This is a genomic window from Specibacter sp. NPDC057265 (genome assembly GCF_042668835.1).
Classification (GTDB): domain Bacteria; phylum Actinomycetota; class Actinomycetes; order Actinomycetales; family Micrococcaceae; genus Specibacter.
This window is the reverse complement of the sequence record NZ_JBHUYE010000006.1, coordinates 112,897-169,732: the sequence shown is the minus strand read 5'-3', so window position 1 is coordinate 169,732 and position 56,836 is coordinate 112,897. Positions and strand designations below refer to the sequence as shown.

The 56,836-nt window shown below is 63.9% G+C and carries 56 protein-coding genes (2 of these 56 running past the window's edge); 36 read left to right on the top strand and 20 right to left on the bottom strand.

Annotated elements, in window-relative coordinates; all coding sequences use genetic code 11:
- The 15 genes from arc to ACFUCV_RS06795 all read left to right on the top strand — a co-directional run.
- Positions 1–1,432: the 3' portion of a proteasome ATPase gene (arc, locus tag ACFUCV_RS06865; RefSeq protein WP_380813815.1), read on the top strand. Its footprint begins 296 nt before the window's first position; 1,432 of the gene's 1,728 nt are visible here — the last part of the coding sequence; the start codon falls outside the window, past its left edge; the stop codon is at positions 1,430–1,432.
- On the top strand, positions 1,429–3,069 hold the full coding sequence (dop, locus tag ACFUCV_RS06860; RefSeq protein ID WP_380813812.1) for a depupylase/deamidase Dop: 1,641 nt from the start codon (positions 1,429–1,431) through the stop codon (positions 3,067–3,069). Before arc ends, dop begins: the two co-directional genes overlap by 4 nt.
- 93 nt (positions 3,070–3,162) lie before the next feature.
- The gene (locus tag ACFUCV_RS06855) at positions 3,163–3,363 is read left to right on the top strand and encodes a ubiquitin-like protein Pup (RefSeq protein WP_380813809.1); all 201 of its coding nucleotides are present in this window, start codon (positions 3,163–3,165) and stop codon (positions 3,361–3,363) included.
- A gap of 5 nt (positions 3,364–3,368) precedes the next feature.
- Complete coding sequence (gene prcB, locus ACFUCV_RS06850; protein WP_380813806.1) at positions 3,369–4,184, top strand: proteasome subunit beta; 816 nt, start codon at positions 3,369–3,371, stop codon at positions 4,182–4,184.
- 1 nt (position 4,185) lies between these two features.
- Positions 4,186–5,025 carry a proteasome subunit alpha gene (gene prcA / locus ACFUCV_RS06845; protein WP_380813803.1) on the top strand — a complete coding sequence of 280 codons (840 nt, stop codon included), beginning with the start codon at positions 4,186–4,188 and terminating at the stop codon, positions 5,023–5,025.
- A gap of 86 nt (positions 5,026–5,111) precedes the next feature.
- Positions 5,112–6,482, top strand: a complete 1,371-nt coding sequence (pafA, locus tag ACFUCV_RS06840) for a Pup--protein ligase (protein WP_380813800.1) — start codon at positions 5,112–5,114, stop codon at positions 6,480–6,482.
- 153 nt (positions 6,483–6,635) lie between these two features.
- Positions 6,636–7,619 (top strand): FKBP-type peptidyl-prolyl cis-trans isomerase, encoded by a 984-nt coding sequence (locus ACFUCV_RS06835; protein WP_380813797.1) that lies wholly within the window; start codon positions 6,636–6,638, stop codon positions 7,617–7,619.
- A 23-nt stretch (positions 7,620–7,642) separates the two neighbouring features.
- Complete coding sequence (locus ACFUCV_RS06830) at positions 7,643–8,038, top strand: FKBP-type peptidyl-prolyl cis-trans isomerase (protein ID WP_380813794.1); 396 nt, start codon at positions 7,643–7,645, stop codon at positions 8,036–8,038.
- A gap of 126 nt (positions 8,039–8,164) precedes the next feature.
- A complete protein-coding gene (locus ACFUCV_RS06825) occupies positions 8,165–10,297 on the top strand; it encodes a helix-turn-helix transcriptional regulator (RefSeq protein WP_380813791.1) in 2,133 nt (710 codons plus the stop codon).
- Positions 10,298–10,306: 9 nt separating this feature from the next.
- Positions 10,307–10,678 carry a hypothetical protein gene (locus ACFUCV_RS06820; RefSeq protein ID WP_380813789.1) on the top strand — a complete coding sequence of 124 codons (372 nt, stop codon included), beginning with the start codon at positions 10,307–10,309 and terminating at the stop codon, positions 10,676–10,678.
- 21 nt (positions 10,679–10,699) lie between these two features.
- Positions 10,700–11,026 carry a Sec-independent protein translocase subunit TatA gene (tatA, locus tag ACFUCV_RS06815; RefSeq protein ID WP_380813786.1) on the top strand — a complete coding sequence of 109 codons (327 nt, stop codon included), beginning with the start codon at positions 10,700–10,702 and terminating at the stop codon, positions 11,024–11,026.
- A gap of 17 nt (positions 11,027–11,043) precedes the next feature.
- Positions 11,044–11,886, top strand: a complete 843-nt coding sequence (tatC, locus tag ACFUCV_RS06810) for a twin-arginine translocase subunit TatC (protein WP_380813783.1) — start codon at positions 11,044–11,046, stop codon at positions 11,884–11,886.
- 51 nt (positions 11,887–11,937) lie between these two features.
- Positions 11,938–14,817, top strand: a complete 2,880-nt coding sequence (locus ACFUCV_RS06805; RefSeq protein WP_380813780.1) for a DEAD/DEAH box helicase — start codon at positions 11,938–11,940, stop codon at positions 14,815–14,817.
- Between the two features lie 61 nt (positions 14,818–14,878).
- Entirely contained in the window at positions 14,879–16,510 is a 1,632-nt protein-coding gene (locus ACFUCV_RS06800) for an amidohydrolase (RefSeq protein ID WP_380813777.1), read from the top strand.
- Positions 16,511–16,922: 412 nt separating this feature from the next.
- A complete protein-coding gene (locus ACFUCV_RS06795; RefSeq protein ID WP_380813856.1) occupies positions 16,923–17,672 on the top strand; it encodes a polyprenol monophosphomannose synthase in 750 nt (249 codons plus the stop codon).
- Positions 17,673–17,753: 81 nt separating this feature from the next.
- Here ACFUCV_RS06795 and ACFUCV_RS06790 read toward each other — a convergent pair whose 3' ends face one another.
- The 3 genes from ACFUCV_RS06790 to ACFUCV_RS06780 all read right to left on the bottom strand — a co-directional run bounded on the left by ACFUCV_RS06790 (position 17,754) and on the right by ACFUCV_RS06780 (position 19,765).
- A complete protein-coding gene (locus ACFUCV_RS06790; RefSeq protein WP_380813774.1) occupies positions 17,754–18,095 on the bottom strand; it encodes an RNA polymerase-binding protein RbpA in 342 nt (113 codons plus the stop codon).
- A gap of 211 nt (positions 18,096–18,306) precedes the next feature.
- On the bottom strand, positions 18,307–19,236 hold the full coding sequence (locus ACFUCV_RS06785) for an SPFH domain-containing protein (protein ID WP_380813771.1): 930 nt from the start codon (positions 19,234–19,236) through the stop codon (positions 18,307–18,309).
- A gap of 82 nt (positions 19,237–19,318) precedes the next feature.
- Complete coding sequence (locus tag ACFUCV_RS06780; protein ID WP_380813768.1) at positions 19,319–19,765, bottom strand: NfeD family protein; 447 nt, start codon at positions 19,763–19,765, stop codon at positions 19,319–19,321.
- Between the two features lie 188 nt (positions 19,766–19,953).
- Between ACFUCV_RS06780 and ACFUCV_RS06775 the strand changes: the two genes are divergently transcribed.
- Positions 19,954–20,589 carry a YitT family protein gene (locus ACFUCV_RS06775; RefSeq protein WP_380813765.1) on the top strand — a complete coding sequence of 212 codons (636 nt, stop codon included), beginning with the start codon at positions 19,954–19,956 and terminating at the stop codon, positions 20,587–20,589.
- Positions 20,590–20,595: 6 nt separating this feature from the next.
- Here ACFUCV_RS06775 and ACFUCV_RS06770 read toward each other — a convergent pair whose 3' ends face one another.
- Together ACFUCV_RS06770 and ACFUCV_RS06765 are read right to left on the bottom strand one after the other, a co-directional pair.
- Positions 20,596–21,468, bottom strand: a complete 873-nt coding sequence (locus ACFUCV_RS06770; RefSeq protein ID WP_380813762.1) for a putative RNA methyltransferase — start codon at positions 21,466–21,468, stop codon at positions 20,596–20,598.
- Between the two features lie 71 nt (positions 21,469–21,539).
- On the bottom strand, positions 21,540–22,232 hold the full coding sequence (locus tag ACFUCV_RS06765; protein ID WP_380813759.1) for a peptide deformylase: 693 nt from the start codon (positions 22,230–22,232) through the stop codon (positions 21,540–21,542).
- Positions 22,233–22,368: 136 nt separating this feature from the next.
- On the opposite strand from ACFUCV_RS06765, the gene ACFUCV_RS06760 reads away from it, so the two are divergent.
- Together ACFUCV_RS06760 and ACFUCV_RS06755 are read left to right on the top strand one after the other, a co-directional pair.
- On the top strand, positions 22,369–22,914 hold the full coding sequence (locus tag ACFUCV_RS06760) for a GNAT family N-acetyltransferase (protein WP_380813756.1): 546 nt from the start codon (positions 22,369–22,371) through the stop codon (positions 22,912–22,914).
- A gap of 42 nt (positions 22,915–22,956) precedes the next feature.
- A complete protein-coding gene (locus ACFUCV_RS06755) occupies positions 22,957–25,341 on the top strand; it encodes an ATP-binding cassette domain-containing protein (protein ID WP_380813753.1) in 2,385 nt (794 codons plus the stop codon).
- Between the two features lie 1,087 nt (positions 25,342–26,428).
- Here the strand turns inward: ACFUCV_RS06755 and ACFUCV_RS06750 are convergent.
- The gene (locus ACFUCV_RS06750; protein WP_380813750.1) at positions 26,429–26,641 is read right to left on the bottom strand and encodes a hypothetical protein; all 213 of its coding nucleotides are present in this window, start codon (positions 26,639–26,641) and stop codon (positions 26,429–26,431) included.
- Positions 26,642–27,496: 855 nt separating this feature from the next.
- On the opposite strand from ACFUCV_RS06750, the gene ACFUCV_RS06745 reads away from it, so the two are divergent.
- Positions 27,497–27,679, top strand: coding sequence for a hypothetical protein (locus tag ACFUCV_RS06745; RefSeq protein ID WP_380813748.1), 183 nt, complete (start codon positions 27,497–27,499; stop codon positions 27,677–27,679).
- Positions 27,680–28,034: 355 nt separating this feature from the next.
- Here ACFUCV_RS06745 and ACFUCV_RS06740 read toward each other — a convergent pair whose 3' ends face one another.
- On the bottom strand, positions 28,035–29,231 hold the full coding sequence (locus tag ACFUCV_RS06740; protein ID WP_380813746.1) for a Fic family protein: 1,197 nt from the start codon (positions 29,229–29,231) through the stop codon (positions 28,035–28,037).
- Positions 29,232–29,553: 322 nt separating this feature from the next.
- On the opposite strand from ACFUCV_RS06740, the gene ACFUCV_RS06735 reads away from it, so the two are divergent.
- Both ACFUCV_RS06735 and ACFUCV_RS06730 read left to right on the top strand, forming a co-directional pair.
- Entirely contained in the window at positions 29,554–29,892 is a 339-nt protein-coding gene (locus ACFUCV_RS06735; protein WP_380813743.1) for a Type 1 glutamine amidotransferase-like domain-containing protein, read from the top strand.
- 1,040 nt (positions 29,893–30,932) lie between these two features.
- Positions 30,933–31,187, top strand: a complete 255-nt coding sequence (locus ACFUCV_RS06730) for a hypothetical protein (protein WP_380813740.1) — start codon at positions 30,933–30,935, stop codon at positions 31,185–31,187.
- Between the two features lie 527 nt (positions 31,188–31,714).
- Here ACFUCV_RS06730 and ACFUCV_RS06725 read toward each other — a convergent pair.
- Positions 31,715–32,302, bottom strand: coding sequence for a hypothetical protein (locus tag ACFUCV_RS06725; protein WP_380813737.1), 588 nt, complete (start codon positions 32,300–32,302; stop codon positions 31,715–31,717).
- 220 nt (positions 32,303–32,522) lie between these two features.
- Here ACFUCV_RS06725 and ACFUCV_RS06720 point away from each other — a divergent pair, with 220 nt between their 5' ends.
- Positions 32,523–32,948 (top strand): DUF427 domain-containing protein, encoded by a 426-nt coding sequence (locus ACFUCV_RS06720; RefSeq protein WP_380813734.1) that lies wholly within the window; start codon positions 32,523–32,525, stop codon positions 32,946–32,948.
- Between the two features lie 227 nt (positions 32,949–33,175).
- Here ACFUCV_RS06720 and ACFUCV_RS06715 read toward each other — a convergent pair whose 3' ends face one another.
- Entirely contained in the window at positions 33,176–33,646 is a 471-nt protein-coding gene (locus ACFUCV_RS06715) for a Tn3 family transposase (RefSeq protein ID WP_380813731.1), read from the bottom strand.
- A gap of 574 nt (positions 33,647–34,220) precedes the next feature.
- On the opposite strand from ACFUCV_RS06715, the gene ACFUCV_RS06710 reads away from it, so the two are divergent.
- Positions 34,221–34,694, top strand: coding sequence for a DUF1990 family protein (locus tag ACFUCV_RS06710; RefSeq protein WP_380813728.1), 474 nt, complete (start codon positions 34,221–34,223; stop codon positions 34,692–34,694).
- 773 nt (positions 34,695–35,467) lie between these two features.
- Here the strand turns inward: ACFUCV_RS06710 and ACFUCV_RS06705 are convergent.
- Positions 35,468–35,872 (bottom strand): cyclase, encoded by a 405-nt coding sequence (locus ACFUCV_RS06705; RefSeq protein ID WP_380813725.1) that lies wholly within the window; start codon positions 35,870–35,872, stop codon positions 35,468–35,470.
- A gap of 104 nt (positions 35,873–35,976) precedes the next feature.
- Between ACFUCV_RS06705 and ACFUCV_RS06700 the strand changes: the two genes are divergently transcribed.
- Positions 35,977–36,699 (top strand): AAA family ATPase, encoded by a 723-nt coding sequence (locus ACFUCV_RS06700; RefSeq protein WP_380813722.1) that lies wholly within the window; start codon positions 35,977–35,979, stop codon positions 36,697–36,699.
- Positions 36,700–36,736: 37 nt separating this feature from the next.
- On the opposite strand, the gene ACFUCV_RS06695 is transcribed toward ACFUCV_RS06700, so the two are convergent.
- The 3 genes from ACFUCV_RS06695 to ACFUCV_RS06685 form a co-directional block, all read right to left on the bottom strand.
- On the bottom strand, positions 36,737–37,210 hold the full coding sequence (locus ACFUCV_RS06695; protein ID WP_380813719.1) for a VOC family protein: 474 nt from the start codon (positions 37,208–37,210) through the stop codon (positions 36,737–36,739).
- 79 nt (positions 37,211–37,289) lie between these two features.
- Positions 37,290–39,923, bottom strand: coding sequence for an ATP-dependent helicase HrpB (gene hrpB / locus ACFUCV_RS06690; RefSeq protein ID WP_380813716.1), 2,634 nt, complete (start codon positions 39,921–39,923; stop codon positions 37,290–37,292).
- Positions 39,924–39,928: 5 nt separating this feature from the next.
- The gene (locus ACFUCV_RS06685; protein WP_380813713.1) at positions 39,929–40,252 is read right to left on the bottom strand and encodes a putative quinol monooxygenase; all 324 of its coding nucleotides are present in this window, start codon (positions 40,250–40,252) and stop codon (positions 39,929–39,931) included.
- A gap of 165 nt (positions 40,253–40,417) precedes the next feature.
- Between ACFUCV_RS06685 and ACFUCV_RS06680 the strand changes: the two genes are divergently transcribed.
- Together ACFUCV_RS06680 and ACFUCV_RS06675 are read left to right on the top strand one after the other, a co-directional pair.
- Positions 40,418–40,798 (top strand): hypothetical protein, encoded by a 381-nt coding sequence (locus ACFUCV_RS06680; protein WP_380813710.1) that lies wholly within the window; start codon positions 40,418–40,420, stop codon positions 40,796–40,798.
- Positions 40,799–40,885: 87 nt separating this feature from the next.
- Positions 40,886–41,116, top strand: a complete 231-nt coding sequence (locus tag ACFUCV_RS06675) for a hypothetical protein (RefSeq protein ID WP_380813708.1) — start codon at positions 40,886–40,888, stop codon at positions 41,114–41,116.
- Positions 41,117–41,274: 158 nt separating this feature from the next.
- On the opposite strand, the gene ACFUCV_RS06670 is transcribed toward ACFUCV_RS06675, so the two are convergent.
- The 4 genes from ACFUCV_RS06670 to ACFUCV_RS06655 form a co-directional block, all read right to left on the bottom strand.
- Complete coding sequence (locus tag ACFUCV_RS06670; protein ID WP_380813705.1) at positions 41,275–41,964, bottom strand: MBL fold metallo-hydrolase; 690 nt, start codon at positions 41,962–41,964, stop codon at positions 41,275–41,277.
- 127 nt (positions 41,965–42,091) lie between these two features.
- Positions 42,092–43,615, bottom strand: coding sequence for a flotillin family protein (locus ACFUCV_RS06665; protein WP_380813702.1), 1,524 nt, complete (start codon positions 43,613–43,615; stop codon positions 42,092–42,094).
- A 111-nt stretch (positions 43,616–43,726) separates the two neighbouring features.
- Positions 43,727–43,990 carry a hypothetical protein gene (locus ACFUCV_RS06660; RefSeq protein ID WP_380813699.1) on the bottom strand — a complete coding sequence of 88 codons (264 nt, stop codon included), beginning with the start codon at positions 43,988–43,990 and terminating at the stop codon, positions 43,727–43,729.
- A gap of 58 nt (positions 43,991–44,048) precedes the next feature.
- Positions 44,049–44,513, bottom strand: coding sequence for a GatB/YqeY domain-containing protein (locus tag ACFUCV_RS06655; protein WP_380813697.1), 465 nt, complete (start codon positions 44,511–44,513; stop codon positions 44,049–44,051).
- 271 nt (positions 44,514–44,784) lie between these two features.
- Here ACFUCV_RS06655 and ACFUCV_RS06650 point away from each other — a divergent pair, with 271 nt between their 5' ends.
- Positions 44,785–45,474 carry a YceI family protein gene (locus ACFUCV_RS06650; protein WP_380813694.1) on the top strand — a complete coding sequence of 230 codons (690 nt, stop codon included), beginning with the start codon at positions 44,785–44,787 and terminating at the stop codon, positions 45,472–45,474.
- Position 45,475: 1 nt separating this feature from the next.
- Here the strand turns inward: ACFUCV_RS06650 and ACFUCV_RS06645 are convergent, their stop codons facing one another.
- The 3 genes from ACFUCV_RS06645 to ACFUCV_RS06635 form a co-directional block, all read right to left on the bottom strand.
- A complete protein-coding gene (locus ACFUCV_RS06645) occupies positions 45,476–45,718 on the bottom strand; it encodes a hypothetical protein (protein WP_380813692.1) in 243 nt (80 codons plus the stop codon).
- 180 nt (positions 45,719–45,898) lie between these two features.
- Positions 45,899–47,515: an HD domain-containing phosphohydrolase gene (locus tag ACFUCV_RS06640; RefSeq protein WP_380813690.1), complete on the bottom strand. Its 1,617-nt coding sequence runs from the start codon at positions 47,513–47,515 to the stop codon at positions 45,899–45,901.
- A 277-nt stretch (positions 47,516–47,792) separates the two neighbouring features.
- Positions 47,793–48,560: a hypothetical protein gene (locus ACFUCV_RS06635; RefSeq protein WP_380813688.1), complete on the bottom strand. Its 768-nt coding sequence runs from the start codon at positions 48,558–48,560 to the stop codon at positions 47,793–47,795.
- Positions 48,561–48,689: 129 nt separating this feature from the next.
- Between ACFUCV_RS06635 and ACFUCV_RS06630 the strand changes: the two genes are divergently transcribed.
- The 9 genes from ACFUCV_RS06630 to ACFUCV_RS06590 form a co-directional block, all read left to right on the top strand.
- Positions 48,690–48,899, top strand: a complete 210-nt coding sequence (locus ACFUCV_RS06630; protein ID WP_380813686.1) for a hypothetical protein — start codon at positions 48,690–48,692, stop codon at positions 48,897–48,899.
- Between the two features lie 73 nt (positions 48,900–48,972).
- The gene (locus ACFUCV_RS06625; RefSeq protein WP_380813683.1) at positions 48,973–49,782 is read left to right on the top strand and encodes a metal-dependent hydrolase; all 810 of its coding nucleotides are present in this window, start codon (positions 48,973–48,975) and stop codon (positions 49,780–49,782) included.
- Between the two features lie 106 nt (positions 49,783–49,888).
- Positions 49,889–50,497, top strand: coding sequence for a phosphoribosylanthranilate isomerase (locus ACFUCV_RS06620; protein ID WP_380813680.1), 609 nt, complete (start codon positions 49,889–49,891; stop codon positions 50,495–50,497).
- A gap of 117 nt (positions 50,498–50,614) precedes the next feature.
- Entirely contained in the window at positions 50,615–51,781 is a 1,167-nt protein-coding gene (locus ACFUCV_RS06615; protein WP_380813677.1) for an ROK family protein, read from the top strand.
- A 219-nt stretch (positions 51,782–52,000) separates the two neighbouring features.
- On the top strand, positions 52,001–52,894 hold the full coding sequence (locus ACFUCV_RS06610) for an ABC transporter permease (protein ID WP_380813674.1): 894 nt from the start codon (positions 52,001–52,003) through the stop codon (positions 52,892–52,894).
- 9 nt (positions 52,895–52,903) lie between these two features.
- Positions 52,904–53,701, top strand: coding sequence for an ABC transporter ATP-binding protein (locus tag ACFUCV_RS06605; RefSeq protein WP_380813671.1), 798 nt, complete (start codon positions 52,904–52,906; stop codon positions 53,699–53,701).
- 71 nt (positions 53,702–53,772) lie between these two features.
- On the top strand, positions 53,773–54,795 hold the full coding sequence (locus ACFUCV_RS06600) for an aliphatic sulfonate ABC transporter substrate-binding protein (RefSeq protein ID WP_380813668.1): 1,023 nt from the start codon (positions 53,773–53,775) through the stop codon (positions 54,793–54,795).
- Between the two features lie 14 nt (positions 54,796–54,809).
- Positions 54,810–56,309, top strand: coding sequence for a sulfatase-like hydrolase/transferase (locus tag ACFUCV_RS06595; protein ID WP_380813665.1), 1,500 nt, complete (start codon positions 54,810–54,812; stop codon positions 56,307–56,309).
- Between the two features lie 369 nt (positions 56,310–56,678).
- Positions 56,679–56,836: the beginning of a hypothetical protein gene (locus tag ACFUCV_RS06590; protein ID WP_380813660.1), read on the top strand. 190 nt of this gene lie beyond the right edge of the window; 158 of the gene's 348 nt are visible here — the first part of the coding sequence; its start codon is at positions 56,679–56,681; its stop codon lies off the right edge, out of view.

The following is a 56,836-nucleotide window of genomic DNA, read 5'->3' as shown; positions in this document are numbered from 1 at the left end:
CGCCTCCGGCCGCAAAATGCGGGTGGGATTGAGCCCCCTGCTGCGCATTGACGAGCTGTCACTGGGCCAGGAAGTGCTCCTCAATGAATCCTTCACCATCATTGCAGCCTTGGGTTATGACATTGTCGGCGACATTGTCACCGTGAAGGAACTGCTCGGCGACAGCCGCGCCCTGGTGTTGGGCCGCTCCGACGAGGAGCGGGTGGTGCGTTTGGCAGGGCCCCTGCACGGTGTCGTGAAGGTGGGGGACGCCCTGACACTGGACGGGCGGACCGGGTATGCACTGGAAAAGGTGCCCCGCTCCGAGGTGGAGAACCTCATCCTGGAGGAAGTGCCCGACATTTCCTATTCAGACATTGGCGGGCTTGGCAGCCAAATTGAACAAATCCGCGATGCCGTGGAACTGCCGTTCCTGCACCCGGAGTTGTACCGCGAGCACGGGCTGAAGGCTCCCAAGGGGATCCTGCTGTACGGGCCCCCCGGCTGCGGGAAGACCTTGATCGCCAAGGCCGTGGCCAATTCCCTGGCCAAGCGGGCCCGGGAACGCTCCGGAGTGCTGGATCAAAAGAGCTACTTCTTGAACATCAAGGGCCCGGAACTGTTGGACAAGTACGTGGGGGAGACCGAGCGGCAAATCCGGTTGATCTTCAGCCGCGCCCGGGAGAAGGCCTCCGACGGCAGTGCCGTGGTGGTTTTCTTTGACGAAATGGACTCCTTGTTCCGCACGCGCGGCACGGGGGTTTCCTCGGATGTGGAAACCACCATTGTGCCGCAGCTCCTGAGCGAAATTGACGGCGTGGAGCGGCTGGACAATGTCATTGTCATTGGCGCCTCCAACCGCGAGGACATGATTGATCCGGCCATTCTGCGGCCGGGCCGGCTGGATGTGAAGGTCAAGATCCACCGCCCCGACGCTGAAGCGGCGGCGGACATTTTCACCAAGTACGTCACCACCTCGCTGCCCCTGCATGCCGAGGACGTGGCCGCCCACAACGGCAGCCTGCAGGAGACCGTGGACGCCATGATCCAACGCACCGTCGAAGCCATGTACGCCACTGACAAATCCAATGAATATTTGGAGGTGACGTACGCCAACGGGGACACTGAAATGCTGTACTTCAAGGACTTCAACTCCGGTGCCGTGATTCAAAACGTGGTGGACAGGGCCAAGAAATATGCCATTAAGGAACTGTTGACCAGCGGTGAAAAAGGCATCCGGATCGAGCACATGCTGCGCGCGGTGGTGGATGAGTTCCGGGAACACGAGGACATGCCCAACACCACCAACCCGGACGACTGGGCCAGGATTTCAGGGAAAAAGGGTGAACGGATCACGTATATCCGCACCATCGTCCAAAGCAAGCAGGGGCAGGTTCCCGGCAAAACGCTGGATCCGCTGGAAACCCTCAGCAACACGGGACAGTATCTATGAGCGCCATCCGTGTCATGGGCGCCGAGACCGAATACGGCATCCATGCCCCCGGCGCGCCCCAGCTCAATGCGAGCTGGCTGTCCACGCAGGTGGTCAACGCCTATTCCCGCCACACCAGCCACCGGGCCGCCGCCGGCGGGGAAACACGGTGGGACTACACCGATGAGGATCCGCTGGCAGACGCCCGGGGCTGGAGCATGCCCCGGGCCGCCGCGCACCCGAGCCAGCTCACCGACGTCGACCCTGCCATCAACACCGAGGTGACCGCGGCGCAAATTGCCTTGGAAGGAGGGCAGACGGGGGATCCCACCGCGCCGCTGATGATGAACATGGTGCTGGGCAACGGTGCCCGGCTCTACGTGGACCACGCCCACCCCGAATATTCCTCCCCGGAGGTCACCAATCCCCTGGACGCCGTGCGGTGGGACGCGGCAGGGGACCTGGTGGCGCTGGCGGCTGTGCGGCGCATTGCCGCCACCGCCGGCATGCCCGCCATCAACCTGTACAAGAACAACACCGACAACAAGGCCGTCTCCTACGGCAGCCATGAGAACTACCTCATGCCCCGCAGCGTGCCGTTTAAGAACATTGTGGCCGGCCTGACACCCTTTTTCGTCACCCGCGCCATCATGTGCGGGGCCGGACGTGTGGGCAGGGGGCAGGACGGCGGCGGTGCCGGTTTCCAAATCAGCCAGCGTGCAGACTTCTTTGAAGCCGAGGTGGGGCTGGAAACCACCGTGCGCCGGCCCATCATCAACACCCGCGACGAACCCCACGCCGTGCACGACAAATACCGCCGCCTGCATGTGATCATCGGTGACGCCAACCTGGCGCAGGTCTCCAATTTCCTCAAGTTCGGCACCACCGCCCTGGTGCTGGACATGATTGAGCACGGCACCGCACCGGAGCTGGCATTCGCGGACCCCGTGGCCACGCTGCGCGATGTCAGCCACGACTGGCGCCTGCAACGGCAGCACCTGCTGGCCGACGGCAGCCAGATCAGCGCCCTTGAGGTGCAGTGGCTGTATTTGAACGCCGCCAAGGCCCACGTCCGGACCCGGGGCGCCGCCGGTTCCTCCGATGCGCACACACCGGCCGTGCTGGCCAAGTGGGAGGAGATTCTGACCGGCCTGGCGCAGGACCCCATGTCGCTGGCACAGCAGCTGGAGTGGGTGGCCAAGCTGCAGCTTTTGGAGGGGTACCGGGCCCGGGACGCCATGGAGTGGGACGACCCCCGACTGGGCCTCATTGACCTGCAATGGTCAGATGTCCGGCCGGAAAAGGGGCTGTATTACAAGTTGTTGCAGCACGGCCGGATGACGCGCCTGGTCAGCGATGCCTCCATTGCCGCCGCCGTGCAAAATCCGCCGGCGGACACGCGCGCATACTTCCGCGGCCGCTGCATCCAAAAATTTGGCTCCGCGGTGGTGGGTGCCAGCTGGGATTCGGTCATCTTTGAAGTCCCTGAACAGCGCCGCCTGCGACGGATCCCCACCAAGGAGCCGCTGCGGGGCACCCAGGCGCTCACCGGCGGGCTTTTTGATGAAAGCCCCACCCTGGACGTTTTTTTGACCGCCCTGCTGGCCGGTGGCGGGCGGTCCGCCGCCGCCGCGCCCAACGGGGACGCCGGGCACTGACCGGCCGGGCACGCGGCAAAGCGTGCGGCTCCGTGGCAGTATTGAAGCAGGCACCAAAACCGGTGCCTGCGGATTACGCACAAAGGACGCATCATGGCCTCTCAAGAGCAAAAGAACTTCTCCTCCCGCACCGGGGAAGAACACGTCGAAGAGCTGCCCGTACCCGAGCCCACCCCCGCAGCGCCCCAGGCCGCCACCAGCGGGGTTGATGACCTGCTGGATGAAATTGACGGCGTGCTGGAGTCCAATGCCGAGGAGTTTGTCCGCGGCTTTGTGCAAAAAGGCGGGCAGTAACCCCCATGGACGCCCTGCCTGGGCGTTCCCTGCCGCTGGGGGGCGGCGGCACGCCGTCGTTCCTGGACCATGTGCGGGCACATCACCCGCAGCTGCTGCCGTTCGGCGCTGACATCCCGGCGGCGGCGGCGCAGCAGGCCCCCCACGGCACCACCATTGTGGCGCTGACCTTTGCCGGGGGAGTGCTGATGGCGGGGGACAGGCGCGCCACCATGGGTTCCCTAATTGCCAGCCGCCGCATTGAAAAGGTGTTCCCGGCGGACAGGTTTTCAGTGGTGGGCATTGCCGGAACCGCGGGGATTGCCATTGACATGGTGCGCTTGTTCCAGGTGGAGCTGGAGCACTACGAGAAAATTGAAGGCACGCTTTTAAGCCTCGAGGGCAAGGCCAACCGGCTCGGCGCCATGGTGCGCGCCAATCTGCCCCTGGCCATGCAGGGGCTGTCGGTGGTGCCCTTGTTTGCCGGGATTGAACCGGGCAGCCGGACCGGGCGGTTGTTTTCCTATGACGTCACCGGCGGCCGCCATGAAGAATGCGAACACCACAGCGTGGGCTCCGGCTCCGTGTTCGCCCGGGGCGCCTTGAAGAAGTTGTGGCAGCCCCAGCTCAGTGCCAGCGAGGCCGTCACCGTGGCCGTTGAAGCCATCATTGACGCCTCCGACGACGACTCCGCCACGGGCGGGCCCGATTTGGCACGACGGCTGTGGCCGGTGACCTGGCGGGTGACCGGCGACGGCGCGGCCAGGGTGGGGCAGGACGAGCTGGCCGCCGCGGTGGAGACGGTGCTGGCCAGACGCATGGCTGAAGGCAGGGAGGCCTGACATGACCCAGCAATTCTACGTATCCCCGGAACAGGTCATGAAGGACCGTGCCGATTTTGCGCGCAAGGGCATTGCCCGGGGCAAATCCGTGGTGGTGCTCAGCTATGCGGGCGGGATTGCCCTGGTGGCCGAAAATCCTTCACCCACGCTGCATAAAATTGGTGAAATCTATGACCGGATCGCCTTCGCTGCGGTGGGTAAATACAACGAATTTGAAAGCCTCCGCCAGGCAGGCGTGAGGTACGCCGACGTCCGCGGCTACTCCTACGACCGTGTGGACGTCACCGCCAGGGGCCTGGCCAGCGTCTATGCCCAAAGCCTTGGCAGCGTCTTCACCGCCGAGCAAAAACCCTTTGAAGTGGAGCTGGCCGTGGCCGAAGTGGGCCGGGAGCAGGAGGATGACAGCCTGTTCCGGCTGAACTTTGACGGCTCCATCACCGATGAACGCGGTTTTTTGGCCATGGGCGGCCGGGCGGAGCTGGTCCAGGCCTCCCTTGCCGAACACTGGCACACGGGCGGACAGCTGCCCGGGGTGCTGCGCTGGGCGCTCACTGCCTTGGCCGCGCCACGGGCGCAGGCCGCCGGGCCCACCACCGTGCCGGCGGCGGAAACTGCCCGGCCCGCAGCACCGGCACCCCCGGAAGCAACGGTGTCCCCGGTGGGAACTGCACCCCGGGAGGCAACGGTGTCCCCGGTGGGAACCGTATCCCCGGTGGGAACGGCGCTGGCGGCGGGCAATGTGGAAGTTGCGGTGCTGGACCGCACCGCCACACGGACCCACGGATCCCACCGGGCGTTCAGGCGTCTGACGAACACCGAGGTGGCCGGGCTCCTGGGCTGAAGCAGCCTGGAAGAACGGCAACACTGCAGCTTGGCTTTTAAAATTATGCGCCGGAGACGGCTTCACCAAACAAGGAGAACCAGGGCGTGGATCGGCGAATATTTGGCATTGAAACTGAATTTGGGGTCGCCTACTCGGCACCGGGCAAACGTCCGCTGTCACCGGAGGAGGTGGCCAGATACCTGTTCCGCAAGGTGGTCAGTTGGGGGCGGTCCTCCAATGTGTTTTTGCCCAATGGTTCCAGGCTGTACCTGGATGTGGGTTCGCATCCGGAGTACGCCACGGCCGAATGCGACGGCATTGGCCAACTCATAGCCCATGACAAGGCCGGGGAGGCGATCCTGCATGAGCTGGTCCAGGAAGCGCAGGAACGCTTGGAACAGGAAGGGTACAGCGGAAAAGTATTCCTTTTTAAAAACAATGTGGATTCGGCCGGCAATTCCTATGGCAGCCATGAAAACTACCTCATCACCCGCAAGGGCGAATTTTCCCGCCTGGCGGACATTCTTATTCCCTTCCTCGTCACCCGGCAATTGATTTCCGGTGCCGGGAAGGTGCTGCCCGCCCAGCAGGGCGGAAAATACGCCTTCTCCCAGCGGGCGGACCATATCTGGGAAGGGGTCTCCTCCGCCACCACCCGCTCCCGGCCCATCATCAACACCCGCGACGAACCCCACGCCGATGCCGAGCTGTACCGCCGCCTGCACGTCATTGCCGGGGACTCCAATATGTCCCAAACCACCACCATGCTCAAGATCGGCAGTGTGGATTTGATCCTGCGCATGGTGGAGGCAGGCACCATCATGCCGGATCTGCGCCTGGAGAACCCCATCCGCAGCATCCGGGAGATATCCCATGACATCACCGGCCGGCACCCCTTGAAACTGGCCGACGGGCGCACCATCAACGCCATTGAGCTGCAGCGCCAATATCTGGGCAGGGCCGCCGCGTTTGTCCAGGCCAACGGCGCCCACCACGAACTCGTGCCCAAAGTTTTGGAGCTGTGGGAACGCACCCTCGATGCGGTGGAATCTGGGAACCACGCCAGCATAGACACTGAAATTGACTGGGCCATCAAAGCCAAACTCCTGGGCGCCTACGCGCAGCGCCATGGGCTGGAATGGGGGTCCCCCCAGGTGGCGCAGCTGGATTTGCGCTACCACGACATTTCCCCCGAACGGGGACTGTTCAACATGCTGGAACGCCGGGGAGCGGCGGCACAGGTCATCGGCCAGGATGAGGTGCGCGACGCCGTCGACCGGGCGCCGGCCACCACCCGGGCAGCGCTGCGGGGCCAGTTTGTGACCGCCGCGCGGGACTCGGGCCGGGACTACACGGTGGATTGGGTGCACTTGAAGCTCAATGACCGTTCGCACCAGACGGTGCTGTGCAAGGACCCGTTCAGCAGCACCGATCCCCGGGTGGATGCCTTGATTGCCTCACTGCGCAGTTTTTAATCCCGGCGCCGGTGCGCACCGGGGCCCGGAACCGTTGCAGCTTATGCCCAGCTTTCACGGATAGGCTGTTTCAGGTTTACGGCGCGGCCCACCCCAGCGGAGGCCCGCGCCGCAATCTGCCCCCTAACGAATCCAGCCACCGAAAGTGTCCCTGTGCGCCGACTTCTTGCCCTGCTACTGCCCCTGCTGCTCCTGGTGACGGCTTGTTCCCCCGGGTCATCGGACCCCGCAGCCTCCGGGGATGCCGCCATTTCCATTCCACCGGCCAATGCCGAGGTCCTGGCCTCCGTCAAGGTCAAGGACGAAGGGGAGGGCAAGGCCCCCACGGTGACCTTCGACAAGCCGCTGGCCATTGAGGCTGAATCCATGGCCCTGGTCAGCGACGGAACCGGCGAACAGATCCGGGAGGGACAGATCGTGGAGTTCCGCGAAATTGCCCTCAACGCTGAATCCGGGGAAACCCTTGGTGAGAACTTCACGAAGGAAGCGGGTGGAAAGATTGTTCTGGATGAGACCTTCAAACAGCAGTTCCCGCTGGTCTTCACCACCTTCACCGCGGCCAAGGTTGGTTCCTACATTGCCTACGGCATGCCGGGATCCGAGGCTGCCGCGGCCACCACCCAGGCCCCCGCCGAGGAAGCGACACCTGCCAGCATGAGCGTGTTCCAGGTCAAGAGCGCCAAGGATGCCCCGCCGGTTGTGGAGCCTTTGGCCAAGCCCGAAGGGGACCCGGTCACCCCGCCGGCAGGCTTGCCCACTGTTGCAGAGGACGGGCAGGGCACTCCCGCGATCACCATTGGGGATGCGAAGGCACCCACCGAGCTGGTTGCCCAGGACCTGATCACCGGCAAGGGCGCCGTTGTGGCCGCGGAGGATTCCATTGTGGCCAACTATGTGGGCGTGAACTTTGCCAGCGGGGAGATCTTCGATTCCAGCTTTGAGCGGGGCGAACCAGCCACCTTCTCCCTGCAGGAAGTCATCAAGGGCTGGACCCAGGGGCTGGCCGGCAAGACCGTGGGTTCGCGCGTGCTGCTGGTCATTCCCCAGGCCCTGGCCTACGGTGATCAGGCTTCCGGCGACACCAAGGGCGATCTGGTGTTCGTTGTTGATATTCTGGGTATTGCCGCAGCGCAATAGGCTTTTCATTTCTAAGGAGCAGCATGTCTTTTGGAGAACGCAAACTCGACCGCACCAAACCGGAAATTGATTTCCCGGATCACGGTGTGCCCACGGAACTCGTCATTGAGGACTTGATTGTTGGCACCGGCACCGAAGTGGTCCGCGGCAGCACCGTGTCCACCCACTATGTGGGTGTGGCCTTCTCCACGGGCGAGGAATTTGATTCCTCCTGGGGACGCGGGGCGCCCCTGGATTTCCAGGCCGGAGTGGGCCAGGTCATTCAAGGCTGGGACCAGGGCCTGCTGGGCATGAAGGTCGGCGGACGCCGGCGGCTGGAAATCCCCTCGGAGCTGGCGTATGGTTCACGCGGCGCCGGCGGAGCCATTGGCCCCAATGAAGCCTTGATCTTTGTGGTTGATTTGGTGGCCGTGCGATAGCGGCACCACCGTCGCCACCAACCCGCAGCCAATGCCCCCCAGCACCTTGTGCGAAAGGGGCCCGTGGCTGCGGGTTGTTGGTTTAAGTGTCCGCTGGATGGGTCAGGCGCTAGTACGCTAGGCCATGTGTCCACGAAAATCGATTCCACCGAACGCCTGCTCAACCTGGTGATTGCCCTGCTGGGAACCCGGCGCGGCTACAGCAAAAGCCATATCCGCGGCCACGTCAATGGATACCTGGCCCCGGCGGCAGGCGGCAAGGATGAGGAAAAGGCGCTGCAGTCCTTCAACCGCATGTTTGAACGGGACAAGAAGACCCTGTTGGAGCTGGGCATCCCCATCATCAGCTACGGCATTTCCGGCAGCGGCGACGAGGACCAGGCCCTGTACCGCATCGACCCCGAGGACTACCAGGTGCCCGAGGTGCGCTTGGACGAGTCCGCCATGGCACTGGTGGCGGTGGCGGCGAACCTGTGGGCCGAGGCGACCCTGGGGGAGGCGGCGCAATCGGCGCTGCGGAAAATAGCCGCCCGTTCCGGCACCGGCTGGTATGAGGATGACAGCACCGTCCAATCCCGGATCCGCACGGTTGAGCCGGCGTTTGAACCCCTGTGGACGGCCCTGCGCAACCATCAAGTGGTCACCTTCGGCTACCGCGGCGCCGGTGCTGCCGCCAGCGCCGAACGCACGATCGAGCCGTGGGGGCTGGGGAACAAATACGGCCAGTGGTATTTGGTGGGCCGTGACGTGGACAAGGACCGCCGGCGCAGCTTCCGCCTCTCGCGCATCACCTCCGAGGTGGAGGTGCACGGCAAAGGTGGTTTTGCCCCGCCGGCGGCTTTCAACATTTCCTCCCTGCTCAGCGAGCTGGGCACCGGAGAGGCCGCCGAAGCGGACATTGCCGTGCCCGTCAATTCCGCCCACGAATTAAGGTCCCGGCCGGGAACCCGGCTGCTGACGCCCGAGCAGTGCGCGGCCGCGCCTTGGGGTGCGCTGTGGCCGCCGCGGCCGGGCTGGGACGTTGTGCGCGTGTCCTATCGCGAGCCGGAACTCATGGCCGACGACGTCGCAGCCCTGGGGGCGCACGCGCACCTTCTGAGCCCTCCGGCGCTGCGCAGCGAGGTGGTCCGGCGCCTGCGTGCGGCGGCGGCCGCCGCCGGCACCCCGGTTGACGCCACGGAGCTGTCCTGGGCCAAAGCCGTGCAGGCCGCCCCGAAGCGGAAAAGGGATTCCCGGGACCGGCTCATCAGGCTGTTGTCCATGGTGCCGTATCTGGTGGCCAATCCAGGGGTGGAGGAAGCGCAGGTGCTGGCTGAATTCGGCATTACGGCAGCCGAATGGGCCAGGGACCGGGACACCTTGAACGTGACGGGCCTGCCCGGCTACTATCATGGCGACCTCATGGACGTCATTACGGAATCGGGCCAGGTTTTCATCCGCGACGCTGAAACGCTTGCCAGCCCGCTGCGTCTGACCCGCGAGGAGGCCTGCACGGTTTTGGTTGGTTTGCGTGCCCTGTGGGCGGTTGTCGACCCAGGCAGGGAGGCTGCGCTGGTTCAGGCCACGGAACAAGTCGCCGCGGTGGCGGGCCAGGACGCCTGGCTCAGTGATGCCGTGGGCATCCACCTGGTCTCCGGGATGGAAATTGACACCATCACGGCCCTGCAGGAGGCCATTAACAGCAAGCGGGCCTGCGTCATCCGCTATTTGGTGGCGTCCCGGGACGAGGTGGGGGAGCGGACGGTGGAACCCCGGCGGCTGTTCTCCGTTGATTCGGCGTGGTTCCTGCGTGCCTGGTGCCGACGGGCCGGGGGGCTGCGAAGCTTCAGGGTGGACCGCATCCAGTCCCTGCAGGATGTGGGGCCGCAGGCTGCCGCTGTGCCGGAAGGGAGCCAGGGGGATCCCCTGGCGGGTGTTTACCACCCTGGCAGCAACGACACGGAACTTTGCCTGCTGGCTGAACAACGCACCGCCGAGCGGCTGGCGCCGGCCTACAATGCCCGTTTGTTTGCCGTCCGGACCAAGGATCCAGCGGCGTGGGGGGCCACACCTCAGGGCTGGGTGGGTATGCGTTTTCTGGTGGGCGACCCGGCCACTGTGCCCGCGCTGATGGCCAGGCTTGGGGGAAGCGCCTGCGTGGTCGCGCCGCCGCAGGTGCGCTTTGACACGGCCGGCTGGCTGGAGCGGGCAGCACGCAGTTATGACGGCGCTCACGCTGTGGGCGAAACCGCGGACGCCGCACCCGGCCGCGGCCGATAGACTCCTGTTATGCCTTGGTGGTCGTGGGTTCTCATCTGGACGGCGCTTATTGCCGTGTCCCTGCTTTTTGTTGCCTTTCTTGCCTGGAGGCTTTGGCGTGGCGGCACGGCGTTGATGCGTGCCGTGGGCGCCGCAGGCGAGGAACGGGGAAGCTATTGGGCCCAGAGCCTGGAACGGGCCACGGCGGCGCGGCGTACAGAGACCCCCGACGAGGTGTCCGGCAGCGCGGTTTTTGCAACGCCTGAAAAAATGAAGGATGATTACGTAGCTGCCCGGGAGCAACGGCGTTTTGCCCGCCTCCAAAGGCGCGTCGCCCGCCGGAAAGAACGCGGCCAGCTCCAATCCTTGCGCGACATCACAGCTTTACAAGACGTAGGATGAACCAAAAGGAAAGGCGTTACCGTGGGAAGACTTTTTGAGAGCCCCTGGGCTATCACCATCATCATCATTGTTGTGCTCCTGCTCTTCGCCGCCCCGAAGCTGCCGGGCATGGCCCGCAGCCTGGGACAGTCCATGCGGATCATTAAATCCGAGGTCAAGGAAATGAAGAACGACGGCAAGGACGACGCCGCCTCTCCCCGGCCCACCCCCTCGACGCCCCCCGCCCAGCCGGCGCCCACCCCGCAGGCCACGCCGGAGGCCCCCTATGAGGGCCGGATTGTCAACAACCCGCCGCAGGGCAATGTCACGGGCGATGGTACCGGAACCGGTACCGGCGCTCAGCTATAGAAACGGCAGCAGCTCCGGTGGGCACCACCAAGGGCCGCAAGGCCAACCCTGAAGGGCGCATGCCGCTCAAGGCGCACTTGATCGAGGCCCGCAACCGCCTCTTCAAAAGCGCCTTGGCAATGCTCCCCGGCGTGGTGCTTGGTTGGATCCTCTACGATCCGCTGTTGTTTGCCCTGACCCAGCCCCTGCGTGACATCAGCGCGTCCCGGAACATTGTTGCCACCTTGAACTTTCAAGGTGTCACAACGTCCTTTGACCTGAAGATCCAGATCTCGCTGATCCTGGGCCTGATCATTGCCTCGCCGGTGTGGATCTACCAGCTCTGGGCGTTCATCACCCCGGGATTGACCAAAAAGGAACGCCGCTACACGCTTTCCTACATGTTCGCCTCGGTGCCGCTGTTTCTTGCCGGCATTTACGCCGGCTGGGTCATTTGGCCCAATATTGTCAAGGCCCTGACCGGATTCACCCCTGCCGGCAGCGAAAGCGCCAACATCATTACGGCGCTTGAGTATCTCCAGTTCGCCATGCAGCTCATGCTTTTCATGGGGGTTTCCTTCCTGGTGCCCATCCTGTTGTTTGCGCTGAACGCCCTTGGCATGGTGCGTGGGCGCACCTACCTGAAGGCCTGGCGCTTTGTGATCCTGGGCGTGACCATCGTCTCGGCCATGGCCGCCCCCGGCTCGGACGTGATGAGCATGTTCTTCCTGGGCGCACCCTTGCTGGTGTTGTACTTTGGCGCGATTGGCTTGTGCCTGATCAATGACAGGCGCCGGGACCGCAGGGACGCCAAGCGGCTCAAACAAGCTGAACTTGACGCTGACAAAGCCACGCCGTCCACGGACCTGGAGATCCTTTAAAGCGTCCCCGGCGAGGATTTTCACGCAGCAGCCCTGGCGTAGGCTTGGAGCATGCACAACCCTGAAATGCTGAGCCCCTCCGAACGTTACTTGGCGGCCAAGGAGCGCACCCGCGACCTCGGAAGCGATTTTGGAGATTTCAAGGCAAGCCTGGACTTTGAGCTGGATGATTTCCAAAACACCGCGTGCCGTGCCGTACAGGCCGGCCGCGGTGTTTTGCTTGCCGCACCCACCGGGGCAGGCAAGACCATTGTGGGCGAGTTCGCCGTCTTCCGTGCACTCCAGCACGGGAACAAGGCCTTCTACACCACTCCCATCAAGGCCCTGAGCAACCAAAAATTTCAGGAACTGGCCGCCAAGTACGGTGCCGCGAACGTGGGCCTGCTCACGGGTGACACCAGCATCAATGCCGAGGCGCCCGTGGTGGTCATGACCACCGAGGTGCTCCGGAACATGCTGTATGCCGACTCCGCCACCTTGGCCGGCCTGGCGTATGTGGTCATGGATGAGGTGCATTACCTGGCGGACCGTTTCCGTGGTGCCGTGTGGGAGGAAGTGATCATCCATCTGCCCACCGAGGTGGCGGTGATTTCCCTCAGCGCCACCGTCTCCAACGCCGAGGAATTTGGTGCCTGGCTGGGCACCGTCAGGGGTGACACCGCAGTGGTGGTTTCCGAACACCGCCCCGTGCCCCTGTGGCAGCACGTTTTGGTCCGCAAGGATTTGGTGGACTTGTTTGCGGACAACGTCCCCTTTCAGGAGGCCGCCCCCGCTGAGGATGGCCGGGCCGCCAAATCGCCGAAGATCAATCCGGAACTGTTGAAACTGGCCCGTTCGGAGTCCATCAGCATTGGCCGTTCCAGCAGTTACGGCCGCCGCGGTGGTGGAGGTTCCCGGGGCCGCGGCTACCAGGAACGCGGTTCCCGGTGGCAGGAGGACCGCGGCCCGGTGCGGACCGCGCCGCCCAGCTGGGCGAAGGCCGCGTCCCGTCCCCAGGTGATCAGGGCGTTGGAAAAAAGGGATCTGCTGCCCGCCATCACCTTCATCTTTTCCCGCGCAGCCTGCGACGCCGCCGTGGAGCAGTGCGCCGCGGCCGGTTTGTGGCTGACCACCCCGGATGAGCGCGATGAAATTGCGCGCCGCGTGGATGCGGCCTGCAGCGACCTGCCGGACGCGGACCGGGAGGTGCTGAACTTTTGGGGCTGGCGCGACGGGCTGCTGCGGGGACTGGCCGCCCACCACGCGGGCATGCTGCCGCGGTTCAAGGAGATCGTCGAGGGCCTCTTTGTCGATGGTCTGGTCCGCGCGGTCTTCGCCACTGAAACACTTGCCCTGGGCATCAACATGCCCGCGCGCACGGTGGTGCTGGAAAAGCTGGAAAAATACAACGGCGAGGCGCATGTAAGCATCACCGCGGGCGAGTACACCCAGTTGACGGGGCGCGCGGGCCGTCGCGGGATCGACGTCGAAGGCCACGCAGTGGTGCTGTGGCAGCCGGGAACGGATCCCGGCGCCGTGGGCGGGCTTGCCTCCAAGCGCACTTATCCGCTGAACTCCAGCTTCCGGCCCACCTACAACATGAGCATGAACCTGGTGGCACAGTTTGGCCGGGCCCGCACCAGGGAGATCCTCGAATCGTCGTTCGCCCAGTTCCAGGCCGACCGTTCGGTGGTGGATCTGGCCCGCCAGGTACGTTCCCGCGAAGAGTCGCTGGCCGGTTATGAAAAGGCCATGCACTGCCACTTGGGCGACTACCGCGAATACGCCAAACTGCGCCGGGAGCTGTCCGACCATGAATCCGGGGCGTCCCGCAGCAAGGCCAAGGCGCGCCGCGACGCCGTCGCCGATTCCTTGGGCAGTCTGCGGGCCGGGGACGTGATCATGGTGACCGGAGGCCGCAGCCCGGGGTATGCGGTGGTCATTGACGCCGACAGCAGTGCACGCACCCCCCGGCCGGGAATCCTCGGGGTGGACAGGGACTACCGCAGACTCAATGTCCATGACGTGTCCATGCCCGTGGAGGCCGTGGCCCAGGTGCGGGTGCCCAAGGGCTTCAACGTCAAGGTGCCCAAGGACAAACGGAATCTGCTGGCTGCCGTGGACGCCAAACTCGCTGACAGCCAAGGACACCGGCCGCACCGCTCCGCCGCCTTCGCGCTGCCCGGCACCGTGGCGGAGGAGGACCGCGCGGTCGCCGCCCTGCGCCGGGCCCTGCGGGCGCACCCCTGCCACGGCTGCAGCGAACGCGAAGACCATGCGCGCTGGTCGGAGCGTTGGTGGAAGCTGCGCAAGGAAACCGACGGCATTGTCAGGGCCATCCAAGCACGCACCAACACCATTGCCCGCACCTTTGACCGGGTCATTGACCTGCTGTCCAGCTATGGCTTTGTGGCCACCGACGGGCAGGGGAACCTGCGGCCCAGTGACGATGGCAAACGCCTGCGCCGCCTCTACGGCGAGAAGGACCTGCTCACTGCACTGGCACTGCGGCACGGCTCCTTCAATGATTTGGATGCCGCCGAGCTGGCGGCGTTCACCACGGCCCTGGTCTACCAGTCCAAGCGCGACGCCGAGGGGATGCGTCCGCGCATGCCCAGCGTCAGCCTGGAACAGGCGGTGGAGGACGTGGTGGTGTTGTGGTCCGCCCTGCAGGACGCCGAGGAGGCGCACAAGCTGCCGTTGACGGGGGAGCCGGAGCTGGGACTGGTGTGGCCCATGTACAAGTGGGCCCGCGGACGGAGCCTCCAGGACGCCCTGAACAACACCGACCTGGCCGCAGGCGACTTTGTCCGCTGGACCAAGCAGGTCATCGACATGCTCGGTCAGCTCTCCCAGGTTCCCGCGCCTCCGCCCGGATTTGCCAAGACCTGCCGCGAGGCCATGGACCTGCTGCGCCGGGGCGTGGTGGCCTACGGCGCCGTGTCGGACTGACGTCCCGGGTCCGGCAGGGCCCTTCTGGAATTATTTCTGTTTGTCGAAAGGACAGCTTTTCATGTCATTGACCATGTACCGCAACGGATCGGTGTACAGCGCCGCGGACCCCTTTGCCACCGCCATGCTGGTGGACTCGGACGTGGTGGCCTGGGTGGGGTCCGAGCACGCCGCCGGATCATTGCTGGATTCGCGGATGCGGGAGGTCAACCTTGGCGGGGCCCTGATCGCGCCGGCCTTCGTGGACTCGCACGTGCACCTTACCGAAACCGGCTTGGCGTTGACATCGCTGGATTTGTCCGCCGCCCGCTCTGCCCGGGAGGTCCTTGACCTGGTGGCTGGGGCCGCTGCCGCAGCAGGCGGGCTGCTGCTGGGCCACAGCTGGGATAATGCCGCCTGGCCGGATCCGGTCCTGCCCACGGCGGATGAGCTGGACCGTGCCGCCGGTGGCCGGGAGGTTTATTTGGCGCGGGTGGATGTCCATTCCGGGCTGGTGTCGGCAGCGCTGGCGCAGCGCCTGGGCCTGGCGCAGCTCCCTGGCTGGGACGGTGCGGGACTGGTCAGCGGCCTGGCCCACAAGAGTGCCAGGGACGGCGCCAGGACGTTGGCTCCGCAGCAGCTGGCGGCTGTCCAGCGCAGCGCACTGAAGCATGCCGCCGCCCAGGGGTATGTGGGGCTGGCGGAAATGAGCGCCCCCCATGTGGGCTCCGTGGCGGATCTTGCCTCGTTGATGGCTCTGAGCGCCGCGGATGCCGGGGAGGCGCTTCCCCAGGTTTTGCCGTATTGGGGCCAGCTGGTGTCGGATGCGGCGCAGGCGAGGGAGGTGGTGGCGGAGCTGGCAGCGGCGGGCATTGACATCCTGGGCCTGGCCGGTGACATCAACATTGACGGATCCCTGGGGTCGCGGTCGGCGCTGCTGCGTGAGCCGTACGCCGACGCGCCGGACTCGTACGGCACGGCACATTTGACTGTGGACCAGGTGGCAGCGCACTTTGCCGCCACCTCGGAGCTGGGACTGTCCGGAGGCTTCCATGTCATTGGCGATGGCGCCATGGACATTGCCGTCGCCGCACTGGAACAGGCCGCAGGGGCTGTGGGGATCGACGCCCTCAGGGCGGCGGGGCATCGCCTGGAGCACGCCATGATGGTGGACGGGGCCGCCTTGGAGGCTTTGGCCAAATACTCCGTCGGCGTCTCGCTCCAGCCCGCCTTTGACGCGCACTGGGGCGGCACCGAAGGCATGTACGCCCAACGTCTGGGCGCCCCGCGGGCGGCAACCGTCAAAGCGGTGGCCAAGTTCTATGGAGCAGGGGTGCCGGTATTCTTTGGGTCCGACGCGCCCGTGACAGCGCTCAGCCCCTGGGCCAGCATCCGCGCAGCCCTCAACCACAGCGAACCGGGCTCGCGCATTTCGGCCCGGGCGGCATTCATAGCCCATACGCGGGCCGGCTGGCGGGCCGCCAAGGAGCCCAACTTCATGCAGGGACAGCTGGCAGCCGGTGCCCCCGCCAGTTTCGCCGTGTGGGATGTGGAGGAGCTCATGGTGCAGGTCGCGGATGAAAGGGTGCAGTCCTGGTCCACCGACCCCCGTGCCCGCACTCCGCTCCTGCCGGCCCTGGACACCGGCTCCGATCCGCGATGCCTGCAAACAGTGCACCGGGGCCGGGAACTGTACGCCAGCGGCGACTTTTAAACCCGCCGCATCCGCCGGGGGACCAGGCACGGCACGGGGTTCGCATGCTGGTCCCGCCAATAAATATCGGAACCGACAAAGGGCCTCTGACCTGCGACGATGCGCATCGTGGCAGGTCAGCTGCATATTGACACTGCCCTGAGCTGGACACTAGCTTTAGGGGAGCGGAGAACCTCACTGTGAGGGAACCGGTCGGTGCAAGAAGGCGTTGGACCGACACCTTGGATAAGTCCACGTGCCACTAGAAAACAAGGCAGCTGCCCGCCACCGGGAGCGGCTGCCTTGGTCCGAAGGCGCGTGGACTTATCTTTTTTTGACCCGTGCTCCCGTATACTGGTTGATTGGCGCCGCGTGCCGGCTGCCTGCTGCACCTTTATTGCGAACCATCGAGACCACGGAAAGGCACCAATTGCTGCGTGTCCTGACGATCATCCCCACCTATAACGAAATTGAATCGCTGCCTAAGACGCTCGCCAGGTTGCGGGCCGCAGTGCCCCACTCCGACGTCCTGGTGGTGGACGACAACAGCCCGGATGGCACCGGCGGGTGGGCCGATGACTTTGCCGCCGGCGACGGGCAGGTTCACGTCTTGCACCGTGCCGGCAAGGAGGGGCTCGGTGCAGCCTACCTGGCAGGGTTCGCCTGGGGACTGGCTGCCGGATACGAGGTCCTGGTGGAGATGGATGCCGACGGATCCCATAAACCCGAGCAGCTGCCGCTGTTGTTGGACGCCGTGGATCAAGGCGCCGATCTGGTCCTTGGCTCCCGCTGGGTTCCCGGCGGGGAAGTGGTCAACTGGCCGCTGCACCGCAAGGTCATCTCCACCTGCGGCAGCCTGTACTCCCGGGTGCTGTTGGGCATTTCCATCCGCGATGTCACCGGCGGCTACCGCGCGTTCCGCCGCAGCACCCTGGAGGCCCTGGACTTTTCCGCCGTGGCCTCCGTTGGTTACGGCTTCCAGGTGGACATGCTCTGGCGCGTGGTGCAACAGGGCATGAGGGTGGTGGAGGTGCCCATCACCTTCGTGGAGCGTGAATTCGGCGCCTCCAAGATGAGCGGCAACATTGTTCAAGAAGCCATGCTGAACGTCACCAAGTGGGGCCTGTCGGCGCGCTGGAACACGCTCAAGGGCAAAATCCGGGGGACCAGGGTCTCGCAGTAGCCGTCCGTCCGGGACTGGTTTTAACAAAAAGGTGGGCGCCCGGAAGGGCGCCCACCTTTTCCCGTCCCGCCTGGAGCCGGATTAGACCTTTTCGCCGCGCTTTTCACGCAGCACGGTCAACCTGTCAGCCAAAATGGTTTCCAGCTCCGGAAGCGTGCGGCGCTCCAGAAGCATGTCCCAGTGGGTGCGGATGGGCTTGTCATTGGAGGTGTCCGGAGCTTCACCATTGACCAGAAGGGCTTCCTTGCCGGTCTTGGATGTCCACGAGGCGGGAATTTCAGCCTCGGAAGAGAACATGACAAACACCTGCTCGCCATCAGCGCAGCGGTACTCCACGCGCTGGCGGGGAGCCGGCTCCACACCAGATTCGGTCTCCATGCTCTGTGCGCCCAGGCGCATGCCACGCAGGCTGCGATCGCTCATGACTTCTCCTTCAATTTGTTCCCGGCCCACCCCATGCTCGTGGCGGGACGTTGATCTCTATCTGGTTCCAACGCACCCCCGCGCACAATTGTTCCTGCGCCGGAGGGCGAAAATATGGGGCCGGGCAAAAAGCCGCGCGGCCAAACACCCATTATAGTGCTTGACCGCGCGAAAGCTGACGTGCCTGCTTATTCCAGGGCTGAACCTTCCGTCAGGGCGCCTTGCTCAGATCCACGGCGTCGTCCGCGTCGGGGGTGCTGGTCCCCAGCACATTGCCGATGCCCTTCAAAGCCTCGCCCACCTCGCTGGGAATGATCCACAGCTTGTTGGAGGTGCCGTCGGCGATCTTGGGCAGCGTCTGCAGGTACTGGTAGGCCAGCAGTTTCTGTGTGGGGTTGCCCTTGTGGATGGCACTGAAGACCTTCTGGATGGCCTGTGACTCACCGTCGGCGCGCAGGATGGCGGCCTTGGCGTCACCCTCGGCCTTCAGAATGGAGGACTGGCGTTCACCTTCAGCCGTCAAAATGGCTGATTGTTTGGTTCCTTCGGCAGTCAAAATCGCTGCACGGCGGTCACGCTCGGCACGCATCTGCTTTTCCATGGAATCCTGGATGGACAGGGGCGGATCAATGGCTTTGAGCTCCACGCGGCTGACGCGGATGCCCCAGCGGCCGGTGGCCTCATCCAGCACGCCACGGAGCTGACCATTGATTTGATCACGCGAGGTCAAGGCTTCCTCAAGGTTCAAGCCACCCACCACGTTGCGCAGCGTGGTGGTGGTCAACTGCTCCACGGCCTGAATGTAGTTGGCAATCTCATAGGTGGCGGCACGCGGGTCCGTGACCTGAAAATACACCACGGTATCAATGGAGACCACCAGGTTGTCTTCGGTGATCACGGGCTGCGGCGGGAAGGAAACCACTTGTTCACGCAGGTCCAACAGTGGCAGCAGGCGGTCCACAAATGGAATCAAAATGGTCAAACCCGGATTGAGCGTGCGCTGGTACTTGCCCAGCCGCTCCACCACGCCGGCCCTGGCCTGCGGAATGATCCGCACCGCCCGCACCAGGACAATAACAACAAAAATCAACAGGACTGCGACAACAAACAACCACGCAATGGTGCTGGCTCCGTCTCCCATGAAATCCCCTCTTTCTCTTCATACATTGTGTGCACCATGCAACGCCACCGGTCTGCGCCGGTGGCCGTCTCTGCAGCGGCGCCTAGGCAGTTGTGGCGGCTGTTCCGCTGGGGCTGTGTGTGGCCGGGGGGCTGATGATGGCGGTGGCTCCCTCAATCGCGGCCACCTCCACATTTGTCCCCACCGGGATGTCGGCTCCGCTGTTGATCCTGGCCGTCCAAATGTCACCGCCAATTTTCACCAGGCCGCCGCCGGAGCCCACGGTCTCCAGCACCACGGCCTGGTGGCCAATCAAGCGCTCCACATTGGAGAGCTGATCCGCCGGTCCGCGGTGCAGGTGGGCCAACGCCAACGGCCTGATCAGGACCGTGGTGGCCAGGGCCACCACGGCGAAGATGACAATCTGCAACCACAGCGGCGCGCCCAGCAGGAACGCCACCAGCGCAGCGAGCGCCCCCACGGACATCAGGATGAAGTACAGGTTTAGCGTCAGCATCTCGGCGACGGCCAACAGCAGAAAAATTGTCAACCAGAGAATCCAACCGAAATCATTTATCCAGTCAAGCACTGAGTCCCCCTTAGAGACTTGTTTAGCGTTCCTTTGAGACTACTACGCAGCGGCCCGAAAATCCCCTAAAATGACGGGTCCCCATCACAACCGCCGGGTGCGCGGGAGGTCTGCGCGGGGCAGGGGACACCCCGCCCTAGACTTGGACCATGCGCCGCTTCCTTCATGCCGAACACCTGGCCGTCCGTCTGCTTCGGCTTCTTGTGGGTCTGGCGTTTTTCGGCTTTGGCATTGCCCTGATGATTCGGGGAAACATTGGCGCCTCACCGTGGGACGTGTTTGCCCAGGGCCTGTCCCGGACCACCGGCATTTCCTTTGGCCTGTGCACCATCCTCATCAGCGCGGTGGTGCTGCTGCTGTGGATTCCCCTGAAGCAGCGGCCGGGATTCGGCACCCTGGCCAATGCCCTCTTGGTGGGACTCTTTGCCGATCTGGGCCTGGCGTTCATTCCGCAGGCCCAGCTGCTGGTGGCGCAGGCCGGAACCTTCGCCGCCGGGCTGCTGCTGTTGTCCTTCGCCACGGCACTGTACCTGGGCGCCGGCCTGGGCGCCGGGCCCCGTGATGGGCTGATGACGGGATTGGTCAGGCTCACGGGCAAGCCCGTATGGCTGATCCGCACCGGCATAGAGCTCAGTGTTGTGGTGGTGGGTTTTTTGTTGGGCGGAGTGGTGGGCGCGGGCACTGCGGCGTTTGCGTTTGGGGTAGGCCCTCTCACCCAGGTGATGCTGCGGTGGCTGCGCGTGGAGCTGCACGATCAGAAGCCCGCCCTGCTGCCACGCCCTTGAGGGTGCCTAGTGTGCAGCCGCTGGCCTGAAGACGGAAATCCGGAAGCCGGCGGTGGCTTTTGTCACTGGCGGCAGCTGTGGCAGGCGCGCTTTCAGCGCGGCTGCGTCCAGATGGTGGCCAGCTGGCCCCATCAGTGCCACGTTGCCGACGTCGGCCGGGCTGAGTTCCAGGGGCACTTCCAGTTCGGTGGAGCCGGCCGGAGCAAAGTGCTGCGCCAGTGCCTGAATGAGCGCCTCCTCCTTGCCCTCCTGAATGCCCAGCATGCCCATCTCCCGGGCCATGGACGCCAAATGCGCGGCCGTGGGGGTGATGACCACGAGCGCGCCTTCGGGCTTGAGGATGCGGGCAAATTCCGCGGCATTGCGCGGGGCAAACACCACCAGCACCAGATCTGCCACACCCGTGTGGACGGGCAAGGGCTGCCACAGGTCCCAGACCACACTGACGGCCTGCGGATTGCGCCGGGCGGCACGGCGCAGGGCATATTTTGAGATGTCCAGCCCCACCGCCGCCACGGGAACGGCAAGGGCCGCGCACACTTGCTGCAAATACCAGCCCGTTCCAGTCCCGGCATCCACCACCAGCGCCGGATTTTGTTCCGTGGCGGCACCGAGGAGCTGCTGCACCTGAGTTGTCAACGCCTGGGCCAGGGGCAGGTAGTGGCCGGCGTCGAGAAAGGCCTCGCGTGCTGCGACCATGGCCGTGGTGTCGGAGGCGAACTTGGTGCCGGAACCGGTCAGCAGGTTCACGTAGCCCTGCCTGGCCACGTCAAAGCTGTGGCCCTGCGCGCAGGTGATGTTCGGGGGGTGCGCCGCCGCGGGGGTGAAGCCCAAGCCGCAATGGGGGCACAGCAGGGCATTGAACGCGCGGTTATTCATAAGGCAATCCTAGGGGCAGTTGGGCCGGGCCCACGCTGCCTTCGGCCCGGAGGCGGGCAAGCCGGCACCGGCTAAAATCCCAGCTCCCGCCGCGTGGCGGCAAGGTCGAGACCGGCCCAGTTGCGGGTGTATTCGGCATTGGAGCTCAAGGAACGGGTGTGGGCCTTGTCCAGGTAGAGGGTGCCCTGAAGGTGGTCGGTCTCGTGTTGGGCGATGCGGGCCTGCCATCCGTCAAGGCGGCGGATGCGCGCGGTGCCGGTTTCGTCGTCGTACGCCAAATCCACTGTCCCGGCGCGGTCCACCACCGCCTGCCAGCCGGCCATGGACAAGCACCCCTCATAGTGGGCGGCAGTTGCACTTCCCACCGGCGTGTACCGGGGATTGAGGATGGTGAAGAGCTCCAGCGGTTCGCGGGAGCGGGCAGCGGCGCTTTCCGGGCTCACTTCATACTGGTCCTCGAGGACCGCCAATTGCAGCGGAATGCCCAGCTGGGGTGCCGCCAGGCCCACACCGGGGGCCGCACGCATGGTGGCCACCATGATTTCAATCAACTGTTGAAGTTGGGAATGGCTCAATTGGCCGGTGAACGGCAGGGCCGGAGCACGCAGCGCGGGGTGGCCGGCCTGGACAATGGGCGGCAGCTCGTCAGCGGCAAGAATTTCCTGCACGATGCCCTGGACGTGGGACGGATCCAGTACGGAAGCGGGGCAGGGGTGCGCTTTTGCGGCCGCGTTTTGCCAGTGTCGTGGCTGCTCAGCCGTCATAAAATGTTCCTTCGATGCCGCCGCACACTGCAGGCGCGTGCGTAGAGTACAGTAATGCTTTCTTTATTACGGCAAGGCTACCCTGCAGCCGCCGTGGCGTGGGTGTGCAGCCGGAAAAGCTGTGCATAATGAAGCAATGACCGAACCCCTCACCACTGACCGTCTTGCCCTGCGCCCGTGGCAGGATTCGGACGTCGACTTTGCCTACGATTTGTACTCCCGATGGTTGGTGCAGCGTTTCATTGGCACCGAGCCGGTGGTGATGGCCAGCCGTTCCGAGGCTGAAGAGCGCGTGCGGCGCTTTCAGGATCTCCAGCACCCGGTGCATGGCATCTGGGCAGTGACGCGCAAGGATGATGGAACGCCGGTGGGAACCGTGTTGCTCAAGCCCATTCCCGCCTCCGGTGAAGAGCCGCTGCAGCCCTCTGCTGACATTGAAATTGGTTGGCACTTCCACCCCGACCACTGGGGCAACGGTTACGCCTCCGAGGCGGCCGGCGCCGTCCTGTCCCACGCCTTCGCCTCCGGGCTGGAAAAAGTGGTGGCGGTGACCAATCCCGCCAATGAGGCCTCGCAAAGCGTCTGCCGCCGCCTGGGCATGGAACACCTCGGTACCAGCAAAAAATACTACAACGACCAGTGTGAACTGTTCGTGGGCAGCAAACCGGCTTTAGAATCGTAGCCAGGTGGCCCGGTCCGGGGCGCACGCAAGGAAATGAGAGCCATGTCCAGCAACAATGCCGGCAATGTCCCGGTGGCGCACCAGGCTGACAGCCACGAGATGATCCGGGTGCGCGGGGCACGGGTGAACAACCTCAAAAACGTCAGTGTGGAAATCCCCAAACGCCGGCTGACAGTGTTTACCGGCGTCTCCGGTTCGGGCAAAAGCTCACTGGTCTTTGGCACCATTGCCGCCGAGTCCCAGCGCATGATCAATGAAACGTACAGCGCATTTGTGCAGGGCTTCATGCCCACGCTGGCGCGCCCCGACGTGGATGTGCTGGAGGGGCTGACCACGGCCATTGTGGTGGACCAGGAGCGGATGGGCGCCAATCCACGCTCCACCGTGGGCACGGTGACCGACGCCAATGCCATGCTGCGCATAGTTTTCAGCCGGGTGGCGCAGCCGCACATTGGTTCCCCACAGGCCTACTCCTTCAATGTTGCCTCCATTTCAGGCTCCGGCGCCGTGACCATGGAAAAGGCGGGGGAGACGGTCAAGGAACGCCGCAGCTTTTCCGTCACCGGTGGCATGTGTCCGCGCTGTGAAGGCATGGGCAAGGTCAACGACTTTAACCTGGCAGCCCTGTTCGACGCCGGGAAGTCACTGTCCGAAGGTGCCCTGACGGTTCCGGGGTACAGCATGGACGGCTGGTACGGGCGCATTTTTGCCGGGACCGGCTTTTTTGACATGGACAAGAAGCTGGGCCGGTTCACCAAGACCGAACTCCATGACCTGTTGTACAGGGAGCCTGTCAAAATCAAGGTCGAGGGCATCAACCTGAGCTACGAGGGCATCATTCCCAAGCTGCAGAAGTCCATGCTGGCCAAGGATGTTGATGCCATGCAGCCGCACGTCCGGGCGTTTGTGGAACGTGCGGTGGTCTTCACCACCTGCCCCGAATGCAACGGCAGCCGGCTCGCAGCCCACGCCCGCAACTCCAGGATCAACGGGGTCAGCATTGCCGACGCCTGTGCCATGCAGATCAGCGACCTGGCCGTCTGGGTGCGCTCCCTTGGCGAGCCGGCCGTGGCACCCCTGCTGGCGGCGTTGGGGGAGACCCTGGACTCCTTCGTGGACATTGGTCTGGGGTACCTGTCCCTGGACAGGCCCTCGGGCACCCTGTCCGGCGGGGAGTCGCAGCGCACCAAAATGATCCGCCACCTTGGGTCCTCCCTGACCGACATCACCTATGTCTTTGACGAGCCCACCATTGGCCTGCACCCGCATGACATTGAGCGCATGAACACGCTGCTGCGCCAGCTGCGGGACAAGGGCAACACCGTCCTGGTGGTGGAGCACAAGCCCGAGGCCATTGCCATTGCCGACCACGTGGTGGATCTGGGCCCGGGTGCCGGATCCGACGGCGGCGAGGTGGTCTATGCCGGCAGCCTGGCCGGGCTGCGGTCCAGCCGGACCCTTACCGGCAAGCACCTCGATGACCGGGTGGCACTTAAGCCTGCCTGCCGGGACGGCTCCGGAGTCCTGGAAATCCGCGGCGCCTCGGAGAACAATTTAAAGAGCGTGGATGTGGACATTCCGCTGGGCGTGCTGACGGTGGTCACGGGTGTGGCCGGTTCCGGGAAAAGTTCGCTGATCCACGGCTCGGTCGCCGGCCGGGAAGGCGTGGTTTCCGTGGACCAGGGTGCCATCCGCGGGTCCCGCCGCAGCAATCCCGCCACCTACACGGGCATGCTGGAACCCATCCGCAAGGCATTCGCCAAGGCCAACGGCGTCAAACCCGCCCTGTTCAGCCCCAATTCCGAAGGCGCCTGCCCCACCTGCAACGGCGCCGGGGTCATCTACACCGATCTGGGCATGATGGCCGGTGTCTCCACGGTCTGCGAGGAGTGCGAGGGACGCCGATTCCAGGCGGCGGTGCTGGAATACCGTCTGGGTGGGAAGAACATCAGCGAAGTGCTGAACATGTCGGGGGAGCAGGCTGAGGAGTTCTTCCGCGGGGGCGACGGCAAATTGCCGGCCGCACACAAGATCGTCAGCCGGCTCTGCGATGTGGGTCTGGGCTACCTTAAGCTGGGACAACCGCTGACCACTCTCTCCGGCGGGGAGCGCCAGCGCATCAAGCTGGCCACGCACCTGGGTGAGAAGGGCGGCGTGTATGTCCTGGACGAGCCCACCACGGGGCTGCACCTGGCCGATGTGGAACGTCTCCTGGGGCTGCTGGACCGTTTGGTGGACGCCGGAAAGTCGGTCATTGTCATTGAGCACCACCAGGCGGTCATGGCCCAAGCCGACTGGATCATAGATCTGGGCCCCGGCGCCGGGAACGACGGCGGTACGGTGGTTTTCCAGGGCGCGCCGGCTGATCTGGTGGCCAGCCGGCAGACGCTGACGGGGGAACACCTGGCGGCCTATGTTGGCCAGTAGTCCACTTTTGGGGCCGGATACGCTGGCCGTTGGCGGCGCGGGGCAGTCCTTGTGGCGGGCCGCCGCCGGACAGTTTCCCGTCTGGTGGCGGGATTTTGCAGGGGAGTCGGGGCAATATGGGCGGCCACGCGCAGCCAGCTGAGGTGTGTGCCTGCATCAGCTTGGCCGCGGACAGGCAGGATTTACGGGGAGCGTCGGCAGGGCTTTGAGCTGGGGACCTGACGGGGCCGCCCTGGATCCTTGCGGGCTGGAGGCTTTTGCCATCCCGCCGATCAAACGGCTTGGTGATCGGCGCCAAGCCTTGACCCGGGTGAAAACAAAGAAAAACGGAAACCGGGGTTTTTGGCCGTGTTGACGGGTGCATTATGTCAAGCTGCGGGCATTTTCTGGCCCGGATTATGGGGTGACGTGAGCGGGCGGGCCTTGGTGTTCCATGGTCCTGAGCTGGGACTGGCAGCAAGGCTGCCCACGAGTTGATCCACGCCCGCCGCGCGGGCAAGCAACCCAGGTGTGCGGAAGGCCAAGTTGGGCCAAATGAGGCACGGGAGGGCTTATTTGGAAGGTTTTTAATATCAGCAAGACAAGGACGTTCAGCCCCTTCCGGACAACCGCCGGTAACGCCGATAATCTACATTATGTCAACTAATGCGAATAAGGGGGTATGGAAGTGGCTGAGCCCCTCCCGGGGACGGAACTTAGGTATGGCTGTCTGAAGAATCAAGGGGAAACGCAGTAAGGCCCTGTCGGTGTCTCCCGCGCATGGGTCCGAAACCATCAGGACACGCGTGGATCACCGCCTTCTGGTGCCGGCTTCACACCGCACCTGAACCCTTCGGAGACGGCATCTGGGAACACGACCGCCAGATCGTGACGGACTGCTGAATCACCAGCCCATCAGAGGCAACCATCAAGGAAGACATCGATGGCCTGCTGACCCGTGCCTTCCCATCCGCCCCAAACCATCCAAAGCCGGCGGCCGCGAACGTCGCGCCCCCGCCCGGAACAGCGCATCGAAATGCAAGTCTTACGCTGAGCAGCGCCTCAACTGCCACTCCGGATTATTCCCTGCAAAAAGCTTTGCAGTTCATTACGTCATGAACCAGGCAAGGTCGCTGATGATGCTCGACCAGCGGGAGATCAGCGCCCGCCGCGGCATGGTCGTCTGGGGCCCTTGTGCCTTCGAAAAACGGCCGCGATCAAGCTCCCCGGTCAAACCCGTGAGCTGCTCGTTAAAGGGAAATTCCCCCAGCGGCGGGACATGATCCCGGCCGTCCGTGCCACCACTCCCCCAAAAAGGCACCCAAGAAACTTGCCGGCGAATTCGTGGACCTCCTTGGGCTGCCCTACCGGGCCGGGCAGAACGTGAAATCGGCTACCAGCGCCGAGGAGGACATGTCCGGTCACCTTAATCAGTTCACCGAACACATGCCCGCCACCTTCGTCTATGCCGGGATCGACGTGGTAAACGCCGGCCTGTTCACAGGACAGCGGACCGGTAAATCTCCCCCCGCTCCGTGCTGATGACCAGCGGCCCGTTCCCGCTCATCAAAGAATGGAACTCCCTGGTCACCGCCTTTGACGACGGGCTTCGCCTTCATGACCACAAACCGGGCTCGCTCATGGACCACAGCCAGTGCCTGCACCACCGCACCGGACGAAACCTCAGCCTCTCCTTCCCCCATTCGCACGGCAGCCGTCCTGGCCATCCTCAACGGCACGAAACGAGTAGACCCTGCCCTGTTCAACAGCATCAGCTTCGGCCAGGCCGCCGGATCCATTGAACCCCAGGGAGCGGCCACAATCCACGTCGGACCCCGGCTCCACACCAGTTCCTTCCAGTGTCCGGCCCTCTTCCGGCCGTCCCGGTGCACCCGTATCGGGATGAGGCAAACTGCTCCTATATCCGGCGCATCATGGACGCAAGGCAGTTTATGAGCTGTCCGCTGCGTGCGTGGCAATTCATTGAGTGGCGCTGCAATCACCTTGCATGCGGGATTCGATGCCATGTCCCGCGGTGTCGACGTTTGAAATGCCGTGATCTGCAAGGTGCTGCCGGAAGAGTTCGTTGACCGCGGAGCCAAAGCCCATTTGCTATTCCCAGTCCGCATCATAGAGCGCGGTGCCCGGGCCGTTGGGCTGCGGCAGATTGTTCTCGTTGTGCGTCCGCACGTCCGAACAGACCATCACCGTGTGGACGGGCCTGAATGGCCAGCAGGCTGGCCACCCCGTCAAGCTCAGCAAGGCTCTCGTCACCATTGCCGCACTGGAGAAGCCGCGGCTGCGTATTGTTGCCGGCGCGGGCGCCGGGGTGAAGGCCCGGCTGTCGACGAAGGACTGATCTTGTGACCGCCGCATTGAGCACCAATCATTGCAGTGAAGGATGTTCTACCCATGAATTCGGACCTACCCGGAACCGTCACGATCAGGCTGTCGTCCGTAGATCCGGCGTTAAAGCTGGACGTTAATTGGCGGTTTTAAGATCTTAAGGAGTACGCCTGCTAAAACTGGGATTGTCAGTACTTTGACCTGCGATCGTCATGATCGTCGCACTTGCAACCGTCATCATGGTGGAACGGTTGAAGCGAAATCGACGAAGCTGAATGAAAATCGGCGTTGTACCGCGACGTTTAGGTGGTGCCCGAAGGGGGCATTTAGTATAGAGCGCGCCAACGCGTCCCCGTTAGACAGTTCCCTTATGGGCGTCTCTTGGCCCGAGCGGCGAACTCGTCAAGGACCCGCACAACATCCTTCGCCAGCCATATGCGGTTGCGTCTTCCGCTTGAGATTTGAATCAAGACGTCGGCATCGACAAGGCGGTTAATAGCGAGCTGGGCATTGACGGCTGAAATACCAAGTTGAGTTGCAGCGGCGGCGCTGTCGATGACTGGCTGTCGAAGGAGGATACTCACGAGCCGGTGGGCAGCGGAGTCTCGTCTTGCCTTAACGCGGCCGCGCCACTGAAGCTGGACGGTTTCCAAGTCGTCGACGAGGATTCGACCATTGTGAACTGCCGCGAACGACGCCTCAGCGATGGCACGGACTATCGGTGCGACGTCCCCGGATCGGTAGGCGCCAAGGGCATCGAAATAACGCCCCGTGTCATGGAGCAAACCCGCGGAGACTGGAACCGCGACATTGCGCGTTAGCTGCCCCCCACGCAACATCGCCTGGATAAGTGCTCGACCGACTCTGCCATTGCCGTCGGGGAACGGATGGATCGTTTCGAATTGGGCATGGGCAACCGCGGTCTGAACAAGGACAGGAAGGTCGACGCGACTGGCAAAGCTGACAAGATCGTCCATGAGTGCAGCGACTCGCTCGTGATGGGGCGGGACGAACTGTGCGGTGTGGGGTCCCAGGCTTCCTCCCCCGATCCACACTTGCTGATCTCGCCAATGGCCGACGATGTCGGGGTTGCTTTGCTCCAGCAGCGCGCGGTGCATTTCCAAGATGGCGTGGCCATCAATGGATTCGGACAATGCGAGAGCAGCCTGCATGGCCCTGACGTTCCCCACGATCAGCTGCGCATTCTTCGAGGCATGCTCACCGAGCTCCGCCAAGGCGATCTGTCGCGCGCCGCTGGTCAGGTTCTCCATCTCTGAGCTGGAGGCACTTTCGGTGCGCAAGAGAATGGCTGCAAATGGTGCTGCGATGTGCCCCACTTCGGCATCGAAGCGGGCAAGTTCACTTGCTGCTTCTTCGGTCAGAGCCTGCAGTTCACCATCGATAGGGATTTCCAGTCCGGAAATGCATGGTGGCACCGCCGCCAGATAAGGTCCGGCAGCGCGGCGTCTTTGCGTGCGTGAACCATACTCGTCTTGAACGTTGTGCCAGGGCCGCTCTTCGTGGCCGAGTGATGGCCAAACCACGTTCCGCTCAAGCATTGACATGGCTTAACCATACCAATGGTTAGCTGATTAAGCATTGGTATGTGCCGTAGTTATTTTGGTTTGCTTCAATCGGCGCCGTCCTGCAGCAGAGCACGGTCCTAATGTCCCACAGTGGGGTCCCCGTTGGGCAAATGCGGATGTACACGGTTCATAGGAGAATGACGCTCTGGGTACAAGTATGGACACTGGCACCACGCGCCTCAATCTGTCTTCACGCCAGCCTGGTGACCGTCCTGAAACCTTCACGAACCTTGTTCGGGGCAAAGGCACGGGTCGATCAATCATGAACACTTTTGATGGTGCTGCCCCCGCGGCCCGGTGAATGGAAACTGAACGTGGGCGCACGAATCTGGCGGGCGTTGGACTTACTGCACACGAGCTCGAGCTACGGTTATACGACGCCTCGAGCCGGTCCGTGAAGTTTGGTCAACCGGACTTTGTCTGGGTCCCGGGCTGCAAAGTCTTTACGCTCCGGGCTGCCCTGGCCCGATCAGGAGCTGACGCGATCATTGTCGATCGTCTTAAGGTCGATGCCGTGGTCTACGCCGGTTTCAGTGCTGGTGGTTGCGTTTTCGCCCCGAGCCTGTTGGGACTTGAAAGTGCGATTGAGCACACGATGCTTTGTTGCAATAAAGCATCAGGGCTGTCTGCCTCAAGTTAGATGAAGCAATGGCCCAGTTCGTCTCACGTTGCTTGAAGCACCTACATCGTGGCCGGCACTAAAATCCAGAGTATGGGACGCCCAGTCTCGGCGTCTGCCGCTCTCCGCGGGCAGCAGGCTCCAGCAGCAGCCGCCCTGATGTCCGGGGAGCCAGTCACCGGCGCCTCAACGAAGTCCCAGCGGGCCGGCTGCTGGAGGATTCCGTTTGGGCATGCCCAGGCTGTTGATGAGCCCTGCCGCGGCCAAGTGCCAACGAAATTTCGCCGGCCTCTGGATGTGCAGCACAAATCAACGCCCCATTGGATCCGAGTCCTGGTGGCCAAACCCGGGCAAGGAACAGGAAAAACCAACGAGCAACAGTCCGCAACAAGACCGCCGCCGGTTCCCAACGAACGCGCCCCGGAAACCCGGTAAACCATTGCAAGAAGCAATGTCCCCGGCGATTCTGGAGTCGAACATCGAAACTATGCCGGACCAAAGGCAGGGCTCCCCGCCGATGGCCACGATCCTGCCCTTGAAGATCAATGATCCCTAAAAAACGGCCCACAAATAGAGGTAACAGAAATCCGCATCAGCGCCCGCCGCTTGATCGTCGCAGGCCTTGGGCGTCAAGGAAGACCGCGGCGATCAGGCTCCTGGGCAAACCCACGAACTTGATTGTCAAGTGGAAGTACTCCGGCCAGCGCGGCCAGGTTCTTGGTCGTCTACATCACCACTCCCCCAAATGAGCTCCCCAAGAAACCCGCCAGCGAGTCCGTCAACGTCCTCCCCGCCCCGCCGTGCCGGGCAAAATTAAACCGATATAGCCGACGTCGTCTGAAAAGTCCTGACCATGGCCAAAACGGAACTCGTCATTGTCAAGGAAATCCACAAGCACAACATCAGCAAACGTTGCGAGGAGGTTGTTCCTGGGTGCTACTTTTCCGCGCAATGGTCCCCAACCCACGTATCCTGTTCCGCACCCAGAGTAACCATCTCGCTGATGCGGAGCCCGGCGTAACCCATCGGCGAAAATTTTGACAGCTCCCCGCATTCCTTCCATGATTGGACACGAGGCACAATTTCACCGCCTCAAGGGCAAGTTTGGCCAAGATTACCTGGACGTTTTCCAGAGGGAAGAATTGAATTTTACTAAGACGACCAGCGTGAAGAAATTTTTGAGCGTTTTCGCCATAATAACAGCGCTATTTTTTGGCTCCATGGGTGCAGTCAATGCCAGCCCGGCATCACCTGTAGTAGCACATTCCGTAACAACGGTTGCAGAAGAATCTGTTACACCGATGGCGGGTGTCTGAGTTGCCTACGACTACGCTGTCATCACTTCTCCGGGAAATTGCGATGCCCGCCTTAAGTGGCTTAGGGCCAACGTCTCTTGGGTTAACACCACAAACTCTATGTGCCAAAAGTTCGTTAGAAACCAGTGCCCGGTCTCTTACTATTGGATGGTCATGGTGAAAGATCAGAGCGCCGGTCTCCTCTCACTCAAGGGTGCTGAGCCTGTAACACAGGCCGTCCTTGCGACCTGCGCATAGGGAGCGTGAGTTCAACTGATTGCTGACGCCGGGCACCTGATATCGCTGGATGCTGTCGATGGGGACGAATTGCTTGCCATTGCAACGGTTCGGTGTGTAAGTCTGGGCGTCCCTCGTGAGGCGCAGGCCGCCATTGAATACCGACTAACTTTAGAGGGGCCGCAGATTCCTCTTCTGAAGCGGCTTTTTGATGTCGGGCAATCCCTGACCATCGTTTTCTCTGGAATACATTATGTCGCTCAGGACGGTGATTCTGTCATCCACACCGTGGCTTGCCGACAATTTGGGGTTCAACTCACCGACGAATTGATGACTAGCACGTCCGGAAATGTATTATCTGCTAGACAAGGTGGTTCCGGGTAGATATTCGCTCGTCTCTTCCAACGGCCAAACGGTTCGGGGCCAACCATAAAGCCTAAAAGGGCCACGCCCACAAGTTCGAGAACTATGCCGGCACGTACTATCGCCAGGGCGGAAATCCTATTGCCGAAGGCACCGGTAAATCCGCTGGCGGCCAATGACCCTGCAGCCAGAGGCAGCAGGACCAGCCCCGTTTGAAGAACTGAATAGCCCATGACATTTTGCAGCCAAATTGGCAGCGAGAGGATAATGCCGAATTCACCCAGGCTTACGATCATTGCGGCAATATTGCCGTTTTTAAACGAAGGAATGGAAAACAGGCTGAAATCCAGCATCGTGCTTTGGCCGCGGTGGGCGCGTGCACGCCCATTGGTGATGAACAGCGCCACCGCCATGAGGCTCAGTTTAAAGGCAAGGGGAACAATGGAGAGCTCAAGTGGGCAGGTCCACGAACCAAGGGCCAAGGGATTCTTGCTCAGCCACGACCCATAATTGCGGCCCTCAATGAGGCCAAACACTAGCCAAGCTATCTAACAATCGCCGGTGGCAAAAGCTGGGACCCGCCAGCTTCGCTTCCATGCGGTTTGCCCGGGGTTTTTCCCAACGCCATGCGACAGGAGATGGCATGATGAGGCCATGGCACCCGTTCAAGGTTTTTCAAATTTTTCCCCTAGGCCTCTGCGCATCAAGCCGAAGGAGGGACAGGAATCCGCGTGGGACTACCCCAGGCCCCCGAGGGTGGAGCCACGTTCGGAACGCGTCGTGGTCTGCCTCGGCGGTGAGTCCATTGCTGAGACCACGGATGCCGTGCGGGTCCTCGAGACCAGTCATCCCCCGGTGTACTACCTGCCGTTGCAAGCCTTCGCGGCCGGAGTGCTGGTTCCGGTGCAGGGCACAAGCTTTTGCGAGTTCAAGGGCACTGCTCATTACTTTGATGTGGTGGCCAATGGCATAATTGCCTCCCGCGCCGGCTGGATCTACCAGCACCCTGCAGTGGGATTCGAGATGCTCGGCACCCGCGTGGCATTGTATCCGAGCCGGATGGAGTCATGTGAGGTCGACGGCGAGCAGGTCACCTTCCAGGAAGGGGACTTCTACGGAGGCTGGATCACCAAAAACATTGTGGGGCCCTTCAAAGGCGGCCCGGGCAGCGGCGGCTGGTAAGGAAAAGCTCCTGCAGCCGGTTCCCCGCCCCCGGAACCCTCGAATCGAGATTGCCGCATGGATTGGAGCCATCAGTCTTATTATCCTTGCCTTACTTATCACTCTACTTACTGCTGTGATAACCGCCACGGTCCACGTAGATCAGATACCCGGAGGCGACGCCGGGTTAGCAACCTCGCCGGCGCTTGACTCCGCCTACCTGACTATGAACTGGTCGTTCCTGGCTCTTATGGGTGTTGATTCTGGGCGTTGACGAACATTGCCGGGGCTGCTGAGTGGGTTTCATCGCGGACGTGCATGGACTGGATGTGGAGCATTTTCGTCAGACCCAGGTTGATGCCGTCTGCCAGGATCGCGGTCAAGAGCAGTGTTTTGTCCTTCGCCTGCGCCCCGGACTTCAGGTACGGGAAATCGTTGGTGAACCCTGTTTTGGAATCGACTTTGAGAAGAAGGCTCGTGATCGGGATCCGTGGGAGCATGCCCGAGACCTGGTTGATCAAAGCTTTGGCTGCTTCGGGCACGATCGTTTCCAAGGGTGCCGTCTTCAACCCCAAAGTCTTCAACCCCAAAGCGGTGATCGACGCCTCCGGAAGTTCATCTGCGGTGGCCAACTGGTCCACCAGCGCGAGCTGCTCATTGAGAAACTCGCGTCGTTCCTGAAGATAAGTTCCAGGATCAATGAGTGCCGGCAGCCCCAAGCCCGTGTTCTTGCGCTCCTGGAAGGTGTGCAGGGCAGAAGGTGGTCATCGAAATTCTGGAATTGCCGGGATCCCTCAACCCAGGTATCGCCAGAACGCAGCGCGTCCTTGGGCTTGGAGAGCACACAGCGTTCGAAGAACACTGGATCGATCCCGACCTCGGTGAGGACCAGCGGCGCCCACCGCTTGGAAACAAACCCGCTGGGGGCGTCTTCAGGGATCAACTTCACTTTCTTGGTAGCTAAGCTCCAAAAACGAAAGCAATAGTAGGCACGCCCGGTTGCCGGACACAAGGGTGTTATGCGGCTGCTGACATGATCGTCCGCGGGTGGACGTGCTTCGGGTGCAACACCACCAAATCAGGGCAATTGGCGCTAGCGTGGGGGCATGACCCACTTCCGGTGCCCCCACATGGCGCCTGGCGCCGCAGCAGCATCCACGCCTTCGATCTTGTGCCCGCCACCTGGCATCAGGGGCCGAAGCGCGCCAAGTGCCAGCTGGCTGCTTGCCGTCGTTGCCGGACAATCCCGATACTCCCCCCACAGGCTCCGTGGCAACCGCAAGGTGGTGCGGCATGACTGAACCTGCTGCCACCCATTGGACGCCGCCGGCCTGCGGTTTTCGTGTGTATGAGGCGACCACCGTGCTGGGGGAAGGAGAGGAGCTGTGGCATCGCGCCGCCAAGGACCTGTTGCACTGGAAGGTCAAGACCCGCAGTGGTTTCCGCGTCAGCTCCCCGGGACAGGTGCTGGCCGGCGAGCGCCTGCGGATCACTGTCAGCGTTCTGGGTGTGACGGTGGTGGAGCCGGTGGAGGTGGTCGAAGTGGTTCACGGGCCGGGGCAGGTGGGCTTTGCCTACCGGACCCTGCCGGGCCATCCCGTCAGCGGCGAGGAGGCTTTCCTGGTGCACCGGGATGGGGAGAAGGTGCTGTTGACGCTGCGTTCCTTGACCCGGGCGGCCCCGCAGCAGCCGTGGCGGGCCATGTTTCCGCTGCTGCTGGTGTTTCAAAAGGTGGTCAGGCGCCGGTACCGGCGGGCCCTGCGCTGACGGGCTTCAGCGCCAGCATGAAATTTGAATGCGTCATCGATGTTGGGTCGGTGTTCCAGCGCGGCAGGGTCCGGGAGTTTCTTCATCCCAGGCCGTCCGGTCGCCGGAGAGGCGTTCCGGGGCTGTGATGGGCGTACACGTCTTGCTGGTGCACCCCGACGGTGACCGGCCCTTCAAACTTCAACTGCGCATCCTGATTCGAAGTGCGTACCCGGATGTGCCGCTCGTCAGGCTTTCTGTCAACACCTCGTGGAACCACGTATCGCCTTGCCTGCCAGTTATTTGACGTGGCCGGCAGGCAAGGCGATGGTGGTTGTTGCACAGGCCAGCGCGTTCCCCGGCATTATTGTTGGGTTGGGAACTTGTTGGCTCTCCGGCGTGTACAGGTTCTGTAGGGGCCGCTCGAGGCGGGGTTGGACCTCGGTGGCCGGTAGGGTGATCGATTCCGGGGAGTGCTCGCGCGGCGGGCCGCCGATGTCCGTTTGCAGAACGTGCCGCATGTGGCTCAGATGCCCATAGAGGTCCACAATGCGTTCGGCGATCTCGTCAGGGCCTCCGAGGTAGCAGGCCTGCGGCGCCTGGGCCGGCTCATCGAAGTGGTTCGTGTCCCGGGTTGGCGTTCCTTGACGCGCTTTGCGCCTCAACAGCCATGGGGGGCCGTGTTTCCGCTGTTGCTGCTGGCCCAACGGGTTGTGCGGCGCCGCTATTTGCGGTCCCTGCGGTAAAAATGCTTGGTTGGCGGCTGAAAAATCGAGTTAGAAACTGTGTTCGAACTAGGGTGTGATGCCGGTGAGGAAGCGGTTGCGCTCCTCAATGAGCCTGCGCAGGTATTTGGCGAGGACCAGCCGTTCCACCAGCAGCCCCAGCGGCCCCAGCGGGGCAGCAAAGTGCACGTGGTCCACCATGGTGGTGATGCCTGCGTGGGAACTGAACTGATGGACATGGCGGAAGTGCTTGAAGGGGCCCCGAAGCTGCTCGTCGGTAAACGACTCCCCCACCTGCATCTGTGTGATTTTGTTCGTCATGCGCAGCGGCACACCAAAATGCCGGGCCCGCCAGGAAACTTCCTCCCCCAGGGAGATGAGGCCGGAGGTCACCCCCCCCACGGCTTCTTCGCGTGACTGCGCCATGGATGCTTGGTGCGCATCAATGCTGCGGGACAGGTCAAAAAGCTCCATTTGAGGCATACTGCTGTAAGTGGTGCAGCTAAAAGAGACGGCCATGTTTCGAGTATGGCATTACGGCCACGGCACACCCCCCATTGAAGTAAAGGGCTGCATTTATGATTTTTGGCCAAACCCCCATCCGCCATATTGGCAGGAACACCTTCAACTCCCTGGACCCCGACGTCTGGCCGGCAACCTTGGCCCCCGTGCAGCAACTGCTGCACGAGGGTTTGGACCTGGGCCGCGCCACGGTGCTGGTGGGCGAGAACGGCTCGGGCAAGTCAACGCTGGTGGAGGCCATCGCCATGGCGTATGGCGTCAATCCCGAAGGCGGCTCCACCCACGCCATGCACCACAGCCGCCCCACCGAGTCTGACCTCCACGCCTACCTGAAGGTGGTCCGGAACGCCGGAGCCAGCAAGTACGGCTACTTCCTGCGCGCGGAGACCATGCATGGCTTCTTCACCTACTTGGAGGACAACCCTTCCATGGGACGGCCTGACAACGACTTCCATGCCATGTCACACGGTGAGTCATTTCTGCAGCTGATTGTGGACCGGTTCCGCGGCGGCGGGCTGTGGGTTCTTGACGAACCCGAATCAGCCCTTTCCTTCTCCGGCTGCCTGTCGCTGTTGAGCGTGCTGACGCAGCTGCTGGACGACGGCGACTCCCAGGTCATTCTGTCCACCCACTCCCCGCTGCTGGCATCCCTGCCCGGCGCCGACATTTACGAGGTGGGATCCTGGGGGCTGCGCGCCAACAGCTGGGAGGAGCTGGAGCTGGTGCGCAATTGGCGGGCCTTCATGGACGCGCCCCAACGCTTCCTCAAATACATCTAGCCCCGGCGGCGAGGGCATCAATCCGAAGGCCCGGCACTCAACCGTCGTACGCGGCCTGCAGCTCGGAAATCACCAGGCGGTGCATCCCCAACATGGCTTGCATGGCCCGTTGCGCACCTTCGGCATTGGACCCGCCCAGCACCTGGGGCAGCATGGTGGGCACCAGCTGCCAGGACACCCCAAACTTGTCCTTGAGCCACCCGCACCTGCCCTCCTCGCCGCCGTCGGCCGTGAGGGCAAACCACCGCTCATCCAAGTCCTCCTGGGTGGCAAAGCACAGCTCAAAGGAGATAGCTTCCGTGAACGCGTTGCGCTCTGCGCCGTTCATGGCCCGGAATTCCCGTCCATCCAGCACAAAACTTACGGACAAAACCTCGCCGGGCGCACCGCCGTCGGTGTCCGGGTAGCGGCTGATCCCCTCAATGCGGGAGTTGGGAAACACGTCCACATAGAACTTGGCGGCCTCCCCGGCCTGCCCTGCAAACCATAGACACGTACCAATGCCGGACATGGCCACCTCCAATGTTCAGTGGCCTTCCCGATGCAGGCCTCCGGGCAAGGATAGGACCCGCACCGCTCCGTGGCAAGGCCTAGTTGCGTTTTTTGACCTTGGCGGTGGCCGTCGCCGTCCAGGGATCCTCCGGCCAGGGATGCCGGGGGTAGCGGCCCCGCATCTCCGCCCGCACCTGCGCATAGGGCCCGCTCCAAAACGAGGAAAGATCGGCTGTGATGGCCAGCGGGCGCCTGGCCGGGGACAGTAGATGAAACACCACCGGCACCGTGCCCTGGACCAGCCGCGGCGAATCAGCCAGCCCAAAGCACTCCTGCAGCTTGACGGCGGCCACGGGGGAACCGCCGTCGTGCACGTCCGGATACTCCAACCGGATGTTGGAGCCGCTGGGAACGGCCAGGGTCTCCGGTGCCAGCTCCCCCAGCCGCGCCGCCTCCGGCCAGGGCAGCAGCCGCCGCAGCGGCTCCGTCAGGGAGATGCCCGCCAGGTCCCGTCCGGCAGCCACCGCCTCCAGCTCCGGGGCCAGCCATTCACCCAGGCGTGCCATGAGCGCGGCATCACTGACATCGGGCCACGGCGCACCCAGCTCCCGGTGCAGCAACGCCAAACGTCGGCGCAGCGCATCAGCCCCCGCCGACCACATCAACATGCCCGCCCCGCCGTCCGCGAGCGCCGCGGCAACGGCCTCCCGCCCATGGACCGCCGTGGGGCGCACGGGGGTGGAGGCCAGCACCATGGCGCCCAGTCTGCGCTCGCGGCGGGCGGTGACCTTGCCCTGGGTGAAGGTGGCCGAGACCGTTTCCTGCAACAGCGGGGCCGCCACGGCCTCCGCAGTTGTTTGATCCAGGGGGGCTGCGGCCCGGATCAGGGCACCTGTTCCGGCAGCGTCCCGTCCCTGCGCGCGGGCGGCCTCGGCCACTGCCAGCCACTCGTTCCCGGCCAGGGAGCTGTGGGCGGGAAGCCCGGCGCGGGTGCCGGAGGCGAGCAGGTACTGGAGGCCGCCGGTGCCGGGGACCAGCCTGGCCACCCTGTCAGGGAACGCCAGCCCCACCACGAATCCCACCATGTCCTCCGGAGCTACTGCCTGCGCCGGCGGCTGTGATTGTGTCCCACCGTCCCGGCGTCCTGCCAGGGACTCCAGGCGGCGGACCTCCTGGGACCAGCGCCTGGCGTGCGGCCCGGACGCCGACCGCAGGGAGGACAGCAGCGCCGTCAGGTCCGCGCCGGGGGCACGTTCATCCCCTGCCACCGCCGCCACAATTTCAGCCGCGCGCCGGGCACCGACGGCCGGCGCGCCAACGAGCAGGGCCCGGGCCAGGCGCGGATCGGCGGGGATGTCCGCCAGGGTGCGGCCCAGGGCCGTGGCATGACCCTTCGCATCCACGGCCCCCAAGGTGGCAAGTGCCTGGACGGCGGCCGCCATGGCCTGCGCCGGGGGCGGATCCGGCAGCCGCAGCCCCACACCCGCCGGTGTCCCCCAGCAGGCCAGCGTCAGGGCCGCCTGGGTGAGGTCGGCCGCCGCAATCTCCGGCGTCGGATGGGCGGGCGCGGCGGCGAAGGCCTTTTGCTCGTAGCAACGCACCACCGTGCCGGGGCCCTGGCGGGCGGCACGTCCGGCCCGCTGCTCGGCTGCGGCCCTTGAAGTGGAGACCGTGACCAGGCCCGTCATGCCCCGGGCTGCATCCCGGCGCGGTTCCCGTGACAGTCCCGAATCAACCACCAGACGCACGCCGGGCACGGTGAGCGAGGATTCGGCCAGGGAGGTGGACACAATGACGCGCAGGGCATCCCCGGGCTTCCGCCCCGAGACGGCACGGTCCTGTTCCCGCGCCGGCACCTGGCCATGCAGCTGCAGAATCTCCACCCCGGGCAGCGCCATACCCAGCCGGGCGGCAATGTGGGACACTTCCGCAGCCCCCGGAGCAAAGACCAGCACATCAACCCCCGGGTCCGCAGCAACCGCCGCACGCTGCGCCTGCGCCGCCGTGTCCGCCACGTGTTCCAGGAAGGCGCGGCTGACGCCCCGCCCATCCAGGCGCGGCACAGGGGACGGTGCCCACTGCACCGTGAGGGGGAACAGCGCGGCGGGGCAGTCCACCACCTGTGCCGGGGACGCGCCGTCGTCCGTTCCCAACAGCTGCGCAAAGCGGACGGCATCAAGCGTGGCCGACATGGCCACCAAGGTCAGGTCCCCCCGCAGTTCACGGACCTCCCCCAGAATGCCCAGCAGCAGGTCGGTGTCCAGGCCGCGTTCATGCACCTCGTCCAGGACGACGGCGGCCACCCCCGCCAGCTCCGGGTCCCGCAGGAGCCGGCGCAGCAGAATCCCGGGAGTGAGGAACTCCACGACCGTTTTGGTGCCCGTGGTGCTTTCACCGCGCACGGAGTAGCCCACCGTGCCCCCGGGGGTGGAGCCGTCCAGGGCCGCGAGGCGGCGGGCGGCGGAGCGCACGGCTACCCGGCGCGGCTGGGTGATTAAAATGCGCTGCGTGGGCGTGGCGGCCAGGGCGTTGGCGAGCAGCGGCGGGACCAGGGTGGTCTTGCCGGTGCCCGGCGGGGCCTGGACCACCAGGGCCGGCGCCGAAGCGTCCCGTCCGGCGGCTTCCAACGCTGCCGCCAGGGTGGGCAGCGACTGGGCAAAAACCAGGCCCTGCCCCAGCGTACCAAGGTCAAAGTGGCCGCCGGGAAGCGAGGCGGCAGCTGCGTCAGGCACGGCAGTCAGCTAATCTGCAGTTCACCCATGCTGTCCCAATCACTGCCTTCGACCTTGCGCGAGATGATTTTCGGCGTGGCGGCCAGGGCCGGGCGCATCGCGTCCAGGCCGGCCTTGAAATGAGCGCTGCCCACATGGGCGCTTGCGGCGTCGTCGTCGCGGAAGGCCTCGATGAGCACGAACTCCTGGGGGTTCTCCACACTGCGTGACCAGTCAAACCACAGATTGCCGGCCTCGGCCCGGGTTGATTCGGTAAACGGCGCCACCAGTTCCATGAACTGGTCCACATACGCGGGCTTGACATTGAATTTCACAACAATAAAGTACATGGATCCAAGCCTAGCGCCCGGCGGACCCGGGTGGGCGAAGCAAGCGGGAGCAGTCAAGAGGCACGTGTACCCCGTCCCAACATTCCGGATCGCGCCCCGGTGGCCTATCCTTTTCCCATGATGTCCCTGCCGGTCCCATCACCTCCCGTCGGTACCACCCCTGGCATGGCGCCTGCACCGGTCCCGGTGGAGGTGTTCCTGCATTCCGGCCCGGCGCAATGGTGGCAGGTGGCGTCGGCCTGGACTCCCCTGTTCGTGCTTTTTGGTGCCGTGCTGGCCGCTGTCATTGCTTGGAGGACCCTGAAGCAGCAGACCCGGGCGGACGCCCTGGCCCTGGAACAAAAACAGCTCGCCGACGGCCGCACCCAGTGGGCGCTGGACCACGCCCTGGATAAGGACCCCTCCTCGCGGGCACTGGGACTGGTGGCTTTGGGCACCCTGGCCGGCAGCGAACTGGCCCCCGTCGAAGAGCTGGAGATGCTTGAAAGCATGTCCAAAATCGTGGCGCAGGGCATTCCCGGGCTGGACCCTGAAAAGAACCCGTAAACCGCTGATGGCCGCGCACGGAAAGTGGACTGCCAAAACGTTCAGGGCCACAATGGAAGCAACGGCAATGGGAGGCGTGTTTGGACCATGACTTTATCCGCATCAGCATCCAAGGGTCCCGAAGCAGCCTCCGGCCGGCAGGTCAAAGGCCCTGAAGCTGCCCCCGCAGCGCAGCAGGCCACCGGGCAAAATGCGCAGCCCTCCCCGCCGGAGCGCCAAGTGGGGGTTGCCGCAGCCCGGCTCCGCGTCACGCTGGACAGGCGCTTGAACCGCGAAACTCCCGCAAGCATCATAGCCTTGGCACAGGAAGAGCTCTAAGGCCGGTGGCTGGCAAGCCACGCGGCCGGTTCGGCCGCGGCCCGTGGGCGTCCTGGCCTATGATCCGGCCTGGCCTGTGATCCGCCTGTATTCTCCAGGACTGCCTTACTTCCCTGACAACCCAGCGCGTTGCCGATCACCACGTGCAGCGGGGCACATCACCAGCCGCGCTCGCGCCAGGCCGGCAGCGCCGGGCGTTCGGTGCCCAAGGTGGTGGGGTCGCCATGGCCGGGCAAAACATGCGCGGAGTCCTCATAGACATCAAAAAGGCGCGCCTGGACGTCCTGGAGCAGGCTGGTGAACCGTTGTGGATCGTCGCCGGTGTTGCCCACACCCCCGGGGAACAGTGAATCGCCGCTGAAAATGAAGGTTTCACCGGCGCGTGCGCCAGCAGCATCTTCACTCTCCAGCACGTAGGCCATGGAACCGGGAGTGTGCCCGCGCAAATGCACCGCTGTCACTTCAAGGCCCGGGACCACCAGCTTCTCGCCGTGGTGCAGGGGGCGGTCGGTCGCCACGGCGCACTGCTGGGCAATGCCGGCAGCATCCTCCGCGCCGGCGGCGGTGGTCACCTTGGTCTGGTCCACCAGGGCAGCCAGGGCGCGTACGTGGTCCCAGTGGCTGTGGGTGGTGGCAATGGCACAGAGACGGGCGGGAACTGCGGCATCATCTGCCGCATCGTCCAGCAGGGCCTGGATGGCGGGCAGATCGTCGGCGGCGTCAATGAGGATCTGGGCGCCGCTTGCCTTTGCCGTGATCAAGTACACGTTGTTGGACATGGTGGACACCACCGTGCGGCGCACCGTGTGTCCGGGCAGCTCATACAGGAGGCTGGAATGGGTAGTCATGGCTTTAGCCTATGCTGCCAACCGCCGCCTGTGGCGCTTAAAGCAAGGCCGCCGCCTGCTTTCCCGTCAGTGCCGGTGCAACAGCAATGACGGAAAAGCATGCGGCGGCAGGGGGCGCCGGTGGTGGTCAGCGCACGTGGTTGATGGACTCCAGGCCGTCACTGGAGGCGGTGTCCGGTGCTGACGTGGCTGGCACCGTTGACTGGTCCGCACCGTTGCCACCGACCAGGCCCTGCAGCAGGCCAATGATGTCCAGACCCGTGGAGTCCTTGATCAGTTGGGTGGTTTGCTGCACGCCGTCGGAGACGTTCCTGCTCAGCTGGCTGGCGCCGTCGTTGGAGATCACCGTCATGTCCTTAATCGCGGACATGGGGGCGGCAATCTCCCGCGCCATGGCGGGAAGCACCTCCAAAACCCGGCTGAGGATGGCAGCTTCGTTGAATTTCTCGTAGGCCTCCGCCTGCGCGGCAATGCCGGCAGCCTCCGCCACGCCCTTCGCCTCCGTGGACTCGGCCTCGGCCTGGCCCCTGGTTTTAATGACCGCAGCATCCGCCCGTCCCCGGGCCTCAATGACCGCAGCCTCGGCGTTGCCCCGGGCGGTGTTGGCGGCGGCGTCAGCCTCGGCCGCCACCCTGTCACCCTCGGCCGTGAGCTTGCGCTTGGCAAGTTCCACGGTCGCTTCAATTTCAGCGGCCTCCGAGGCCCGGCGCCGTTCTTCCAGCTTCGCGTCGGCCTGCTGGATCAGACGGTATTTTTCGGCGTCCGCGGGCTTGCGGACCTCCGTGTCAAGTTCACGTTCACGCAATTCCGCCCGGCGCAAAGCCACCTGCTGGTCGCGGATGATCACTTGTTCGTTCTGTTCGGCGGCGGCCAGCGGACCGGCCGCATCCGCGCGGGCCTGGCGGGCGTCGGCCTCCTCCTTCAACTCGGCACGCTTGATAATCAGCTGCTGCTGGGCCAAGGCGACCTGTTCGTCGGCGATGGCCCGTGCCTGTTCGGCTTCCTGCAGGAACTGCGCTTCGGCGATCTTGGCGTTCTTCTCAGCCAGGGCAGCCTCGGGACGGCCCAGATTGCGCAGGTAGCCGGTCTCGTCATCGACCGATTGGATCTGGAAAGTGTCAATCTCCAGGCCCTGGTTGTGCATGGAATGCTCCGCCTCTTCCTTCACGCTCTTGGCGAAGGTGGCGCGGTCCTTGATGATCGATTCCACCGTCAGCGTGCCCACAATGGACCGCAGCGAACCCGACAGGGTCTCCTGCGTGTAGTGGTCAATGGCATCCTGCTGGTTCAAGAAACGCTGGGCGGCCTTGCGGACCGACTCCGCGTCGCCCCCCACCTTGACCTGGGCCACACCCGTGAGGTGGAGCTTGATGCCGTTTTTGGAAATGCCCTCAATCTTCAAGGACACCTGGCGCGAGGCCAGGGACAGCGGGTACGCGCGCTGGGTGAAGGGATTGATGAAGATCCGGCCAAAAACCACCCGCTGGCTGTTCGGGTCAGGCTGTGACTTGTTGTCCTTGGAGGAAATAACCAAGGCTTGGTCCGGGCTGGCGATGTGCAGGGCCATGCGGGAGATGACGGCACCAATGAGTACGAGCACCACCAAAACGCCGAGCCCAATGATGAGGGGAATGAGGGTCGTTACTGACAAGGTGAGACCTTTCGAAGTGACGGCTGGCCATGAGATGGTCGGGCCTGCCTCTTCCCCCTACCCTACGGAACCACCCCTAATTGTCCACATGGTGGAGTAACAAGCCTGCCATCAAGGCGCCATGCCAGCAATGACGGGAACAAGATCCACACCATTTCTGCGGTGGATCCGCTTGTCATTGCGGTCATATCCCTTGGCGTCCAAGTTGTTGCCCAGGCGGTAGGCGGCCACGGCCTGGTCGTAGAGTTCGTTCAGGCGCCGCCCGGAGTACTCCCCCGTGGTGCCGTCGGAGAAGGCGATGGCCACGGTGACACTGGCCGGAAAGTGCCTGCCCATGCGGATGCAACCGTCGGAGTCCTGTTTGAGGTTGATCATGGTTCCTTTTTCGAATAACAATTCAGGGGTTTAAGTTCAAGCGGCCTGCAGGGAAGGATCACTGCAGGCGGCTGCGGACCATCTCCGACACTGCCTTGCCATCAAAGCGGCCGGCGATTTCAGGTGTTATCGCTTTCATGGCCACTCCCATCTGACGCAGGGTGAGCTTGCCCCCATCCGCTTCCAAGCCCGCGATGACACGGGCGACAATTGCCGCCGCCTCATCCGCCGACAGGGGCGTGGGCAGGTAGGCCTCGATGACCTCCGCCTCGGCAATCTCAGCTGCGGCACGGCCAAGCTCCCCGGCCTGGCTGTAGATGGCCGCCGTGTCCCGCCGCTTGGCCGCTTCCTTTTGCAGCAGGGCTGTGACCTGGGCATCGTCAAAGTCCAGAGGTGTCTTCCCACCCTTTTCCTTCGTTTCAATTTCACCCAGGACATTGCGCACGGTGGTGAGGGCGGTCTTATTCCCCGCCTTCATATGCGTGACGACGTCCGTCTTCAACTTTTCCTTAAGCGTGGACATGGCTTCCCCTAAAGTCGCGGTGGTTTGGCACTCTGCCAAGCAGCAAACTCCAGTATTCCACCCCGCCCTGCCGCGAACCCGCAGATAATGCTGCTTTGCCACGTTCAAAGGGACGTCATCTGCGGGTTGACGGCGGAGACGGCGAGAGATTTTTCGGAGATTCGGCGCAGTGGAGCCACTGCGGGGCTCCCAGCGTCTCCCCAGCCGGCGCTGGAAAAGTTGTAGCTCCGGCCAGCAAGGCCACAGCGGGAACATCACAAGGGAACTCACTATGCGCAAAAAATGGCTCATCATCCTCTCGGCACTGGTGCTGGCGGCCGCGGCGGTCTGGGGTGGCAGCATCCTTTACGCCAATGCGCAAAATGAGCAGGCGCCGGAGGAATTGGCGCTCTCAACTCCCAGCTCCCCCGCAGCAACGGACCCCGGGACGGATGCCGCCACGTCCGGTGCGGCACTGACAGGAACATGGCAGACCCAGGGGGATTCCCAGGCGGGGTACCGGGTTGATGAAGTGCTCAACGGGCAAAATGTCACCGTGGTGGGGCGCAGCAGCCAGATCAACGCAACCGTGACCGTGGAAGGCACCAAGCTCACGGCCGCTGCGGTGGAGGTGGACATGACCAGCGTCAAGACCGACAATGACAGGCGGGACAACCAGTTTCAAGGCATCTTAAAGACGGCTGAATTTCCCACCGCCACCTTCACCCTGAACCAGGCGGTGGACATTGCAGCCATTGGCAGCGGACCCCTCTCTGTCATGGCCCCCGGCGAACTGACGATTGCAGGTGTCACCAAGGAGGTGACAGCCCAACTCACGGCGCAGCTCAACGGGGCCAACGTTGAGGTCCAAGGGACCATCCCGCTGGCCTTCGCCGATTTTGGCATTGCGGCACCCAACCTGGGGTTCGTGCAGGTCGAGGACACCGGCTCCATTGAAATGCTGCTCAAGCTCAGCCGCTGAGTCAGCTTTGCTTGACGGGCGGGCCAGGGGCGAAACAGGCGTTCCTGGCCGCCAGTCCAGCGCCCAAAATGCGGATCGCCTTTGGCCCCACACCGTGCAGTGCAAGCAGTTCCGCCACTGACCAGCCGCTGAGGTCTTCGTAGCCCTTGATCCCCGCGGCTTGAAGGGCACTCAATGCAGGCTTGCCCAGATCCGGGGAAAACCCCCTTGCTTGGTCGGGGGGAGGCCCGGAAGTCGACGTCATGGCTTTCTCCTTGAATTTCCCGAGGGGATCGGTGCACAACTGCCTTCAGTGTGCCTCATTGGAGCTGCCGGCCGCCATGGACGGGTGAGGGAAAAGTTGCAGCCCGGTGGCAGATGAACAACCGGCCCGCCAAAAACCGGTGCGGTCCCAATGACGTGACGTCCTGGCGGGCTGAAGGTCCTAGCCAAACCCGCCCCACAGATCGTGGTCCAAGGCGTAAAGCGTGGCGGAGACCCGGTTGGTTGCACCGATCTTGTGGTAAATGTGCTCCACGTGGTTGCGTGCCGTTTTGGGGGCAATGGACAGCGCGTCCGCAATGTCCTTGTTGTTCATTCCCCGGCACAACAGCCTGAGCACCTCAAGCTCCCTGCCGGTCAGCTTCGACGGCGGGGTGCGCCGCCGGGCGTTCCTGTGGCCGGCGGCAACAAGGACGGAGTTGACGGCGTCCTTGTCGAGCTGACCGGCCCGTGCTTGTCCACAAAGGTACTGGCCCGCGGCATGCTGCGTCATTTCCCCGCGGTGCGGCCGGGGCTCCAGGTATGTTTGATAGGCGTCGGCCGCAGCGAGGATCCGCTGGGCTGCATCAAGGTCGGGGCCGGCCAGTCCGTTGGGATAGCCGGAGCCATCAAGGCGTTCACGGTGCGCGCCCGCCACCACGGCCACCCTCCGCATTCCCGGCACCCTCCCCAAAATCCGTTCGCTGAGATACGGGTACATGTGCAGGCGCTCTCGTTCCACCGAGGACAGCGGCAGCGCCTTGTCCCACACCGCATTGGAGACACCCATCCGGCCCAGGTCGTGGACCCATCCGGCACGTCTGAGCACCTCGACGTCGGCGGCCTTGAGGCCACACTCCCCCGCAGCCGCCGCCGCCAACGCAGCAACCGCAAGGGAATGGCCAGCCGTCCAGGGGGATTTGAGGTCGGCGAGGTCACCAACGGCTGCCAGGATTGAGTCCAGATCCTCCCCGTTCAATGGGGCGTGGTCCGGCGCGGCCGCGAGCGCAGCCGGCCAGGGATCCAGTTCCAGCAGGCCCGCTGACAAATCCTGCGCGTGTTCGCAAAACAGGTCTGCCAGATCTGGATCGAACTGCGTGCCCCGACGCGCCTTTATGGTGGCGGCAGCCGCACCGACTCCGCCGGTGCGCAGGAACACCTCCGCAGTGTCCGCAAGCTGCGCTATCCGCATGGGCAGGGGAATTTCGGCTCCCGCCCGGCCGGCCGGCAGGCCTTTGCCATCCCAACGTTCAAAGGTGTGGCGGAGAATTTCCGGCATGGCCTGGTCCAAACCAACCCGGTGGGCCAGTTGGCCGGCCGAGGTGCAGTGCGAGCGGATCAGCTCCGTGACAGCGGCTTTTGCGGTAACCGCGAAACGGGCACGGCGGGCAGTGCGCTGCCATGCCCCCAGCCCGCCACCTGTGTGGCCGAGCATCAGCGAAAACATGGGCAAGCCGTGGGCATCGATGAGGTAGTAGTTGGCACGGAAGCTGATGTCGTCCCCAAAGAGCCCGGCCAGTTCAAAGGAGTCTGCGTGACAGCCAATCCAGGCCAACAGGTTGGCATAGTAGATGTGTTCACGGGCAAGCTGGCCCACGTCCATGAGATCGGCGATGCGCATCCCCATCAGTGCAGCCCGCAGCATGTGTTCCATGGGCTGTCCCAAACCCAGGTCAATGGCCAGTGACAGGGCTGCGAGAATTTCCGGACGTGTGGGGTCGGTGCCATCCCGCAACGCGGCTCCCGCGGGTTGCGCAGCCGCAGGAGGCCTGTGAAATTTGCCCGAACCTTGTTCAGCCACACCTCAAGTGTACCGCCGGGGCCTTGCCGGGGACCGGCCAGAACCCTGTGGCTTTAGCAGGCGGGCCGGCATGGCTGGACAGTTTCAACCTGCAGCAGCCACGGCAGGGTCCACGGACCCACTGCCGCGGGTCGGCGGCCGCGCCGCAGCATCAAATCCTTGCGGAAGGCTCAACACCTTGGCGTCATTGGGCGCGTAGCCCTGGGGCAGACGTCTGCGGCACAAAGCCCCCTGCAGGCCCCCAGGCGCGGGATTCAAGCAAGGACTTTACGATCCCTCATGATGCGCGGCTTTCCTGTTCCGGATGTGTGTGCATTGCCTTCGGGCTGGGCGCCGTCGAGGCGGCTGCGGTGGTTGAGGGGAAGCGCACGCTGAGCTCTGCAATGAACAATCCCCGCTGCGGAAGCCAGAAGTCCTCCAGCCGGTCCTGGACCGCGAGCGCCTGCGGTGTCCCGGCGTCGAGCCCGCCAATGTTTGCCCGGCTGCCGCTCACGGACCAGACGCGCAGCGGCTTGGCTTGAAATGACTGGCCATTGGGGACGTGGCCGGTGAAGTTCATGGATCCTGTGCCCAGTGCCGGGCCCATGAGCCGGCCCATGAGCTTCAAGACGCCGTCCTTGTGCCACAGCGGTGCGGGCATGTGCTGGGCAACGGCCGTGGCAGCCGTGGTTGTCCAGCTGCGTTTCATCTCCAGCTCCCAGGACACGGCCCCGGGCACCGTCACGGTCAGGTTCCAGGGGCTGGTCCACGCGGTGAGGACGGGGGTTTGCCGGGCTTCCTTCAGGGCTTTGCCAAAGTACCTGGCGCAGCTGAGTTCGGGAGGGGCATCAGCGTGGATTGTCCATTGCCCGTCAGGGGTTCGCAGCCATACGGCCTGGTACCCGGGACCGATGGAGCTCGCCGGAAACCGCCGAAATGCCAAATAATGGCCGGTGCTGAAAGGCACACCCATGACAGCGTAGCCGGCAAATTGTTCGGCGTCGTCGGGCTCCGATGTTGAAGCAAATTCCGCACGGGCTGCGGACTCTTGTGCGGTGGTTCTCATGGTGGGCTCCTTCTCACGTGGTGGTTCCTTGTCATGGTGTGATGAGCTTAAGGCCGGGCCGGGTGGGGCGCATGGGGCAGATGACCCATTTCGGGCTTCCAGGTTCTGAACGGGCGTCCGGCACAGTTCATGGCCGCACGGGCACTGGCCAATCCCGGCGTGGCAGCTCCCGTGACGGTCCACGGCGTCGAACTTCAGGGCGCCATTGCCCGGGTTTTTTCCAACGTTGGCACGCTGTTTCGGCTTAGCCGCCGGGTCATGGTTTTGGGCCCGGCGCCATGTGGGCGTGAGCGACGCCGCACGGGCACTGCCGCGCACCATGTCAGTGCCTCCCTCTAGGCTTGGGGAAGCAGGTTTTGTCCACGTATTGCGGGATCAGAACAAGGAACCCAACGATGCAAGGACGTGCCCCATGATGGGACCCCACCACGCCGCCACCGGCGCCGCCGTATGGCTGGCAATGACCACCCGGTTCGACGTCGGACTGGCCCGCCTGGCCGAAACATTCCCGGCCCTGCCGGAAAAGATCACGGTGGGGATGGGTCTGCTGGATTTGACCCCTACGGCTGTTGTGGCCGGTGCGTTGGTGACCGCAGGCGCCGCGCTGGTTCCCGACGCCGACCACCGCAACGCCACGATTGCCCACTCGCTGCCGCCGCTGTCGAACATTTTGTGCATTCACATTGGCAAAATGTCCGGTGGCCACCGCCACGGGACACACTCGATTCTCGGGTTGGCCATGTTCGTAGCCATAGCCGCGCTCGCAGGCATGTGGACTGTGGAATGGGCCAACTACGGCACCATTTTCCCGGGAGCCGGAATGCTGGCCGTGCTGTTGGTTTCCTTTGCCGCCAAGGTGCTGAAGTTCATTCCTGACACCATGCGCAAATTCCCTTGGCTGCTGGGCATTGCCGTCGGCGCCTTTGTCACCCTTTTCGCACCGCAGGAGGAATACTGGTTTCCGCTGGCCATGGGGCTGGGCGTCATGGCGCATATCCTGGGAGACATGCTCACCACGGGGGGTTGCAACCTGTTGTGGCCGCTGCGCATCCGGCCTCCGCGGTGGTGGCGGAAAATGCCGCTGCTGCAAAGGTTCTGGCGGCCCAGCGGCAACATTGCCCTTCCCCTGCTCGGCAATGCCGGTTCCGTCCGCGAGTGGTTGTTTGCCATTCCCGTCAGTGCGTATGTGCTGTGGGCCATGGCCGGGGCTGTTTTTTCCTGACCCCTACGTGTCGCGGTGCGCATTCCGCCCCGGGTAACATGGCAGCAGCTCCCCTGTCTCCGTTTCGCCGCGGGGCACCGCCAACCAGTCAGGAATCAACGTACGCATGTATGTCAAAATTTGTGGCCTGCAGACCCAGGAAACGGTGGCCGCGGCAGTGTCCGCCGGAGCCGACGCCGTGGGCTTCATTCTCGCCCCGGGGAGCGTACGGACAATGACGGCGGACCTGGTGGCCGATCTGGCCGCCACGGTTCCCCCCGGCGTTGAGACGGTGGGGGTGTTCCGCAACCAACCCCTTGGGGAAGTCATCGCCACGGCCCGTCAAGCACAAGTCAGCACTGTGCAGCTGCATGGGGATGAGCCGTTGACGGACATTGCCCAGCTGCAGGCAGAAGGTTTCCAGACGCTGCGTGCCTTTTCCATCCAGGCCTACCGGGGGCTCCCCGAAGCTCAGAGGCTCGCGTGGGATCAGCAACGGGTCCTGTTGGACGCCGTGGAGCCCGGCGCTGGCGTTGCCTTTGACCCCGCGCTGCTGGCGGGTGCCACCCCCCGGGGATTCTGGCTGCTGGCTGGTGGACTGACGCCGGGGAACGTGGCGGAGCTGTCCGCCGTGGTGGGGCCCCACGGCGTGGATGTCTCCAGCGGGGTGGAAACCGTCCGTGGAACCAAGGACAGCGCGCTGATTGCTGACTTCATTGCGGCGGCACGGTGCTGAATAAGCCGCTGTGCGAGTAAAAATAACAGCCTTTACATAACTGTGCCTCCGCCTTGCATAATGGAGGCAGGGGAAACGCATTCACCGGCGCCCCTTTCCACAAGCGAAGGCGGGCCAATGCTGACACCGGATGACAACGCCCTGCAGGCTGTGCGCAGGCGTCATGAACTGCGGGTCCTGAACTCTGTGGTGGCGCATGGAAACCGCACCCGGCGTGAGCTGGAGGGCGACACCAAACTTTCCCGCACCACCCTGTCCGCCATTGTGGGCGAGCTGCGTCAGCGCGGGGTGCTCAGCGAAGAAAGCCAAGAGCACTACGCGGCGGGGCGCAATGGCCGTCCCACGAAGGTCCTGACGCTCAACCCGCAGGCGGGGGCGGCCGTGGGCGTTGAGCTCGGCCGGCGCCGCATCAGTGTCACCGTGCTGGGCTTCGACGGCCGGCCCGTGCACCGCGAGCATCACGGCACCGGTGGCGCGGACTCCCTGGATGCCAAGATCCAGCAGTCCGCCACCCTGCTCCAAAGCCTCATTGCCGCCGGAAAAATCAACCCCCACACAGTCATTGGCATGGGGGTGGGGGTGGCAACGCGCCACGCCAACCCGGCCTCGCTGGCTGATGGGGATGAGCGGCAAAGCGATCCGGAAGGGGTCACGCTGGATCCGCTGCGGACGGTGCTGCAGGCGCCGGTCTTGTGGGACAACAACATCCGGCTGGCCGCCATGGCGTACGGCAAAAGAAGTGGGGAACTCCTGTACGTGGTGCTGTCGGCCGGCGTCAGTTCGGCCATCGTCAGCAATGGCACGTTGCAGCGCGGCAGCCACGGGATTGCCGGTGAATTGGGGCACCTCAGCGTGGACTACGCCGGTCCATTGTGCTGGTGCGGCAGGCACGGTTGCCTCGAGGTGTTCCTCAACGAGGCCAACGTTTTGGTCGAAGCCGCGCACCGGGGCCAGGCTTTTGCCTCCATTGCCGACTTGGCTGCTGCTTCGGCGGCGGGCAATGGCATTGCCAGCAACATTGTGGACTGGGCGGGTGAACTGCTGGCCCGGGCGGTGCTCAATGCCTGCGTTCTTCTTGACCCGCGCCGCGTTGTGATTGCCGGAGAGCTCTCCCAGTTCGGCGAACCCCTCCTTCATCCCCTGCGGAAGGCTTTGGCTGGACAAAGGCTGGGCTTGGGGCAGCGGGACATTGACATCACCACCGCAAGCTACTCCCCCACGACTGGAAGCGACGGCGCCGCCCAAATGGCCCTGAAGCACTGGACGTTTCCCGGCGGCATGTAGTAGTTGTTCCGCCCGGCCGTCCGTGGGAGCGCCGTCTGACAGTGCCCATGACAGCAGTGCCCATGACAGCAGTCCGCTGCCGCAGGGAGGGCGCGGCCACGGGGGCATACGCCCGGAAATGTGTCGGCACAAGTCAGCCATTCAGGCCGGCAAATCGTTTTCCCAACGACTTATGTAAACAGCCTTGACGTCTTGTGATGCATGCCATATCTTTGACGCATGGCAGCAAAAGACACCACCACAGCGATCACTCCGCCCGTGGCCACCGGCAGTCCGGCGGGCGCACTTAAAGCGGCACAATCCACCCCACCCAAAGAATCCGCCCCGCAGGCAAAAAAGCCCGCAGGTCCCAAGAGCGGCAAATTCAACCGCAAAACACTGCTGGCCATCAACGTCGCCTCGGTGGCGGCGGGCCTGGCGGCCTGGAGCGCATTCTCCGCCGCGGGACTGGGGGGTCTGCCCGGGCCCCTGGAGGTGCTCAAGCGCGGAGGCGAACTTCTTGCCGACGGCACCCTGGCCGAAGACACCGGAGCCTCGCTGGCCCGCGTCCTCAGCGGCTTCATCTTGGGAAGCCTGCTCGCGGTGCCCATTGGCTTCCTCATGGGCTGGTACCAAATTGGCAGGGCCATCATTGAACCGTGGGTCCAGTTCTTCCGCACCATTCCCCCGCTGGCGCTCCTGCCATTGGTCATGGTCACCATGGGCATTGGCGAAACCCCCAAAATCTTCGTGATCTTCCTGGCTGCCTTCCTGTCCTGCGTGATCTCCACGTACCAGGGTGTGGTGAGCGTGGACAAGACGCTCATCAACGCCGCCCGGGTGCTGGGCGCCAGCAGCATGGTCATCTTCCGCCGCGTCGTCATCCCCGCCTCCTCGCCGTTCATCCTGGTGGGCATGCGCATTGGCCTGGGAGCCGGCTGGGCCACCGTGGTGGCCGCCGAACTGCTGGCCGCCCCTAATGGCCTGGGCATGCGCATGCAGCAGGCCCAACAGTTCTACGACATGCCCACCATCTTGGTGAACGTCGTCGTCATCGGCATCCTGGGCCTGCTTATGGACCGCCTGCTGCTGATGATCGAAGCCCACCTGACCCGCTGGCAAGAACGCCGCTAAGGAACAACCATGACAACGCAAACCCAACAAGCCATGATCCGTTTCCAGGACCTCCGCCAGGAGTTCACCCTCACAGGCACCACGTTCACGGCGCTCGACGGCGTCAACCTTGACATTGCCGACGGCGAATTCGTCACCGTGGTGGGCCCGTCCGGCTGCGGCAAATCCACCATGCTCAACGCAGCCGCCGGCCTGCTTGACCCCACCGGCGGCCGCGTCATGGTCGACGACCGGGAGGTCCACGGCCCCAGCACCCGCACCGGCGTCATCTTCCAGCAGTACGCGCTGTTTCCCTGGCTGACCGTGCGCAAGAACGTGGAATTCGGGCTGGAACTGAAAAAGGTCCCCGCCAAGGAACGGCGCGTCATTGTTGACCACTACCTGGAGCTCGTGGGCCTGACCCGCTTCGCCGAGGCACTGCCCAAGGAGCTTTCCGGCGGCATGAAGCAACGTTGCGCCATTGCCCGCGCCTACGCCGTCAACCCGGAGATCCTGCTGATGGACGAGCCTTTTGGCGCCCTGGACGCCCTGACCCGCGTGCACATGCAGGAGCAGCTCCTGGCCACGTGGACCAAGGAGCGGCGCACGGTCATGTTCGTCACCCACGATGTGGACGAGTCCGTGTTCCTCGCCTCCCGCGTCATTGTGATGGCGGCCCGCCCCGGGCGCATCTACAAGGAAATCAAAATTGACCTGCCCTACCCCCGCACCGAGGAAATGCGCCTGTCGGACGGATTCGCCCGCCTCCGCGCCCAGGTGTGGGAAGCGGTCTACCACCAGCCCGGCGTCGCCGAGGCCCACCAGTGACACCCCGTTTTCACACCTTTTAGCCATCCCCGTTCCAACCCGCCCCGGGGACCCCTTTGTCAGGAGACACCATGAACCAGCCCATTTCCCGCCGCAACGTCCTCCAGCTTTCCCTGGGCGCCGCGGCCATTTCCCTTCTGGCCGCCTGCGGTGGACAGACGGACGACGCCGGTTCCTCCGACGCCGCCAAGGAAGCCGTTGAGATCAGGGTCGGCTACATTGCCGACTACAACGGAGCCGCCCTCATGGCAGTTGCCGATGAGGAGGGGTACTGGGCCAAGGCCGGCCTCAAGCCCAAATACCTGCCCTTCACCAACGGTCCCCTCGGCATCCAGGCCCTTGGCACCGACAACGTCGACGTGGTGTACATCGGTTCCGGCGCCCTCTGGCTGCCCGCTTCCGGCAAGGCCGAAATCTGGGCCGTCAACTCCGTCTCCAACGCCGACCGCATCATTGCCCAACCCGGCATGAAGTCCCTGGCGGATTTGAAGGGCAAGAAGCTTGCCGTCCCCACCGGCACCTCCGGCGACCAGCTGTTCAGCCTGGCCCTGGCCAAAGAGGGCCTGAGCCGGGATGACTTTGAAGTCACCGCCATGGAGCCGCCCGCCATTGTGGCAGCCTTCGCCGCCGGCCAGGTGGACGGCGCCGCCTTGTGGTACCCGCTGATCGACAGCGCCAAAAAGGGCCAGCCGGACCTGGAGGAGCTGTTCTCCAATGAGGACTTCATTGACACCTTGACGTTCCCCTCCACTTTCGTGGCCGCCCCGGGGCGTGCGGAAAAGGACAAGGACCTGGCCACCTCGTTCATCTCGGTGGTCAAGGGCGCCAACGACTTCCGCGAGGCCAACCAGGACAAGACCATTGAACTGACGGCGGCATTCCTCAAGTTGAAGAAGGAGGACATGGAGGCACAGGCCAGCGTGGCCAAGCTCTTCACCTCCGAGGAACTCGCCACGCTCTCCACCGAAGGCACCGTCCACGCCTGGCTCGACGGCCTGCAGGAGCAGTTCCAAAAGGACGGCAAGATCCCTGCGGCCACGGATTCCAAGACCTTCTACAACGCCGAACTGTACACCGGCACCGCGGCGGTCTAGTCCCCATGCCTGCAATGAACCACTCCGCCCAGCGACACAACATGCTGTTCCTGATGACGGACCAGCAGCGCATCGACACCCTTGGCTGTTACGGCAACACCTCCCTGCACACCCCCAACCTGGACCGCTTGGCCGCACGCGGAACCACCTTTGACCGGGCCTACACGCCGACGGCCATCTGCACCCCCGCACGGGCCAGCCTGTTGACGGGACTGCAGCCCTTTGAGCATGGGCTCCTGGCCAACTACGAATGGAACTCCGGCCACCGGGAGGAACTGCCTGAGGGGCTGCCGACCTTCTCGGCGGCGCTCATTGAACAGGGGTACCGGCTGGGGCACGTGGGCAAGTGGCATGTGGGGCGGGAGCGGGGTCCGGAACACTTCGGCTTTGAAGGAATCCACCTGCCCGGGGCGTTGAACGTCTTTGATGATCCCGGCTATGAGGACTGGCTGGCGGCCAACGGCCATCCCGAATTCAGGATTTCCTCCCCCGTCTACACCACGCGGGCCGACGGCAGCCAGGGGCATTTGATTGCCGGAGTCACCGACCAGCCCACGGAGGCCACGTTCGAGGCGTTCTTGGCCGACCAGACCATCGCCAAGCTGCGTGAATTTGCCTCCGGTGCCGTGGCCGGCGATACCCCGTTCTTCCTCTCCTGCCACATTTTCGGCCCACACCTGCCCTACCTCATTCCACAGAAGTGGTATGACATGGTGGACCCCGCCACCATTGAACTGCCGGGCTCCTTTGCCGAAACCTTCCAGGGCAAGCCGCTGGTGCAGCAGGCGTACGCGGAATACTGGTCAACCGACTGCTTCACGGTGGAGGAGTGGAAAAAGCTCACGGCCGTCTATTGGGGCTATGTGGCCATGATCGACCATGAGGTGGGCCGCATCCTGGCCGTCCTGGACGAGCTGGGACTTGACGATTCGACGGCCGTGATGTTCACCGCCGACCACGGGGAGTTCACCGGTGCACACCGTCTGAACGACAAGGGCCCCGCCATGTACGAGGACATTTACCGCATTCCCGCCATCTTGGCCCTGCCCGGGGAAACGGAACGCCGCGAGGACCGCTTCGTCAGTCTGCTGGACTTCACCGCCACCTTCCATGACCTTGCCGGGGCCGATCCCTCGGCGGTGCAGGGCCGGTCCCTGGTGCCGCTGGCCACCGGGGCCGCCGTGGAGGGCTGGCGGGAGGACATCCTGTGTGAATTCCATGGCCACCACTTCCCCTACGCCCAGCGCATGCTGCGGAACAAGGACTTCAAGTACATTGCCAACCCGGAAGGGATTGACGAATTTTACGACATGCTGGCCGATCCCGACGAGCTCAACAATGCCATTGACGTCCCGATCCACCGGGAGCACGTGGCCACCATGCGCCGTGAAATGTACCGGCAGCTGGTGGAACGCGGGGACAAGTTTGCCCAATGGCTGGCCTTCGCCGGAGACATTCCCGAGGACGAAAGGGTCCGCCCGGCCACCGCCGTCGAACGCTTCATCACCCAATAGCACCACCCCCATCCGGAGGTCTCTTGCAGTCCAAGAGAAATAAAGTGAGGAATCGATTGAAAGCATTGAAAAGAACGACAACGGCCGGGCTTGCCTGCGCCGCTGCGCTCGGCTGGTTTTCCGCCGTCCTACCCACGGCTTTCACCGCTCCCCCCGCCCAGGCGGCACCCATTGTGGTCCCCACTCCGGCTCCGCGCCCGGCAACCTGGCAAAAACGGGGTCGGCCACCGCGCACAGCGTACAGACGGCCCTGCCCGGCAAGCTTCCAGCCAAGGCAACCGACGGCGATTCCAGCAGCCGCTGGTCCCCCAACGGCGGAAACGCCAACTGGTTCCAGCTGGAGCTGGCCGCGGCCGGGCCTGTGCCGCATTGAACGAACCGTTCTGGGTCCGCAGCAACGCAGCCGGCGAGGCAAGCTTCACCGTCCCTGAGGGCCTGTCCGCAGGAAGCTGCGTGGTGACCGTGCAAAATGCCGAAGGGACGCTGCAGGGCTTTGCCGCCTGGTCGGCGGCTGCCGTGGAGCCGCC

Coding starts and splice junctions, on each gene's coding strand:
- dop (WP_380813812.1), top strand. CDS start 1,429: ATGAGCGCCATCCGTGTCATGGGCGCCGAGACCGAATACGGCATCCAT.
- ACFUCV_RS06855 (WP_380813809.1), top strand. CDS start 3,163: ATGGCCTCTCAAGAGCAAAAGAACTTCTCCTCCCGCACCGGGGAAGAA.
- prcB (WP_380813806.1), top strand. CDS start 3,369: ATGGACGCCCTGCCTGGGCGTTCCCTGCCGCTGGGGGGCGGCGGCACG.
- prcA (WP_380813803.1), top strand. CDS start 4,186: ATGACCCAGCAATTCTACGTATCCCCGGAACAGGTCATGAAGGACCGT.
- ACFUCV_RS06830 (WP_380813794.1), top strand. CDS start 7,643: ATGTCTTTTGGAGAACGCAAACTCGACCGCACCAAACCGGAAATTGAT.
- ACFUCV_RS06820 (WP_380813789.1), top strand. CDS start 10,307: ATGCCTTGGTGGTCGTGGGTTCTCATCTGGACGGCGCTTATTGCCGTG.
- ACFUCV_RS06805 (WP_380813780.1), top strand. CDS start 11,938: ATGCACAACCCTGAAATGCTGAGCCCCTCCGAACGTTACTTGGCGGCC.
- ACFUCV_RS06800 (WP_380813777.1), top strand. CDS start 14,879: ATGTCATTGACCATGTACCGCAACGGATCGGTGTACAGCGCCGCGGAC.
- ACFUCV_RS06790 (WP_380813774.1), bottom strand. CDS start 18,095: ATGAGCGATCGCAGCCTGCGTGGCATGCGCCTGGGCGCACAGAGCATG.
- ACFUCV_RS06785 (WP_380813771.1), bottom strand. CDS start 19,236: ATGGGAGACGGAGCCAGCACCATTGCGTGGTTGTTTGTTGTCGCAGTC.
- ACFUCV_RS06775 (WP_380813765.1), top strand. CDS start 19,954: ATGCGCCGCTTCCTTCATGCCGAACACCTGGCCGTCCGTCTGCTTCGG.
- ACFUCV_RS06770 (WP_380813762.1), bottom strand. CDS start 21,468: ATGAATAACCGCGCGTTCAATGCCCTGCTGTGCCCCCATTGCGGCTTG.
- ACFUCV_RS06765 (WP_380813759.1), bottom strand. CDS start 22,232: ATGACGGCTGAGCAGCCACGACACTGGCAAAACGCGGCCGCAAAAGCG.
- ACFUCV_RS06760 (WP_380813756.1), top strand. CDS start 22,369: ATGACCGAACCCCTCACCACTGACCGTCTTGCCCTGCGCCCGTGGCAG.
- ACFUCV_RS06755 (WP_380813753.1), top strand. CDS start 22,957: ATGTCCAGCAACAATGCCGGCAATGTCCCGGTGGCGCACCAGGCTGAC.
- ACFUCV_RS06740 (WP_380813746.1), bottom strand. CDS start 29,231: ATGTCAATGCTTGAGCGGAACGTGGTTTGGCCATCACTCGGCCACGAA.
- ACFUCV_RS06735 (WP_380813743.1), top strand. CDS start 29,554: ATGGAAACTGAACGTGGGCGCACGAATCTGGCGGGCGTTGGACTTACT.
- ACFUCV_RS06730 (WP_380813740.1), top strand. CDS start 30,933: ATGATTGGACACGAGGCACAATTTCACCGCCTCAAGGGCAAGTTTGGC.
- ACFUCV_RS06710 (WP_380813728.1), top strand. CDS start 34,221: ATGACTGAACCTGCTGCCACCCATTGGACGCCGCCGGCCTGCGGTTTT.
- ACFUCV_RS06705 (WP_380813725.1), bottom strand. CDS start 35,872: ATGGAGCTTTTTGACCTGTCCCGCAGCATTGATGCGCACCAAGCATCC.
- ACFUCV_RS06700 (WP_380813722.1), top strand. CDS start 35,977: ATGATTTTTGGCCAAACCCCCATCCGCCATATTGGCAGGAACACCTTC.
- ACFUCV_RS06695 (WP_380813719.1), bottom strand. CDS start 37,210: ATGTCCGGCATTGGTACGTGTCTATGGTTTGCAGGGCAGGCCGGGGAG.
- ACFUCV_RS06685 (WP_380813713.1), bottom strand. CDS start 40,252: ATGTACTTTATTGTTGTGAAATTCAATGTCAAGCCCGCGTATGTGGAC.
- ACFUCV_RS06680 (WP_380813710.1), top strand. CDS start 40,418: ATGGCGCCTGCACCGGTCCCGGTGGAGGTGTTCCTGCATTCCGGCCCG.
- ACFUCV_RS06675 (WP_380813708.1), top strand. CDS start 40,886: ATGACTTTATCCGCATCAGCATCCAAGGGTCCCGAAGCAGCCTCCGGC.
- ACFUCV_RS06670 (WP_380813705.1), bottom strand. CDS start 41,964: ATGACTACCCATTCCAGCCTCCTGTATGAGCTGCCCGGACACACGGTG.
- ACFUCV_RS06660 (WP_380813699.1), bottom strand. CDS start 43,990: ATGATCAACCTCAAACAGGACTCCGACGGTTGCATCCGCATGGGCAGG.
- ACFUCV_RS06655 (WP_380813697.1), bottom strand. CDS start 44,513: ATGTCCACGCTTAAGGAAAAGTTGAAGACGGACGTCGTCACGCATATG.
- ACFUCV_RS06650 (WP_380813694.1), top strand. CDS start 44,785: ATGCGCAAAAAATGGCTCATCATCCTCTCGGCACTGGTGCTGGCGGCC.
- ACFUCV_RS06645 (WP_380813692.1), bottom strand. CDS start 45,718: ATGACGTCGACTTCCGGGCCTCCCCCCGACCAAGCAAGGGGGTTTTCC.
- ACFUCV_RS06635 (WP_380813688.1), bottom strand. CDS start 48,560: ATGAGAACCACCGCACAAGAGTCCGCAGCCCGTGCGGAATTTGCTTCA.
- ACFUCV_RS06630 (WP_380813686.1), top strand. CDS start 48,690: ATGGCCGCACGGGCACTGGCCAATCCCGGCGTGGCAGCTCCCGTGACG.
- ACFUCV_RS06625 (WP_380813683.1), top strand. CDS start 48,973: ATGATGGGACCCCACCACGCCGCCACCGGCGCCGCCGTATGGCTGGCA.
- ACFUCV_RS06620 (WP_380813680.1), top strand. CDS start 49,889: ATGTATGTCAAAATTTGTGGCCTGCAGACCCAGGAAACGGTGGCCGCG.
- ACFUCV_RS06615 (WP_380813677.1), top strand. CDS start 50,615: ATGCTGACACCGGATGACAACGCCCTGCAGGCTGTGCGCAGGCGTCAT.
- ACFUCV_RS06610 (WP_380813674.1), top strand. CDS start 52,001: ATGGCAGCAAAAGACACCACCACAGCGATCACTCCGCCCGTGGCCACC.
- ACFUCV_RS06605 (WP_380813671.1), top strand. CDS start 52,904: ATGACAACGCAAACCCAACAAGCCATGATCCGTTTCCAGGACCTCCGC.
- ACFUCV_RS06600 (WP_380813668.1), top strand. CDS start 53,773: ATGAACCAGCCCATTTCCCGCCGCAACGTCCTCCAGCTTTCCCTGGGC.
- ACFUCV_RS06595 (WP_380813665.1), top strand. CDS start 54,810: ATGAACCACTCCGCCCAGCGACACAACATGCTGTTCCTGATGACGGAC.